The organism is Paenibacillus sp. DMB5 (assembly GCF_001517085.1).
Classification (GTDB): Bacteria; Bacillota; Bacilli; order Paenibacillales; family Paenibacillaceae; genus Paenibacillus_AQ.
Map to the genome: position 1 here is coordinate 1 of NZ_LRAC01000007.1, position 57104 is coordinate 57104.

Below are 57104 nucleotides of genomic sequence, written 5' to 3' on the forward strand. Positions count from 1 at the left end.
CGCTACCGGGAACGTGCCCTGCGTTCCCGGGGGCCCGGCGTCGCAGCCCGCGACGCCGTCCAGGGGCAGGTACCGCGACGCGGGCACGACGCGGCCGGTGGACTCCCGGAGTATCAGAAACTCCGGGTCCATGCCCATCAGCAGCCCTGGACGCCGGGCTGCTCAAGGGCAAGGGCGGCGTCAAGCGCCTGTGACGCCGCCTGATAAACGCCGCTGTCTGCAGCTGAGAGCGGCATGATGGCCTGGGCGGCAAACTGTTTGCCGCCCAGAGCCGTAAGCCTTATCTCACCGCTATCCAGCCCAAGGCAATACAATGCCCGGACCGCCGTTTCACACAGCTGGCCTGCTGAACTGCGGCGGCTATTCTGCCCGGCGCTATACCACCCCGGCACAGCTGCCTGCATCTCTGCCCTGCCATCTGCTGTCAGCCGTTCCTCTCTTTCGGCCACAGTCCGGCCACCCGGATCCCCTTCATCCACTGAAGTATCAGCCGTACGTCCCCTTCTGTTTACAGGCGAAGAAGAGCCCCCTTCCGTGATGCCTCCAGCATCATGGGCAGCTAACCTAACCAAACTCCTGCCTTGGTTGCCAGAGCCCTCAGCTACACTCTCCGGCTCTCCCCGACTCTGCGCATTAGCCTTATGCCCCATAGCCTGTCCGGTTCCCAGCGCCAGGATGTCCACCACCTGCAGATTGAAGATGCGGACAATATATTGCTGTCTGTGGATCGTGCCAATTTCTTTTGAATGATACATATGTATGCCGTTTGCTTCTGCTGCCGAAATCCCCCGCTGCCCCACCTGCCCCCGGCCGGACGGAGTCATAGCAGCTTTAATGCCGGAGCGCTGCAGTCTGGCTTCCCGCTGCTGCAGTGTTAACCTGATAAACACGTTAAGCCCTTCATTCATGACCTGCCCTCCCAACAGTTTCTGCACCCGTTCAGTAATTGGTTTACAGCTGCTCAATCTAAGTGGAAAATCGTCAACTAATTCTTAGGTCCACTATAGAAAAGAGGATACTAATTGGAAAAACAGCACTTAATTTCTCTATTTTGGCGTTCAAAGGACTTTTCGGGGAAAATTAAGTAGCGAGTTTACAACTAATTGCTTGAAATAGAGAAGTCGGGTGGAATTAACTGTAGAAAATCCACCTAATTATTGAGAACCCAACGCAACAAGCGTACCTTATGAAGAACTTCACCAGACCGCTCTATATTCCTAAAGTATCCGTAAGTCTAGCTTAATTCCCCCTGAACCTTTCCCGCATCCGCCCCCTGCATCCAAAATAAAATTAAAAAAGGAGGGCGTTCGCCCTCTCGCCGCCGCCCCCGCTACATATAATGGACCATAACCCACCGGTAATCAGCGGCGGCGGCGCCCTCCTTCCTTACAGCTCATCATCCAGGGCGTCAGGGTCCAGATCATCATAGTCGAAGCTCTCGCCTTCGAAATCATAATCCTTGTCTTCCAGATCGTCGGCCTGATCACTGACGTACACGCGGACCTTGGTCTCAGCCACCAGCTCCGCCTCAAACTCGCGTTCCACGCGGAGCGTCACACTGCCGCCGCCTGGCGATACACCCGCTTCCACACAGTTGGGTTCCTGCGTTGCCTCCGCAGAGACTTCAACCGTGGAAGCACGGTGTCTCGGGTCCAGGTATGACAGCGGGATAAGCTCAACATAGGAGACTGTTTCTTTGGCTACCTCAGTCTGCTTGTTTTTGTCATACGAGTACCAGATGTTCACATCGTAAGTACCGATTACTTCAATTCCGTTTCCGGCGGCAACCGCTTCGTACTGGTGGTTAATGATCCAAGCCCCCAGAATACTAGTCGGATGATGTGGCGGAGTCACGGTATGGGTTGCGGTAGAGAACTTACGACCTTTGCCGCAGATTGCCTTCGTAATGATCTCCCTTGTTTGACGTTTATGGCTTAATGACATCTTTGAACCTCCTCCATACAATCATTCACTATCAAGTGTATGCACGTTCTGGGCATTTGTTGATTGTTAGAGTAGAAATAAATTTGGGTAAGCCCTCGACCCGTCCCTCTATAAGCTTCATAGTCCATTTTATTGTTAAAAACACCGCGTTATGATACATAGCCAGCCTGTATACCCGTAAAAAAACACCAACTCCTCCGTAACGGGTGAACTGGTGTTTTTTGGTTTATGCGATCGGACTTGCCTGACGGCTCTATTAACCGAAATGATCCATATACTCCCAGGCTATTGCGGAATAACCCGTACAATACCCAGATCCCGGTGCCTGCTGAGATCCACGAAATCCTCTCCGATGTTGACCAGCGGACGCAGCGGATCATGGGCGAGAATCAGGATGATTTTGCCGGTCCGGCCGTCAGTAAGCACGACATCGTTGCCCAGCATGGACTGCATCAGCTTATTAATGAAGACTCTGCAGATATAAGGGTCGAGCTTGCCGAATACGTCATCCTCCATCTGCCGGAGCACCTCGTACAGCGGCGCAGCGGTCGGTAGAGCCGTTCCGAGGTCATGGCATGGAAAATGTCCGCCACGGCGACGATTTTGCTGAAATCTGTAATCCGGTGCCCCAGTACCCCGAACGGATAGCCGCTGCCGTCCATCCGCTCATGATGCTGCAGCGCGACAAGTGCCTGCATGTGATTGGTACCTACAGTATCTCTTATCATCTCATAGCCGTAGGTGGTATGCTTCTTCATCAGCGCCGTTTCTTCCTCGTCCAGCGGACCGGTCTTGGTAAGAATCTCCGAAGGGATCATGATTTTGCCAATGTCGTGCAGCGTCGCAGCAATTGTCAGCATGCCCAGCTCCTCCGGCTTCAGCTTGAGCCATTTGCCAAGCAGCGTGGACAGAATACCCACCGCAACATTATGCCTGTATGTATAGTCGTCCTTCGGCTGGAGTGCAGCCAATATGCCAAAGAAATCGTTCTTCTCACTAACCTGCTGGATAAAAGGAATAACTTCATTTCTGAGCTCAATCATCGGTAAACGTTTGCTTTTGTTATAGCGGAGCTGTTCAAAAATACTCTCCATTGCTGCAGTACACTCATCAACCGCAATCTGGTAAAAGGCGGCGCTGTCAACATGGACCACGTCCTGGGGCTCCAGCATAATCCTGTGCCGGGTGATCAGGCGGATATGATCATTGTTCAGCAGTGTCATTGCGGGCAGGACGAACACGCCCTTGTGATTAAAAAGATTGGCTGCAAGCTGCTTGCCGAGATATTGTTCATTATTGATGTTCATTGTCCTCACCTGCCAGAGCAGAAATTCACATAAGCGAACAATCTGCAGTAATTGAACTTCTTCTCTCATGAACAGTGAACGGCAAAAGGATTACCGGCTCACTTTTTGTGCTTACATTTCTTATCGTAATTTTACACGGTAATGTTAATACCTGTCACCTAATTCGTGTTATGTATGATCAGTTGCTCCGCCCCCGCAGCAGACGTTTTGCTGGCTTGATCTCGACCGGAACCTTATGCTGCTTGGCAATCTTCAGGTATAATGCCAATTCCCGGCACACCTGCAGAATAGCTGAACGGACTTCGAATTCTTCGCGGGTCGAAGGCAGCTCCATCTGCTGAAATTCCTGCTCGACGCCTGCCAGCAGCCGCTCCGTGCGCCCGGTATATTCTTCTGCCAGTACATCCCCGCTCAGCTGGTCGAACAGGTCGGCCACCATGCCGCCGTGCGGAAGCTGCCGGTAGACCTGAGAGAGAAGCTGCAGCATATTCTGAATCGATTCCAGCTGCTCCTTGCGCATATAGAAGTAGACATTCCAGGCCTCGTCCGGATGAATCACATGATTCTCAAGCTCCCTGGTGGCTGCTGTAAGTCCGCGCTGGATAGCGGCGTTCGCCCCGATCAGCTCCTTACCGTCCCATATATAAGCAGGATCACGGAGTGTCGTTGCCATTTGTTTGAAAATAACCGAGAAATAGCCGTCCACCTCCTTGCGGATGCCGGAGATAACACCGGTGGTCTGCGGCATGTAGATCAGATTGACCAGACCGGCCGAGCCCAGTCCGATAATCAGAAGCTCGATCTGCTGCAGCAGGACGTGCAGGGTCAGCTCAGCTTGTCCGAACACGCGAAACACAATAACGGAGCTGGTGACGATCCCTTCCTTAAAGCCTGATTTGACAATCAGCGGAAAGCCGAACAGCACATACAGCCCCAGCACCCAGTAATGAAAACCCAGCACGGCAAATAAGGAACAGCCGATAAGAAGACCCACAAGCGAGGCGGAAAAACGGGCAATGATCGTACGAAGACTCCTTTTCCGCGTTGTTTCCACCCCGAGAATGGCCAGCAGGCCGGCGCTTTGTGCATTCGGAATACCCGCAGCGGCTGCCAGAAGTATGGACAGCAGCGTGGCGGCCGCTGTTTTGATAACCCTAAATCCCATGTAAATACCTCTCCTTGACTCTCTGCATCAGCTTGCTTGTAAAGATATAGACATGGTACAGGATTTTTCAGGGAGACACAATATGACATAAAATTCACAGCCGTGACAGCAACAGCTTCTCCACATAGACCACCAGCTGATACATCGCAGTAGCCACAGCGGCTATAATGAGCAGGCTGGACATTACCAGAGTGAAATTGAAAACCTGAAAACCGTAAATGATCAGATATCCGAGCCCGGATTTGGCCACCAGAAATTCACCTACGATCACCCCGACCCACGACATCCCGACATTTACCTTCAGTGTAGACACTATTGTGGGAAAAGAGGCCGGCAGAATCACCTTGTTAAACTCCTGCACCCGCGACGCACCGAAGGAACGCACCACCTTGACCAGGTTGGGATCGACGCTGCAGAAGCTGTTATAGACAACCAGCGTAGTGATAATCACGGTGATGGATAAGGTGGTAATGACAATCGCTGTAAAGCCGGCTCCGAACATCACGATAAAAATCGGACCGAGTGCCACCTTAGGCATACTGTTGAATACAACCATATAGGGATCAAGCACGGCTGATAAAAAAGGCGACCACCAGATGATGACCGCAAGCAATGTGCCAAGCAGTGTTCCCAGCACAAAGCCGACCGCCGTTTCTAAGGCCGTCATTCCCAGATGCGGCCACAGGCTGCCGCTGGCCATATCGTTCCAGATTTGCCGCAGCACCTTGGTCGGATAGCTGAACAGCAGCTCATCGATCCAGCCCAGTCTTACCCCGGCCTCCCACAGGAAAAAGAACAGCACAAGCAGACTGGCCCTTACGGCCATGACCCGGCTGCTCCAGCGGCGCTTTTGCTTTTTATAGTCCTGGTGCTTCTGCTGCAGCCATTCCCCGCGGAGCTTGGCACTTCGTTTAGCCCGTTCCTGTTCACTGTCCTTCCCTCCCTGCCAGCTCCATTTCCTTCCATAATTCATGAAAAAGCTCCGCAAACCCCGGCAGATCCCGCGCGTACAGCGGAGGCGTGCTGCGGATTTCCTCAGGCACCTCAAAAATTTTGCGGATCCGGCCGGGATTGGGCTGCAGTAAAATGACTCTGCTGCTGACCGCAATCGCTTCGGACAGATCATGGGTCACCAGAACCGCCGTAGTCCCGCGCCGGCGCAAAGTTTCCGATACCAGGTCCTCCAGCTGCAGTTTGATCTGATAATCCAGCGCTGAGAACGGCTCATCCAGCAGGAGCAGCCCCGGATTTGTCGCAAGCGTGCGCACCAGGGCCACACGCTGGCGCATTCCGCCGGACAATTGGGCCGGATAAGCCTTTTCTTTGCCGGCCAGGCCCATTTCTGCCAGCAGGTCCACTGTTTTCTGCCGGGCTTCAGCAGTCAGATTTCCGGTCAGCTCAAGTCCTAGCAGCGCATTGTCAAGGATGGTCCGCCAGGGGAAGAGGTAGTCCTGCTGTAGCATATAGCCTACTTCAGGTGAAGGACCCTGAATCAGCCGGCCGCTGACCGACACCTCTCCGAGCGAAGGCTTCAGCAGCCCGGCGATGATCGATAGCAGGGTTGTTTTGCCGCAGCCGCTCGGTCCGACCAGGCTGACAAACTCCCCCTTCTCCACCTCCAGGCTCAGGTCCTCAATGGCAAGTGAAGCCTCACGGTCGCCCAGGTAAGCGTGCGTCACACCCTTCAATTGCACAACTGGCAGCATATCAGCCCCTCATTTCACGGATGAAGTTTTAATGTCCGCTTCGGCCTTCCCGGCGAAGCTGTTGTCCACGATCTTTTCCAGCGGAATCCGTTCCTGCAGCTCACCGGCGAGTTCAATGACATCCAGCAGATTGTTCCACTCTTTATCATCAATAACAGGATTTGCAGCATAAGTGTCCTGCTCCTTGTAACGATTGATTGCAGAAATGACAATTCCCTTGTCAGTGTTCTCAAAATACGGCATAACCGCTTCTGCAATTTCCTCAGCGCTGTGCTCCTTCACCCACAGCTGGGCCCGCTGGACCGCATTGGTGAACTTTTGCACTGTATCGCCATTTTTGCTGATATAGCTTTGCTTGGACATGAAGACCGTATAAGGCAGATAGCCGCTCTCCACGCCGAACGAAGCTACGACTGCACCGCGCCCTTCACTTTCAAAGATCGAAGCCTGAGGCTCGAACAGCTGCACGTAATCACCTGTTCCAGACGCAAATGCACCCGCAATATTGGCGAAATCAATATTTTGAATCAGCGTAAGATCCTTGCCGGCATCAATCCCTTTGTTATGCAGCGTAAATGCACCGGCCATCTGCGGCATACCGCCTGCCCGCTGCCCGAGGAACGTCGACCCTTTCAGCTGATCCCAGCTGAATTCACCTTCTGCCTTGCGGGCGAACAGGAAAGTGCCGTCCCGCTGGGTAAGCTGGGCAAAATTGATCACAGGATCATCCGCTCCCTGCTGGGCTACATAAATCGAAGTCTCTGACCCGACAAGCGCCACATCTATGGCCCCTGAGAGCAGGGCGGTCATCGTCTTATCCCCGCCCGGAATGGTCTGCAGCTCCACATCCAGCCCCTCATCCTTAAAGAAGCCCTGCGATAATGCCACATACTCAGGCGCATAAAAGACAGAACGGGTTACTTCGCCGACTTTCACCTTTACTCCCGCCTGCTCTGTGCCGCAGCCGGCGAGCACTGAGAAGCACAAGACGAGGAGCAGCAGCGGCAAAGCCAGCTTTTTCTTGATTGTCATCCTTCATTTCTCCTTTCTTCCCGGGTCTTTGGCCCTTACCTAAAGCATATGCCGGGGCCTATTGTTTGGTTAAAAGCGTGAGGGAAAACCGTTTGCACTATTACTTCAGCAGAATTTGGAAAGAAACTTGTCAAAATCCATACCTCATTCTTTTAATATTAAAGATAATCCTAGTAAATGAGAGTAATATTATGATTTGTAAAGATAAATACATATAATCATGAAATAATCACTATAAATAATATATTTCAGCCAATTTAGGCATGTGCAAACGTTTTACCAACAAGGTTGATTACACTAGTATATTTAGTAAAGCGCTTACTGGAAACATATTAATGAAGCAACACCATCAGGAAGGGGTTTATTTACAGATGAAACATGAGTTTAAACGGCTACCGGGACGCCGTATCCTGCATTCCCTGGCCTTAACTGGACTTACGGCAGCACTGCTGGCAGGCTGCACGAACGACGGGAATTCTGCTGCCGGCAATAACGGAGAGGCTTCCACCGTCCCGGCCGCACAGACTTCACCTTCACCGGACGCCGGCACGGCACCGCTGAAATCCCAGCAGCCTGCTGCTGTTGATGAGCAGCCCTCTACTGTGTTTTATGAAGTGTTCGTCCGTTCGTTTTATGATTCAGACGGCGACGGCATTGGGGATCTGCGCGGGCTGACGGCTAAACTGGATTATTTGAATGATGGTGATCCTGCGACTGCGGATGACCTGGGGGTTGGAGGCATCTGGCTGATGCCGGTTAACCCTTCTCCCAGCTATCACGGGTATGATGTCACAGATTACCGCAGCATCAATCCCGATTACGGGACGGTTGAGGATATGCAGGAGCTGATCCGTGAGGCGCATAAGCGGGGAATTAAGGTGATCATGGATCTTGTTGTGAACCATACGTCCAGGGAGCATCCTTGGTTTGTGGAATCCGCCAAAAATGAGGACAGCAAATACCGCGACTACTATGTCTGGGCTGAAGATCAGAACCGCCCTGTCAGCGGCAGCAGTGCAGCCGGCAGCGGAAGCCCCTGGCATTCCGTGCTGGGCAGCCATTACATGGGCACCTTCTGGGACGGGATGCCCGACCTCAATTTCGATAATCCTGACGTGCGCAATGAAATGAAGGATATCGGAAAGTTCTGGCTGGAGCAGGGTGTCGACGGCTTCCGCCTTGATGCCGCCAAACATATTTATGAGGATCTTGTAACGGATAAGAGTACTGAGACGACCGCCAAAAATGTAGCCTGGTGGCAGGAATTCCGCCAGGCCATGAACGAGGTTAACCCGCAGGCCTATATTGTAGGGGAGGTTTGGGAGAACTCTGCCGTATCCGTCGGCGCCTATCTGGATCAGGCCTTTGATTCCGGCTTTAACTTCGGGCTGGCCGAGACGCTGGTGAACGCCGCCAGGACGGAAAAGGACAGTGGCGCAGCATTCACACTGGAGCGGACTTACAGGCTATATTCGCAGCTTTCTCAAGGCCGTTTTACAGATGCAATCTTCTTGACCAATCATGATCAGAACAGGGTAATGAGCGAGCTTGAGGGCAATCCGGATCATGCCAGAATGGCTGCCGCTATGCTGCTTACGCTGCCGGGCAATCCATTTATTTATTATGGGGAAGAGATCGGCATGTTAGGCCGCAAACCGGATGAAGGAATCCGTGAACCGATGCAGTGGTCTGCGGACAGTGGCAGTACCGGCCAGACAACCTGGGAAGCGGTCACTAACAACAAGGGGAATTCCGGGGGAAATGTGGAGAGCCAGCTCACCAGCACCGGCTCGCTGCTGGACTGGTACCGTCAGCTAATAGCCCTCCGCAGCCAGGTACCTGCACTCCAGAACGGGGATATACGGGACTATGCTTCCGGGAATGACGGTGTCATGGCATTTGAACGTGTAACAGCCGAACAGCAGGTGCTCGTTATGCTTAATCTGACAGGCAGCATTCAGACAGTAACCCTGAAGCAGGGAACGAATGACAAAGGATATACAAACATCATCAAGACTGTTCCGGAGGAAGCAGCATTTAGCGATGCCGAACTTACCCTTCCGCCCTATTCTGCTGTTATTCTGGATTAACGGCATGCGAGGCATGCAGCATCCATTCATATAATGCCAAGCAGACCTCCGCCTTGCTTGCGGGTACGGCAACGATCCAGTCCTCTGCCGATTCGCAGCTCATCCGGAGCAGCCAGCCGCCGGAGGCATCTTCTATGTACCCTGCATGCTGACAAATCCAGCTGTCCGTGCTGCGGGAACAGAGCCTGAGTTCACCGTCAGCCGTCCGGTATTTAAGAACTCTGGCCAGCTGAGCCGAACGAAGGAGGTCCCCTGTCTCGGCATTCAGGCACTCGGCCAAAGTGTACAGCGTGTAGGTTGCCGCCTGGGCTTTCAGTTCCTCGAACCTGCTTCTGGACATCTGCAGGGCGGGGACATCCGGACAGGAATTTCCTTCCATATGCTCAGGGCAGTTGAACAAATAAAAACATGCCCGCTTCACCTTTGCGGGCTCTGTAAGCTCATAGCCGAAGGGATCCTCCTCCTGAATGCTGGAGATGATGGTCCGTTCCTTGAATACCTGCAGACAGAGATCCTGGGTATGCTCTCCTTCACAATATTTCAGCCGGCATATTCGTTCTGCAGAACCCGCCATTTGCAGCAGACCGGATACTTCCTTTCCGTGCGCCGGCGCTTCAGGAAACAGAAAACGCGCTAAATATACCATTTCATCTTTATTCACAGTCCAATTTCCTTCCCGGATTCCCAGGAAATCAGGAATCGCCCAGCAGTAAAAAGCTCGAATCTACCAAACTTGCAATCTTTATGTTATCATAAGCTAATTTTAAGGTAAAATTAAGAAATGCCGGGTATGATCATAGCATGAAATACTTTTAGCGAGGTGATTTCGATTATGAGAATGCTCATCACATTTCAGAACAAGTCTGTACCGGTATATTTCACAACTGAAAACAAACAGCCAACCCAAAAGGTACTACGAATCCTCAACAATACACTGGAGCTCAAAATCCAGAAGGGCAAAAGCGCTCTCCAGAAATGTTTGAATTCACTTATCAGTATCGAAATTAAAGGCTCAGAAGCTATATTGCACAGTTACAGTGAAAATGATTCACTCGCACTATCCCTCTACTAACAGAGGGATAGTTTTTTGTACACCAAAGAAACGGCTTTGCCGTCCTTTGGGGGATGGTATCCGTTTCTGCGGGATCGTTTATGACGTGTAACCATATAAATTCTTATATTTCAAAAAAAAGCACGCTCTTTCGCCTGGAAAGAAGGTGCTCCGCTCTATATGATGTGCCGAATAACTGTAGGACAGCGGCAGGTTTTTAACCGGTCGGGCGGTTTTTATTTTCTTCTTTCTCCGCTTTTTGGATGCGCAGCTTGAACAACTTCACTAAATTGAGGCGTGTCTGTTCTTCGTGACAGCTGTCCAGTTTTTTAATGATAAAACGGTCAATGGACATGTCAATCGCTCCTTTTTGAATAACTTTTGCCGTTAATGGACCCAGGAAATCATTTCCTGCCTCCCTTGTATCACCTATATAACCGGGTCTCCGGAAGCTCAAACGCTTCTATTTTCTGGTAAAAACAGGCTTGTCGGAACGACTTTACTACATATTGAGCCTCAGTTCCGGTTATGCTGTTATCCATCAGGAGATATGGTAGCCGTGCAATTCCAAGGCATTTGCTGTCGCTGAAATTTATTTTTCTTTCGACGGATATTTACAAACTAAATATTCAATGCTATATTAAATATAGTAAGTATTAAATATATATTTAAGGAGAAATCATAATGTCTAATGTACTTTTTATCAAAGCAAACAACCGCCCTGCTGAACAGGCTGTAAGTGTTCAACTTTACAACGCATTCCTTGCAAGCTACAAAGAATCCCACCCGGAAGACCAGGTAACTGAACTGGATCTGTTCGCTGAAGAGCTTCCTTACTACGACAACACCCTGATCACTGGTATCTATAAAGCTGCCCAGGGCTTTGAAGCAACTCCTGAAGAAGCTGCCGGCGCAGCACTTGTTAAGAAATATCTGGACCAATTCGTTGCAGCTGATAAAGTTGTATTCGGCTTCCCGCTCTGGAACATGACTGTTCCTGCTGTTCTGCACACTTACATTGACTACGTGAACCAGGCTGGTACTGCATTCAAATACACAGCTGAAGGTCCTGTAGGCCTGCTTACCGGCAAAAAAGCGGCTGTCCTGAACGCAAGAGGCGGCATCTACTCCACTGGTCCTGCAGCAAACGCTGAAATGGCTGTTAACTTCATCGTGAACAACCTGAGCTTCTGGGGCTTCCAGGATATCACACAGGTGATCATCGAAGGCCACAACCAGAACCCGCAGGAGTCTGCTAACATCATTGCAAAAGGTCTGGAAGAAGCTAAATCTGCTGCTGCATCGTTCTAATACAGCACCAGCATTAAAGGTCCGGCCGGCAGTATAGAAATTCGCAAGAAGATCAGGCATCTGTATTACTCAGCATCCGGACTTTTATTTATATATAGCAGAGGCACAGCCCTTCCCCGGGCTGTGCCTCTGCAGCATAAAGCAACCCCACAAAGTGGGGGGGACACCGAATATATCCTTAATAAAAAAAGCCATCAGGGCGCCTGAGCAGACAGCTGCAGGGCATCCTAATGGCCTTTTTTTGATGTTAATAATTTATATATTAGGGGTCCCCGCAAGCACCAGAGTCAGCAGCCATACGGGCCGGTGGCTCCGCTTTGCGGGGTATTCATTGCCTATGCCACGATCAGTACTCCTCAAGCTGCCGCTCCCATGACGTTTTCCGCGGCCGCGGGGCGCTCGTTTTGCCGGCAGAAGCAACAGCCTTCCGCTTCTGTCTCTGCTCTTTGCTGCTCTGGAAGCGCAGCTCCTTCTGTGTCTTGCGGTAGTTCATGAGCCGTTTCGCCTCAAGCAGCCCGGAGGATACAGCGGCCAGCACAGCACAGCCCTCCTCGCGTTCATGGCTGCAGTCGCTATAGCGGCATTCTGCCGCCAGGCTGCTTATATCGCCAAAGGCAAGGTCAAGCCCGCCCTCATCCTCCCACAGCTGCAGCTCACGCATCCCGGGGGTATCCACGATAATCCCGCCTTCAGGCAGCACGAACATTTCCCGGTGCGTCGTTGTATGCCGTCCGCGGCTGTCGCCCTCTCTGACGTCCTGGGTCAGCTGCAGGGTTTGGCCGCTGAGCCAGTTGACCATCGTTGACTTACCGCAGCCGGAAGAGCCGGTCAGGGCCACCGTCTGCCCGCTGCGGATATACGGCAGCAGCTCTTCACGTCCGTCACCGAGCAGGGCGCTGACCGCATGTACCGGCACGCCGGGTGCAGCCCGCTCCATCTCCGCTATTCTGGTATCTGCATCCGGGCACAGATCGGCCTTGGTCAGCAGAATGACCGGACTCGCTCCGCTGTTCCAGGCCATAATCAGATACCGCTCCATCCGCCGCACATTGAAATCATCATTCAAGGCACTGACCAGAAACAATGTATCTACATTGGAAGCGACAATCTGCTCTGCCTGCGTATTTCCCGCTACCTTGCGCGAAATAACACTTTGACGGGGCAGCAGCCCATGAATAACAGCGTGCTCTCCCCCATCCTGCATAGCTAAAGCTACCCAGTCCCCGATGGCCGGCAGTTCGCCCGAATCTGTGACGGAATGCCGGAGCTTCCCGGACAGCTCACCCCAGGTTTCGCCTGCATCCGTTATGACCCGGTATTTGCTGCCAAAGTCACCTGTGATCCGGCCGGGAACACGCTTATTGTGTGGCTGCTCCTGATTGTGAATTATCCCGTTCCATTTTACTTGCCAATTTTCATTCCATCCGTATTGTTCAATAATCATTGTAATGTTATTTCCTCCTGATATTTGGTTTAGTTCTCCACTCACATTGTCCGGGAACACAAAAAGCCGCCGGAACCTAACGTTCCGGCGGCGGATTGGATCACAGCCCCCCCCCTCCTGCTGAAAGGTAGGACTGCGATCAAATCATATACAGAAAGCTGCGGTCTTCCCGGGTAAGGAAGAACCGCACAGTTCTGCGCGCGACCCTGGCATACCAAATACGGTACGATCCGTATTCAATAACGCTTGACCGCGCAAAAAAGCCGCCGGAACACATACGGTCCCGGACGGCTCTAAAAGGCACTTTAAGAGCTTACCTGCTAAGCTGCATCACACTTGCTGCGCAGCCGCTGTTCCCGGAAGACACGTATCTACAACAGTTGTTACCGATAATGAACGTGCTGTATAAACTGTCATATTACATCGTCTCCTTCGTGGTTAATATGCTGTAACTATAAACGTCCCGGCTGCGCATTGTCAACGCCGCACCCCGGTAAAGTATTTTTTATAAATAAAGTCTACCTGAAACTCTAAATGATTTCCTTCAGCTCAGCCAGCTCATTAATGCTTCTCCAGGGCTGCACATCCAGACGTTCGTCCCACGGGTGGTTCCGCTTCAGCCAGACGGTGTCCATTCCCGCTTTGCCGGCACCCCAGATATCATTGACCGGATGATCGCCGATGAACAGGGTCTGCTCTGCAGAGGTACCCATACGCTCCAGCGCCAGCTTGTATATAGCCGGATCAGGCTTGCTGATCCCGGCTTCGCCTGAAATCACAATCGCCTTAAAATAGCCGCGTAACCCGAGCAGATCAATTTTACCGTCCTGAAGATCCTTTTTACCGTTGGTTACGAGCCCCAGAATGTACCCCCGCTCCCGGCAGTAGTTCAGGATTTCAGCTGCATCCTTCATAGCCGCCCCGTGGCTGAAATAGTTTGAATCATAATACGCCCGTATGTCCGCTGCACTCACCTGTGTCTGCCAGGGCAGCACTTCGCTAAGCTCGGTAAAAAATCCGTCCTTATCCCGGTAGCCGTCCGCATCCCGCACAATCATATCCTCTACAACCCGCAAAGCCTCTTCCTCCGACAGATGGCCCAGATAATCCTTTACAAACCGGGTACTGAAGCTGCGGAACGTATAGTCCCGGTCCATCAGGGTATTGTCCAGATCAAACAGCAATGCCTGTTTCTCTCTCATCTTGATTAAATCTCCTTATCCGCTTAAATGTCAGAGATTAATTGTACTATGTATGTCCGGACAAAGAAAAGACTGCCCTGCAGAAAAGAAGCTATATCCTTCTTTACTGCTGAACAGCCTGCTGGCGTCATATAAATGGATAATCCGGTTATTCAAAATGCTCCGCACGGTGGGTCAGCATCATCTCTTCTTCCGTAATGTACAGCGGAAACGGCGGTGTCTCCGTCAGATAACGTTCCGAATGGAGCAGACGGTAGTGGACCTCCGGCAGCCAGGCATCCTCGATTAGCGGCAGCTTGCCGGTATCGCTGATATAATTATCCACTGCTGATTGAACCATATCCAGATAGTAAGGAACCAGCTTGTCAGTTTCCTCAAAAATTTCGTAGGTTTCACGGGACATATAGAATTTCTGCTGGGGAACCCCGCCCAAATAACGTTTCAGCCTGGACAAGTCGATGCTTTTATCCTCCATAATCAGTACAGTACGATTGACTGAGGCAGGCATATCTTCTTCGAATTGTCTGACAGCCTGCTTGATCTGCGGCAAAGTGACAGTGATCGGCTCAGGGATTGTATTTTTTTTAGCGCGTTTGAATATCATACTGAAAGTCTCCTTTCAAAGTATATGTCAGATAACGCTTACAATTCCAGTTTATTCACTTTTCTAACCTTTAATCAGGAGTGCATTTATTTGTCACAGAATCTCCGAAATTATAAGAGCATTAAGTGACAAGTTGCATTATTTCACGTTCTCCCAGCGCGTCCACATTTCGGGCGGGTTCAGTTCATATTTGTCATGCTCGCGGTACATGAACTGATGCATGATGAATTCACGGCGGATGGTGGCGTAATCGTCATGGTATTGCTTGATGAACTCGTTCATCTCTTTCTCGCTGTAGACAGTTCCCGGGGTCAGCTTTTCAGCCATGTACTGCAGGGCAATCAGCTTCTTCTTGTATTGGGCCGGGATCTGGCGCAGCCTTCCGTCTTTGGCAAAAAAGTTGCGCAGCACCGATTCCTTCAGGCTGTTCTCAGGTGACTGCTCCTCCATCTCCTGCGTTCCTTTGGAAAAAATAAAGCTCAAGGATGCTTCAGAGCCTGCCCTGATAAACTCGGGATTAAGTCTGAAGTAGACGGTGTTCTTGTCCCGCCGTTCTGTAATCATTGCAGCTTCCCGCAGCTTGGCGGCATGATGGGTTACAGTCGGCTGTGACAGATTGAGCCTTTCCGCCAGCGCCTGGCCGTGAATCTCCTCTCCTCTGGACAACAGCAGTAATATACGTAATCTCGTCGGATCGGACAAGGCCTTATGGTAATTAACAATTTTATCAAGCTGCATGGGGGTCACGCTCCTGTAACAAATATAAGCTGGGATGAAAAGGAATATTGTTTAGATATATATCTAATTATATCAAATTTAAGGATATCCGGCAACCGCCACAGCTGATCTTTTACACAGGGATTGGCGTTAAATTAAAAATTAAGGTAACATTTAGAGACAGAACTTATCCATCAGGAGGTCGCAAGTCATTATGAAAGACGTTATTATTATCGGCGCCGGTCCCTGCGGGCTGTCAGCGGCAATTGAATGCCAGCGCCAGGGGCTTTCGAGCCTGATTATTGAGAAAAATTTTATAGTGCACTCCATTTATCTGTACCCGACCAGCATGCAGTTCTTCAGCACAACCGCGCTGCTCGAAATTGGCGGTGTTCCCTTCACCTCACCCAATGACAAGCCGTTTCGCCATGAAGCCCTGGTCTATTACCGGCGGGCAGCGGAGCAGCACGGTCTTGAGATTGCAGCGTATGAAGAAGCGCTGAGTGTGGAACGGAATGAAGACGGCAGCTTTACTGTACATACTGTCAACAAACGCGGAGAACGGCAGAGCCGGCAGGCTGCACATGTCGTTATTTCGACCGGCTATTTCGACCAGCCGAATATGATCGGCATTCCTGGGGAAGAGCTGCCCAAGGTTACGCATTACTTTGGCGAGGCCCACCCGTATACCGGGATGAGGGTAACCGTTATTGGGGGAAGCAATTCCGCAGTGGATGCGGCACTGGAGCTGATCCGTGTCGGTGCCTCTGTAGATATGGTCTACCGCGGGGCAAGCATTTCCGACAATATCAAGCCGTGGGTGCGGCCTATTTTTGAGAGCATGGTAACCAAAGGTAAAATAGCCCTGCATCTGGAATCACGGGTCACCGAGATTACGCCATCCTCTGTCATCGTAACCGGGCACAATGGGGAGACTAGCGAGCTGGACAATGATTTTGTGCTGGCGATGACCGGCTTCCGTCCGAGCAGGGCACTGCTGTCATCCGCAGGCGTGCTGATGGACAATGAGCTGGACAAGCCGTCATTCAACCCTTCAACGATGGAGAGCAATATACCGGGCCTCTATGTAGCAGGGGTTATCGCCTCCGGCCGCAACGCCAATGAGGTATTCATCGAGACCGGACGCGGTCACGGCAAGCTGATTGCCGACCATATCGTTTCACAAAAGCTCAAATAAGACAAGGAGTGCCCGTCTACATGGATATCACCTCCCTGCTGTTACTTGGCCTGGCCGCGCTTGGCATTATCAGCAGCAATTCACCGGTTACTATCGCTATGGTTGTACTGCTGCTGCTCAGGGTACTGGGACTGCAACAGACTTTTCCGTGGCTGGAAAAGCATGGCCTGACGCTCGGAATCATCATCCTGACAATCGGAGTGATGACCCCGCTGGCCAGCGGCAAAATCTCGCTGAATACAATTTGGCAGTCCTTCTTCCACTGGAAATCGCTGGCCGCCATCGGCATCGGCATGCTGGTTGCTTATCTCGGCGGCCGCGGCGCCGTGCTGATGGGCAGCCAGCCGACGGTTGTCGCCGGCCTCTTGATCGGCACTGTGCTCGGCGTCGCCCTGTTCAAGGGCGTTCCGGTCGGTCCGCTGATTGCCGCGGGCCTTCTGTCTTTGATTATCGGGAGGGGATAATCTCTTTGCTGCACTCCGCCGCACGAATAGGCTGGCATCATCCGCAGGAATATGCGGGTGATGCCAGCCTTTATATTTTGCTCTGAGGCCGGTGCCAGGAGCATTTACTCATCACACTCTGCCTTAAAAGGCGCCGCCTCCATCTACACGATACTGCTTCTCCAGTTCGGAAGTGTAATACGGATCATAGGTTATTCCCTTCTTAGGCGTACAATCAAGGAATCCGTTACCGGCTGAACCATTGCGCGCTGCTGCACCCGCAGGCCCTGCTAATGCCTTAACCTTATTAACGACCTCCTCATCAAGCTCCGGCTCCTCTGTTTCTGCACTGTCAGCTTGTGCAATCATCAGCTGAACAGCAAGCTGTTCGCTATCTGCATTCCCTTGGAGATCTGTATACATGACAACTATACATAAGCTTACTTGGCCGCAGGGGATAGCTTCGCCGGTATAAATCTCCACCAGCAGCTCGTTCATCCTGTCCAGCGAGTGCAGAAGCATTTCGCCTGAGCCGTCTGCCTCAAACACCCCATAAGCCTCCCCCGCTTGAATTCCTTCCGGCATAATAAGCCTGACTACAGCTTGCTCAAACTTTTCTGGCGGATGGATTTGAATAAGCAGATGGTTTAGCCCTTCTTCATGCTCAAGCACCGGTTTGGCCAGCCGCGCTGTTATCATCCTCGTTGCCCCTCCTTCAGCATCCGGGTAATCGTATCTTGAAGCTCCAGTCTCAGCTCTGGTGAAATCCGCGGACTGACCGTCAGCATAACATCCTCGCTGACTACCAGCGTATCCCCCGACAGAAGCTGTTCCGGCTGCAAAAACTTCAGGCGTTCGCCAAGCTTTGCTATCTCGTCTTCCGGCATGTCTGCCAGTTTAAGCTGGATATCGGCCAGCGTTTCTCCGCTTCTGGATAAAGCCAGAATAGCCCTCAGATGCCTGTAATGGCGGTCGGTATAGACCCGTTTGTTGCCGGACAGCTCGAGCGGCGGGAGCAGGCCAATCTGTGTATAATAACGCACGGTCCGCAGATTCATATCAGGAGCTTCCTGCTGTACCAGCTCAGCCAGCTGTTTGCCGGTGTAAGTATTCATTGTTCCAGCCTCCAGACTTTATATAGATACAGTTAAGTGTCTTTGTTACAGTTTACTGTAACCAATAAATGAATGCAAATAAAAACGGCTTCCTCTGTGAAGGAAACCGTTAATAAAGCTTATTTATCCATCCAGCCGCTGCACATTGAACAGACGGGCATAGCTGCCACCCTTCAGCATAAGCTCTTCATGAGTGCCGCGCTCGGTAATCTCACCGTTTTCCAGCAGGATAATCTGGTCCGCATGAGTGATAGTCGACAATCGGTGGGCGACAATCAGCGTCGTGCGCTCCGAGGCCAGGGATTGCAGTGACTGCTGGATCAGATGCTCTGACTCCAGATCCAGCGCAGACGTGGCCTCATCCAGAACGAGCACCTTCGGATCTTTGAGGAAGACTCTGGCAATCGCTACGCGCTGCTTCTGGCCGCCTGAGAGCTTCACTCCACGCTCACCGACCTCGGTGTCATACCCTTCAGGCAGCTGCATGATGAAATCATGGGCATTCGCAGCCTGCGCAGCGGCAATAACCTCCGCCTCACCGGCATCCGGGTTGCCGAACAGAATATTGTCACGCACCGAGCCGCTGAACAGGAAGTTATCCTGCAGCACCATACCCACTGTCCGCCGCAGGCTCTCCTGGGTCAGTCCGCGGATGTCCTGGCCGTCCATGAGCAGACGCCCTTCACTGATATCATAGAAACGCGGAATCAGGCTGATGAGGGAAGATTTGCCGCCCCCGCTCATACCGACAAAAGCAACCGTTTGTCCCGGGCTGATGCTGAGGTTTATCTCCTTCAGCACCCATTCGTTGTCTTCCCTGTACTTAAACCACACATGGTCAAATTCGATGGCTCCGGCTGCATCCTGAAGCGGCTTTGCACCGGGCCGGTCAGCAATATCATACGGCTCATCCAGCAGCTCCATGACCCGCTCCAGCGAAGCAGAAGCCTGGGTCAATACGGTGGAGGAGTTGATCAGCCGCCGCAGCGGCGCATACATCCGGTCCAGGTAGCCGAAAAAAGCAACAAAGGTGCCGAGCGTCAGATTGCCGCGGATGACCTCATAGCCGCCGTACCCGATTACGAGCAGCGGGGCCAGGTCGGTCAAGGTATTAATAATGGCGAAGGTAACCGCATTCCAGCGGGTATGAGCCATCGCTTTTTCCAGAAACTTGCCGTTGATGCCCTCGAACTGCTTCTGATCGACCTTTTCCATCGTAAAGCTGCGGATGATGGCAATCCCCTGAATCCGTTCATGGAGATAGCCCTGTATGGCAGCCAGTGCCTGTGATCTGTCCTTGGTCAGTACTTTTAAACGTTTATAAAGTGTGTTAACGGCAATGCCGTACAGCGGCAGAACTGCAATCGAGACGAGCGCCAGCACCGGATTGAGATAGAACATGAACCCCAGCGCAAAAATCAGCGTGAACATATCAAGCCAGACGTTCATCATCCCGACCTCGACCAGGTTTTTGGACTGCTCCACATCGTTGATGAACCTGGAGATCGCTTCGCCCACCTTTGTGTTCTGATAATACCGCAGAGACAGGCGCTGCAGATGGCTGTACAGCTTGTTGCGCATATCAAACAGCACTTTGCTCGTAATCAGCTGGGCAAAATATTGGCGATAGTACTCCACCGGCCCCCTGATCACAACAAACAGAACAAATGCGCCGCCGAGTACATAAAACAGCCTCGAAACCCTTTCCGCCGCAGTCAGCGCTGAGGGTGTCAGCAGATCATCGACCACATATTTCAAAATCATCGGCAGAGTCAGCGGAATGCTGAACTTGATCATGCCGATAACGAGCGTCAGCACAATCCATTTCATATAAGGCCGGACAAAGGTATAATACGCTTTCCATTGCTTCACAGAACGTTACGCCCTTTCTTTTTTTATACCGCTCTGGGTACTGTTGACATTTGAGGCTTACAGTGTTTTTATATTTCTTAGGTACATAAGTGCGAGTGCAGTACCGGAACTTCAGGAGGATAATGATGTCTAGACAATTTGTGACGGAAGCGGTCATGATGGCCATCTACGGCCAGCTTCTCGTACCGCAAAGCCCTGTGGAATATATCGTGCCCTACACGACCATTATGGAACTATACGAGCTGCGGGACAGTGATGAGCCGCTGATGAACCGGGCCGACGATGACCAGCATGTCAAAAGCAAAATACGTGAGCTGATTGCCTATTTCGAGGAGCCGCTCAATTCCAAGAAGATCAACCGCTGCCTGTCCGTACCCTGGGCCAAGAGCTCCGGCATTCTGCTCGGTGAACGGGCGCAGGTTACGATTATCAACAGCGTTGACAACGCAGCCTACGGGGAGGCCTTTGATCCGATTGAGACAGAGCTGCTGCTGACCTCCGTTCGGGAAAAGGTACCCGTCCTGACCGACCAGTTCGAGCTGATCCAGCGCATCATCGAAGGCGGAATCCCGGTACAGGTGTATGACATCGATGATTTTGAGTTTGCGATGGAGGAAGAGACCTTCCGCAGCTCGCAATAAAGCGGTTATCTTATACTTACCCGCCACTGCACAAAAAGCCCCTGCCGCCCGGCAGGGGCTTTTTGTGCAGGCTGCCATTCAGACTGCAGCCGGCTTCAGCCAGCTAGCTTCAGCAGCAAAGGCTACTCCTTAGCCTGACCGGCCGCGCTCAGCGGCTGATACACATACTCGATATCGTCCTCAGCGGCCACATGGATGATGGACAGGCTGTAGCCCTCCATATACCAGAGATCCTGCTCCTCCATATAAAAAATCAGGCCTCCCTGCTCCGCCTTTACTGCAGGACGCGCGGGTGGTTCCGTAGCAATACCCAGTGAAAATCCGGGATGCAGTCCCCCGCCCGAGCTGTAACGCGGAAATAAACGAATAGAATCTCCGGCCTGCAGATTAAGCTCCTTCTTGAACCACGCAGCGGCTTCCGGACTAATTGTCATATCCATTTCTGTTAGTGCACCTCCGTTTCTTTTTATCATACTATAAGCCGGCGGTATTCCAAATCAGCCGTTCCTTATCTATGATACTCCGTCTTCGCAAATTGTTCAAAATTCTATTTGACATTGTTCAGAGACTGATGATAAACTCTGAACATACGAAGCGTCTTGAAGTAATTACCAAAAATGAGCGAAAGGGTGATTTCGGTGTTGACCATTGTACCAGTTGATTATAACTTTTTTGTCGGCGACTATACACAACCTCATACCGAAGCAGCCCGAATAGTGGAACCCTGCTGAATCAAGTACATCCACCGTACCTGAATTTAGCCAGGCAAGTCTCTTCCATGTCTTCTGTGCTGCTATAAAGCACCGTGGACATGATTATCACTGTATCTTACAGGCATATCATCCGTTTAACGGAGGGTATGCCTTTTTGCATGCTGTTAATAGACATCCGCTATTGTCATCATTATTCTAAGACACATTCACAAACCGACAACAACACCCCAAACACGAAAGGAAGGGATTACCCTTGTTCTCCGTACTCCGTGATCTCGGCTGGTTTTTCCGCCGGGAGAAAAGGCGCTATTCTATCGGCCTGATTTTGCTAATTGTAGTAGGTGTATTAGAGCTGCTGCCGCCCCGTCTGCTTGGCAACGCTATCGACGAAATTGTCCGCGGCTCCATCACCACAGGGTCACTGCTGAAGTACATCGGTGCAATCACCGTGATGATGCTGATTATTTACTGGATCACTTATGTCTGGATGCATAAGCTGTTCGGCGGTTCCAACCTGGTCGAGCGGCTGCTGCGTTCCCGGTTCATGAACCATCTGATGACTATGACCCCCTCTTTCTTTGAAAAAAACCGTACCGGCGACCTGATGGCCCGCGCCACCAATGATATCCGCGCCGTGGCGACCACCGTCGGCTTCGGAATGCTGACGCTTGTGGACTCCACTGTCTATCTGAGTGTCGTCCTGCTGGCAATGGGCTTTCTGGTCAGCTGGAAGCTGACGCTTGCTGCGGTGCTGCCGCTGCCATTGATCGCAATCGCGATGATTTTCTACGGCAAAGCGATTCACGACCGTTACAGTCTGGCCCAGGATGCCTTCGGGGATATGAATGACCAGGTGCTGGAATCCGTATCCGGCATTCGCGTTATCCGCGCTTATGTGCAGGAGCGGCTGGACGAGAAACGTTTTGCTGACATTACTGAAGATGTGTACCGCAAAAATATGGCGGTTGCGCGTGTAGATGCCTTTTTTGAACCGACCATCCGTTTCTGTGTAGGCCTCAGCTATATCATTGCACTTACATATGGAATTTATCTCGTATTTCGTAATCAGATTACGCTGGGCGACCTTGTCTCATTCAATATGTATCTGGGGATGATCGTCTGGCCCATGTTCGCCATCGGTGAGCTGATCAACATCATGCAGCGCGGCGGTGCTTCGCTGGAGCGGATCGACGAAACAACAAATACCCGCCCGGATGTAGCGGATGTGGCCAGCCCGGTAGCGGTAGCCCAGCCAACCCGGATCGATTTCAAGGATGTAACGTTCCGTTATCCTACCTCCACCATTGATAATCTGAGCGGAGTCAGCTTCTCCCTGTCCCAGGGCCAGACGCTGGGGGTAGTCGGCCGTACCGGCAGCGGCAAATCCACGCTGCTGAAGCAGCTGCTTCATGAATACCCGACTGGTAAAGGTGATATCCGGATTGCAGATGTTCCGATTGAGAGTATTGCTTTCGACAAGCTCCACAGCTGGATGGGCTACGTTCCGCAAGAGCAGATTCTGTTCTCCAAATCAGTGCGCGAGAATATCCAGTTCGGCTATGACAAGGCCAGTGACGAACGTATTATGCAGGCCATTACGGCCGCAGCGTTCCAGAACGATCTCGGTACCTTATCCGACGGCCTGGATACACTGGTCGGCGAACGCGGCGTCTCCCTCTCCGGGGGCCAGAAGCAGCGCGTTTCGATCTCCAGAGCTTTTATCGCGAACCCTGATATTCTGATTCTGGACGATGCCCTGTCAGCCGTTGACGCACGCACCGAAGCCCGGATCATTGAGAATATCCGCGAGGAGCGCGCCGGCAAAACGACCCTGATCTCCACCCACCGCCTCTCAGCCGTCGAGCACGCAGATTTGATTCTGGTGCTGGATAACGGGCATATTATTGAGCGCGGTACTCACCAGGAATTGCTCGAGATGAACGGCTGGTACCGTGAGCAGTTTGACCGCCAGCAGGTGGAGAACAACCTGAGCGGGGAATAACCTCGGATGCAGGTTGACTTATCCATTAATTTAAACCAGATATTTTAACCGGGACTTAACAACCCTTTAGGAGGTGTCACCGTTGACACAGAGTACAGGCAAACGCCTGCTGCAGTATGCACTGACTGCCAAAAAACCTTTATCGCAGCCCTTCTGCTGCTTACCATCGGCGTGGCCGCCGAGCTGGCCGGCCCGTTTATCGCCAAAAATATGATCGATAACCATCTGCTCGGCATCGAGCAGCCCTACTTCCAGACGGCGTCCTCCGATGAGGCCGCTGAATATAACAACAATTATTACAAACGCGGCGACCGCTTTGCCGAGGGTGAAGCCAAGGGCCAGGAGGTCCGGCTGCTGCAGTCAGGCAGAAGCTTCTATTTTATTAATGAAGCAGTTGCCCAGGCAGAAGGCGAACGGACTTTTAAAGACGGTATGCTGGAGATCAAATACGGGGATGAAATCACCGCTTACCCTGCCGTGAAGCTGTCCGCAGATGAGGTGTTTGCTTTTTACAAGCCGGAATTTCCCGGGATTTATGAGCTGGTAGGACTGTATGCGATCTTCCTGGTCATCTCCATCCTGGCTGAGTTCGGCAAAACCTACTGGCTGCAGTCTTCAGCCAACCAGGTCATCCGCAAGCTGCGGACCGATGTATACGCACATATCCAGCGGCTGCCGGTGCACTTTTTTGACAATCTGCCTGCGGGCAAGGTCGTCTCCCGGGTCACCAATGATACAGAAGCCGTCAAGGATCTGTTCATTGCCGTGCTGTCCAACTTCTTTACAGGAATTATTAATATCACCGGCGTGTACATTGCGCTGTTCCTGCTCGATGTGAAGCTTGGCCTGATTAGTTTGTTCATCGTGCCGATTATCATTCTCTGGATAGTGCTGTACCGGAAGGTGGCGACCAAATACAATACGATCATCCGCTCGCGTCTGAGTGAGATCAATGCCATTATCAATGAATCCATCCAGGGGATGTCGATTATCCGGATTTTCCGCCGCCAGAAGCAGAGCCGCGCAGAATTCGAGTATCTGAACGATGATTATATGAAGTATCAGAACAAAATGCTGAACCTGAACGCGCTGACCTCACACAATCTGGTGAATACGCTGCGTAACCTCTCGTTTGTGCTGGTGCTGTGGTACTTCGGCTTCGGCAGCCTTGGGGGATCGACCTTTGTATCCCTGGGCGTGCTATATGCCTTTGTAGATGTATTGGGACGGATGTTCCAGCCGATTACCGGTATGGTGAACCAGCTCGCGAATCTGGACAGCTCGATGGTCTCCGCAGGCCGTGTGTTTACCCTGATGGATGAACCCGGCGAAGCTGTGACTGACGGCTCAATGCCGCGTTACAAGGGCAAGGTCGAATTCAACAATGTATCCTTTGCCTACAAAAAAGATTTCGTGCTGAAGGACATTTCCTTCGAGGCGCGTCCTGGCGAGACAGTAGCTCTGGTCGGACACACCGGCTCGGGCAAAAGCTCGATCATCAATCTGCTGTTCCGCTTCTATGACCCGCAGCGCGGCAGCATTACGATTGACGGCCAGGAAGTCACCTCCATTCCCAAGCAGTGGCTGCGCAGCCATATGGGGATCGTGCTGCAGGACCCTTACCTCTTCACCGGTACCATCGCGTCCAACGTCAGCCTTGGCGATGAACGGATCAGCCGGGAAAGGGTGGAACGCGCACTGCGTGAGGTCGGGGCGGATAAGCTGCTGGCCCACCTGCCGCAGGGCTTCGACGAGCCGGTAGTGGAAAAAGGCAGTACGCTGTCCGCCGGACAGCGCCAGCTGATCTCCTTCGCCCGGGCACTCTCGTTCGATCCGGCGATCCTCATTCTGGATGAAGCCACCTCCAATATCGACACGGAAACGGAGAGCCTGATCCAGGAAGCGCTGGAGGTGCTGAAGAAAGGCCGGACTACCTTCATCATCGCCCACCGTCTGTCGACGATCCGCAGCGCAGACCAGATTCTGGTGCTGCATCACGGCGAGATTGTGGAGCGCGGCAGCCACGAGGAGCTTATGGCGCTGGAAGGCCGCTACTACCGGATGTACCAGCTGCAGCTTGGAGCTGGTGGTGCTACACAGGCTGCTGATGCTGCCGCGCCGGCGAAGACTGCAGCTGCTCTGCAGCCTTCGCTGAAGCACAGCTAAAAAGTTGTATATGACCCCTGGCGCTGCTTAGGCTGCCAGGGGTTTTCTGTACTTGAATGCAGAACATCCGTTCTATATAATGAAAAATAATACATAAGAACGGGGTGGTAACAATGATTACCTATTCACTCAGCAAGCAGCAGGCCAGACGGTTTCTGCTGCAGCACCAAAGACTCGTTCCCGGCATGCTGCCGGGCGGTAAGACGGGGATTTATCAGTATGTCCGCCATGTCGGCTGCATCCAGTATGACCCGCTCAGCATTGCCGGGCACAATCACGAGCTGGTGCTGCAGGCGCGAATTCCGGATTTTGTTCCTGCCATGGCAAATGAGCTGCTGTATACGGACCGGATGCTGATTGACGGCTGGGACAAGAACATGTCCATCTATTGCACAGAGGACTGGCCGTATTTCAGCCGCCTGCGGGAGGCCGCTGCAGCAAGACATAATGGCGACGGGCAGCTCCTGGAGACGATGGAGCAGGTGCGGGAAGCCCTTGAAGCCCGCGGCCCCCTCTCATCGCTTGATCTGGAAGGCAAGCAGAAGATGAACTGGGCCTGGGCTCCGGCCAGAGTGACCCGCGCTGCGCTGGAGACGATGTATTTCCGGGGTGAAGTGTCCGTCCACCACCGGGTGCATACCCGCCGTTATTACGATTTCACGGCCAGACTGCTGCCGGAGCATCTGCTTAGTGCTCGGGAACCGAATCCGCTGGAGGAGCAGTACCACGACTGGTATGTGCTGCGGCGGATCGGCAGCCTAGGCCTGCAGTGGAATAAATCCGGTGACGGCTGGCTGGGCATTTCCGGGTTAAAGAGCAAGGAAAGAACGGCTGCTGTGGAACGGCTGCTGCGAAATGACAGTATCCGTGAGGTGCGTGTAGAGGATGTGAAGCTGCCGCTGTATATGCGGACGGCGGATGTTCCCGGACTTGAGGCCTTGCTGGCCGGGGATGCTTCGGACGGGGGCGGTTCTACAGAGGCTGCGGAGCAAGGCGGATTCGCTGCTGTCCTCGCTCCACTCGATAATCTCCTGTGGGACAGGGAGCTGATCCGCCAGCTGTTTGGCTTCCAGTACCGCTGGGAGGTATACAAGCCGGCTGCAGAACGGGAGTACGGCTACTATGTGCTGCCTCTTCTATACAGCGACCGCTTTATTGCCCGGCTGGAGCCGGTCATGAACAAGAAAACCGGAGTCCTGAACATTCTCCGCTGGTGGTGGGAGCCCGGCGAAGCCCTGACCGCCGCAATGATCCCGGCGCTTGCCGAAGCATTCGCCAGTCTGGCACGCTGCAACAGAGCCGGCAGCGTCGCCTTTTCTCCGGAGACCGTCCGGGCTGGCGGACTCGGGCTGCTGGAGGAGGCTGTCCACGACCTGTGCAATAGCATGACAGATTAATAGATGCGCATCATAACAAACGCCAAAAACTCACAATACACAGAAGATGCTGTGTATTGTGAGTCATTACTGATAGCCTTGCCCGCCTGTTCTATTCAACGAACCGCTCCTCTTCCAGCCCCAGCTTGGCATACATTTCCGTGCAGTATCCCTGCAGCTTGATTTCCAGTCTGCTGGCCTTATTCTTGAACCGTTTCAGCTCGCGGATCATATGGGCCCTGCCTGCCGGAGTAAAGGTCTCCTGGATGCGCTCCTTGAAGTAATCGTGGACAATATGATTACGCTGCTTCCATACAGCCTGCAGCTGATTCGTCTCTTCTTCCGAGAAGGGAAAATGATGCTGGATTTCTTTGATGAGCTGGCCGAGTGAATTGCTGAGTTTGCGCTGATACAAATCAGCTAGATCTGCTTCTGTAGGCGTTTTTCCCTGAGACAGCTTCGTGAGCAGCAGCAGATTGGTCAGCTGCTGTTCCAAAGCCTGACAATAATAGACTGCCAGTCCGAAATAAGCAAATAACTCTTTGGATTGTTCACTCTCCGGTATTTGTGTATCCTTCATCTTTCCTCCCGCTGTTCTCTCTTTATTGATCTATTCTCTCACAAATGCTTGCCATAATCCATGCGTCCGGAGCGGTACAAATACACTCCGCAGAGCAGCAATATGTAAGTTAGTGCATGGGCAAATGTCCCCAGCACCGCTGGCATTGACCATTCATCCGTCTTCATCAGCGCATTCATTAACAGCGCCGCAGGAGGCAGCAGCACCGGCACAACAGGGCCGGGAATGAGTTCAGCCAGCTTCAGTCCGCTAATGGACAAAATCAGGATGATCAGGAGCAGGCCGGTGGCATAGCTGCTTTTGGGAACCCAGGAAGCCTGCAGAAACAGGGAAATGGAGACTCCGAGCATACCCAGCAGCAGATGTCCGGCGAAGGCCACTGTCAACCGGTACAATCCTGCCGGCTCAGCGAAGTTCCCGGTCAAGAGCGGATAAACCACCATCAGCAATGTAAGCGCCACTGTAAGCAGAGCCAGCGTCAGTATGCCGCCCAGACTGTACTTTATGCTGCTGCGCAGATGAACGATTGTGACCTGCCGCTGCACGGCCTGCTCATGGTTAAGAAAGCTGATCCCCATCCAGGCGCAGCCGATGAACAGAATCACACCGGTCGCTGCATAGCTGCCCATTACAGGGTTTGGCTTGTATGTATAAAGAAACAGCAATAATATCACGACGGCTGCAACAGGCCCAAAAAACCGTTGTGAGGTCGTATAGCTTTTCAGCATATGGGCAATGAGCGCGCTCATCCGGTATTCTCCTCCCCGCTGCGTTTCGGGTCCATCCATTCTTCAAGCAGATTGCGGCCGCCCCGGTGCACTACAGAGATTACCGACCCGCCGTGCTGGAGGATATAGCGCAAAAAATCATCCGCATAGGCAGTGTCGACAGTCCACTCTGTACACTTTCCTGCCAAGGTGGTATGGACAGACTGTGCAGCAACAAAACCGGGCATGCCTGTAATGATTTGCTGCTCATGATACTCTAGTGGCGTGCATACCAGACTGGAGGAAGACTTCTCTCTAAGCTTGTCTGCACTGGTAATCATATGAGTCCGGCCTGCCTGAAGTACATGTACTCCCGCTTCCAGCGCTTCCACACACAGCGGTTCGTGTACAGAGAATACAAGCGCTGTCCCTTTCTGCTTCAGTTCCTGCAGGCGGTCTATCAGAACGTGCTGAGCCGGAAGATCAAGTCCGGACAACGGCTCGTCAAGCAGGAGCAGCTCGGGTTCACCGAGCAGGCTTTGGATCAGGTTAACCTTTTGCAGCATCCCCTTGGAATAGCTGATTACCGGCTGCTTGCGGAACGGCTGAAGATGAAACGCCTCCAGCAGCTCTGTAATCTGACGCTCCAGTTCGGCCGGGGGAACTCCGCTAATCCGGCCCATGTGACGCAAATACTGCTCTGCCGGAAGCTTCATTCCTGTAAAAGCCTCGGGAGCATAGCCGATTCTGAGCTTAGAATGTGACCGCTTCAGGATACCTGATGAGAGCTGCAGGAGCCCGGCCAGCACGGCAAGCAGTGTGCTTTTGCCGGAGCCGTTGCGGCCGATCAGGGCTGTAGCGGACCCGGCTCCGATGGTGAGGGAAACCTCATTCAGCACGGCTCTCCCTCCATATATTTTGGTGGCACCGGTCAAGCTGATCAAACAATGGGATTGATTCATACGATGATCTCTCCTTACAGAAATACGGCCCTCCGGGCCATCGCCCGGTGAGTGAATCTGCTATCCTCTCTAATATTCGTCAGATTATCGCGGTCTTCCTTCCTGCCCGGAACGAGGAATCCTGCAAACGGACATACAAAAAACCAGAATCCGCTGCAGTCGAGACTGCGGGCGGTCTGGTTTTAGCAAGTTTTAGATGATTAGGCGTATACTTCAACAGCACCGCTGATCAGGCGGCAGGCCAGAGCCGCACTGCGGCAGGCATCAATGCATTCCTGACAATGTGTCTGCATATGCCGGCTGCTCTCGTCGGCACAGCGTTCACAGATCTCTGCGCACAGACGCAGGATTTCAACCACAAACGGGCTTTGCCGGGTCATCGCCTGAACGGCAAAAGAACAGATATCCGCACACTCACGGTCAAGCCGGATGCTCTCACGGAGCGCTGCCAGGTCATATTCTTTCAGGCTGGAGACGTAGCTGTAGTTACAGGCATTCATACATTTAATACAAGCATCGATGCATTCCTGATATTGGATTCGGGTCATAGCCTTAAACCTCCTGCAATTCGTATAGGGTATGCCTATGTATTAACCTGCAAGAAAAGGAACGAACCAAGCGCACCGCTGAACAGGCTGTCTGCCGGAGGTCCGGGAATTTGCCGTTCAGCTCCGGATGCCCTGCCGGGAGACCCGGTTACAGGCTCCGCTTCACTGCGGCCGGCGGCCGAAGTAGCGCTTTTCCAGCTGCAGCAGCCGGGTGCGCAGCTCGCCTGCCGAAAAATGCTCACCTATAAAGACAGCTACATCCGGCACCTCGCCCTGCGGAGTAATTTTCATAAAATCAGCTTCCCTGTATGCATACTGAAACAAAAAACGGCTGGCAGTGTCACTGAACGTAACGATGCCCTTCGCACGGTATACATCACGCGGCAGCTCCTTTACAAACTGCTCGAACGCTTCACTGTCCACCGCATTTTTGAAGTAATGGGTGTACGCCATGACATGGTCATGGGTATGGTGAGCCTTGCCCTGTTGTCCGGCAGCTTGCACGCTGTGGTCTTCATCCCCTCCGGAAGGGCCGGCATCCGCACTCTCTCCATCCAGATGCACTCCGCCAAGGCCGCCAAGCAGATCTTCCGGTTCAAGAGCACAGCGAACAGCCGGCAAAATCTCGGCATATGCATTCCATTTCCGCAAAATGGCTGAGATTTCTTCAGCTTCTTCTGCTGTAATACGGTCCGTCTTATTGAGAATCAGAACAGATGCACAGCGGATCTGCTCCTGCATCAGCCGGTAGGTGGCCCCCTGCTGCGAGCGGTACAGTTCCAGCAGATGCGCCGCATCAACGACGGTTATCAGCCCCTTCAGCTCCACCTGCTGATACAGCGAAGTTTCCGTTACCGCATCAACAATTTCCAGCGGATTCGCGGCACCTGTAGCTTCAATCACCACAACATCCGGTTTTTCTTTTTTGACCAGTGTAGTCAGCTCTGTACTGAGATCACCGCGGCTTGTACAGCAGATGCACCCGCCCAGCATTTCAGCCATCGGAACCTCCTGCTCAACCAGCAGCCCGTCCAGATTCACTTCTCCCAGCTCATTCATAATCACCGCAGGACGCAGATTCTGGCTTTTCCAGTGATCCAGCAGCCGCTGCAGCAGCGTTGTTTTACCGCTTCCGAGAAATCCTGACAATATATAAACCGGCAAGGCCTGTTGTTCCATGTTTCATCGCTCCCCCAAAAATTCCGTATGGTAGCGAGTTTACTACAGTCTGAGTGCACAAGCAAGATACATGGCGGAGAGCGCCTTAAGCCGGATTGGGACAGATTTATTTTTATTGCATTTACAACAATATTATTTTTGGTTATACTTTGTTAATGATTTTAGAGGAGGAAGGTTGGAGAAAATGAACGTACAGACCATTACGCTGCCAGAGGAGTTACAAGCTGCTTTTTCGATCAGAAAGCAGGTGTTTGTTGAGGAACAGGGAGTCCCGCTTGCTGACGAATTTGATGATTATGATACACTGGACGGTCAGTGCCGGCATGTTCTGGCCTATTATGACGGGCAGCCAGTGGGCACAGGGCGGATTCGCGCTTTTGAAGGAAAAGGGAAGCTGGAGCGGATTTGCATTCTGGCGCCCTACCGGAAATTCGGAATCGGCAAACTAATCATTAATACACTTGAGGAAATGGCTGTTCAAAACGGTTATTCCGGGGTCAAACTGCACGGGCAGTCACAGGCCAAAGGATTCTATGAGAAGCTTGGCTATCAGACCTCATCAGCAGAATTTATGGAAGACGGCATCCCGCACTTTTTAATGACCAAAGCTATTTCTGCTTCACAGGTATGAACAGATCCCGTCTAACACCTGCCTTCCTGTTCATCGGCGGATTATTAATACTAACGCTCGGAATTTCATTGACTATTCAATCCGGCCTTGGCGCATCCCCCTTTGACGCTACCTTGGTCGGCCTTTCCGGCAGTATCGGCCTGACCGTGGGCAGCTGGGAAATCCTGATCGCTATACTGCTGCTGGTGCTTAACACCTGGCTGTCCGGAAAAAGACCGGAAATATTGGGTTTGGCGACTGCTTTTGTAACCGGCCTCGGGATCGATGTATGGCTATTCATGCTGAATGACTGGATTGAACCCGGACTGCCGGCTGGCAGACTGGTTTGCTTTGCATTAGGCTTAATCGTCACAGGACTGGGAACGGCCTTGTATCTGCAGGCCAAATTCGCTCCCTCCCCGTTAGACCGGCTAACCCTATTGCTGCAAAAGCTGACGGGCCGCAGCATCTTTTTTACCCGCACAGTCCTTTATTTTGTGTTCCTGCTGGCGGCCTTTATATTTAACGGGCCTATCGGAATCGGCACCCTTCTTACCGTTTGTCTGGGCGGATTCATTCTTAATTTCTTTATGCCGCTTACAGAGAAGGCCTTAAAACGCATTTCACTGGAACAGCCCTTATAAAGACTGGTATTATGGGTAAATAAGAAGATAGGGAATAGATTTGGACTCTAGGAGTGGATTATATGTCATCTGTCGAAGAACACCGCAAGCAAGCACCGCAGACCGTAGCCTGCTACGTCATCACCGTCTCGGATACCCGTACCATGGAGACAGACACCGGAGGCCAGCTCCTTGTATCGATGCTGGAGGAGGCCGGTTATCAGGTCGTCGGCCGCACCATCGTCAAAGACGATTATGAGGACATCCGTGAGCTGGTCTACAAAAGCTCCGTCCATTCCGGCATCGAAGCGGTGCTGCTGACCGGCGGCACGGGCATTTCACCGCGCGACACCACCTATGAGGCTGTCGCCTCGCTGCTCGACAAGTCGCTGCCGGGCTTCGGCGAAATCTTCCGGCTGCTCAGCTTTACCGAGGATATCGGCTCCGCCGCCATCTTGAGCCGGGCTATCGCCGGCACGATCGGCAATACTGCGGTGTTCTCGATGCCAGGCTCCACGGGAGCCATCAGGCTGGCTATGAGCCGGCTGATTATTCCTGAGCTGCGGCATGTGATGAGGGAGATTTATAAGAAGGAATAGCAGCAAGCTCAAACAGGCCGGTAACGCATCTGTCGATGCAGTTTCCGGCCTTGTTTCTGCTGAAAATTCCCTGTCAATCGTTAATGTGAGGAATGGACCCCGTCCATGAGCTGGTTTAGAAGCTCTTTTAGCTTATCTGTGTATTTGCCCTTCTCTTTCTCCAAAGAGGTATACAGTCTGGCAACAGAACCCTCTGAGAACTGCTCCAGGCTTCCAGGTGATGCTATATATGCTTGCTTGATATAATTATGCGGGATATTACCCGCGCCTCCTAATCCGGCAGCCAATGCAGCAGCCAGCAGCACAATCGGCAATTTCATCAAAGCTTCCTCCCGGCAGAATTTTTATGCTTAGAATGGCTGGGAGAAAAGCTATTTATGCAAATGTAAAATGCCGCCTGCTCTTAAAAGGACCAAAAGAAGCGTAACAGGCTACCGGCTCATTCCCCCGGAGGCTCATCATGAACATCTGTATCCGGCGAAGTAGTGATCCAGCTGGTGAACTCCACCCTGAGTCCGGGCCTGGTCGGAGCACAGAGCATCGGGCCGGCTTGCACCTCACCTGTGTAAGGAAATCGGGCGACCCGGATCGTGCGCCATGGATGTGCACCGGTTCTGGCTCTGAGGATGACGGCATCCTTCAGGCGTGAAGCGCGGATGGTCACAATCTGCCCGGCCCATTCGGGAACAGGTGAGAGCGACCAGTCAGAGTATTGATCTGTTACCACAGCACCTATATGCGGCACGCCATCATTGATTTCGACCCCGGCCTTGATCCACTGCAGCGGGCTGTGCCACAGCATAATCCCCGCCTGGTCGTACAGCTCGGTAAGGCTTCCGGCGTCAAAGCTGACCTCTACCGCAGTTCCTTCTGTCCAAGCAGCAAGCAGCGCATGCCCGTTATCATGCTGAAAACCGTACATGGTTTTCTGCCAGTAATCACTGCCCTCCACAGCCTGAACAATCAGCTTGCCGTTCTGCTCTGCAACCGAATGCGGCTCATTGCTCCAGATTCCTTCCTGCCAGTCCAACATTTTCATCACCAACACGCTCCTTTACCGGATTCAGCTGTATTGAATATCCATGCCTTCCTGTATTCATCAATCCTACTCTATCAAAATGCGGCTGAAATTGCAGCTACTCCCCTGTACCCGATTTCATACCGGGCCTGATAGCACAAACACAGCCTGACAATAAGCTGTCAGGCTGTGAGATATCAAAAGGTATGAGTCCGCAGCTACTTACAGGTCCGGATGCTCATGCTTCGCTTTGAGCTTGCTCCAGCGGCGCTGAACCTCACTCTCGAAGCTGCGCAGTGCAGGCTCGTTCTCCGGCTTAAGCAGATGGCGGGTTTTACCCATCGTCTTCAGCCATGCGGACACCTCAACCCGTTTGTTTTTCTCTTCCGGATTGTAGGTAATGTTAGTAACGCCCTGCTCCACTTCATACAGCGGGAAGAAGCAGGATTCAACGGCCAGGGATACGATATTCGTTCCTTCCTTGTCCTCGCTCATCCAGTTCAGCGGGCAGGCAATTAGAATCTTGCCGTAGACCAGGCCTTCATTCTGCGCATACCACTGAGCCTTCGCCGCTTTCTTCAGCAGATCCTGCGGATAAGCTTCACAGCCGGTGAACACATAAGGAATGTTGGTAGCCGCCATAATCTGCGCTGTATCCTTGTGCTGGGTAACTTTACCCTGCTGTGTTTTGCCGATGCTGGATGTGGATGTGCGGTGGCCCAGCGGGGTCGAATAAGACTGCTGCGCACCGGTATTCATATAGCCTTCATTATCGTACTCGACGATAATCATTTTGTGTCCGCGCAGGGCGGCGCCGATAGCAGGTCCCATCCCGATATCCATACCGCCGTCGCCGGTAACCATCACGAATGTAAAGTCTTCCTTGAGGCCCAGTCCGTCCAGTTCACCGCGGCGTTTGCGTTCCCAGAACATTTCGACCACACCGGACAGCGTAGCAGCACCGTTCTGGAACAGGTTATGGATAAACGTTGATTTGTGGGAGGAGTACGGATAACCGGTTGTAGTTACCATAGCGCAGCCTGTGTGATACAGCGCGACGATATCTCCTTCAATCCCTCTGAAGAACAGCTCGAGTCCAGAGAAAATACCGCAGCCCGGGCATGCGCCGTGACCCGGAGACAAACGTCTCGGCTTCTTCATCAGGCTGCGCACCGGCGGTACCTTGACAGCCAGCTTGCCGGTTTCCTCGTTCTTAGTGACCGTAATCAGCCCGGACTTCAAGGAATCGAAATCCATCGGCTTCAGCAGACGCTTAGGCGCTTTGTCCGCTTCACCCGGATTGTGGCCATAGTAGTCGAACGGCACTTCTACACGGTCAGCAACAACAGCATCCATAGCCAGCTGGAAGAAATGATGGCCGTCTTCAGCGTAGAAGTCTTTACCGCCTAGACCGTATATCCGGCTAATAACCTTGGTTGTTGTATTGCCGTAGGTGAACAGGGCCGCCTTGATTTCGTTGACCATATTACCGCCGTGTCCGCCGACGGAATCCGCACGGTCACCTACAGTAATAGCTTTGACATTCTTCAGCGCTTCCGCGATCTGCTTCTGCGGGAACGGGCGGATCATATTCGGGGAGATCGCTCCGGCTTTGATGCCCTGCAGGCGCAGCTGATCGACAACATCCTTGATGATCTCGGACGCAGAGTTCATCAGGAAGACGGCAACATCGGCATCCTCCATCCGGTACTGCTCGATCATAGGATAGTGGCGGCCAGTCAGTTCAGCAAATTCCCGGGCGATTTCTTCAAACACCTCACCGGCGTTGTACATCGCTACAGACTGCTGATAGCGGTTGTTGATATAATCCGGTTCATTCATGTAAGGCCCAACCGTAACCGGATTGTTCCGGTCAAGCGTATCGGTGAAGCCAACCGGAGGCTGTTCGCCTACAAACTTGTGGACATCCTGCCGGTGGGCGAAAGCCTGTACGCGGCGCTTCTGGTGGGAAGTGAAATAACCGTCTGAAGCAACCATGACCGGAAGACGGACCTTCGCATGTTCTGCCAGCTTCAGTGCCATCAGATTCATGTCGTAGACCGATTGCGGGTCACGGCACATCAGGATCGGCCAGCCGGTATTGAGTGCGAAATACAAGTCAGAGTGGTCACCGTGAATGTTCAGGGGTCCTGAAATCGAACGGCAGATCAGGTTCATAACCATAGGCATGCGCGTACCTGCTTGTACAGGCAGCTGCTCCAGCATGAACATGTAGCCCTGCGCACTTGTTGCGTTGAATACACGGCCTCCTGCAGTAGATGCTCCATAACAGATCCCTGCCGAGCTGTGTTCACCATCTGAAGGAACGAGCATAATATCATGCTGTCCGCTAGCTTTCATCGTATCGAGGAACTGGGCTACCTCCGTCGACGGCGAGATCGGGAAATATCCCATAACATGATAATTGATCTGGTGGGCAGCGTAGGCTGCCATTTCATTGCCTGATTCATACAGGAATTTCTGCTCTACCTTGGCAGAGCCTATTTCTTTTTCATAATCAATAGCCATAGTTCATTCCGCCCTTCTTACCGGATTTATAGTTGCGAGACCAAATCAAATGTGTGTTTCACAGTGTGGCTGTCGGCATAGCCTTCCTTCTCAAGGATGCTGGACAGTGCCGAGGTCGGGCAGGCGCCTACGCATTTCAGGCAGCCTTTGCAGTACTGGTAGTCGATACCCAGCAGGAACATCTGCGAACGCCCTTTGCGGTCAAGCCGTTCTTCCCAGACAAAGCACTGGTCAGGACAGACGGTATCGCACTGTGCACAATTGATGCAGGACTCGTTCTCATAAGCCGGAATCATGCCGGAACGGGAAATGCTGAGGTTCTTCAGGAAGCTGTTGCCGGGATTCACAATCGATCCGCCCATCGGCTGGGTTTCGTAGCCAAGTGCCGAAATGTCGGAACGTACGTATTCAGGCATGCTCTCTCCTTCAGGCAGCTCAAAGTGCATAAACTTCACTTCATTGTAGCCGCGCTCAAAGGTTGTAATGGCGGACTGTACGGCCTGCGGATATTTCTTGCCGAGCGATTTCTCGATAACGCCCTTCATTGTCTCCGTGTCAAGGAACGGGCAGAGCCGGAACAGCGCGCCCAGCATGGCCATATTTACGCGGTTTTTCTCTTTCAGTGCAATGCTTGTTGCATCAATTACAGCAATGGTACCGGCTTTCAGCTTCAGCAGTTCTTTGAGTTCTTCCGGCGTCTTGGCCGAGTTCACAAGAACGGTGCTGTCTTCGCTGATCCCGCTGGTAACATTGACAGTCTTGGCGAGTGCTTCATGGAATACGCCAACCACATGCGGACGCTCTACCGGCGAAGTATCGCGGATATGCGTGTCCAGATCACAGAACCGGATGTGGGCTTTGACAGGCGAGCCCTTTTTCTCCGAGCCATAGGATGAGAAGCTGACCCCGTTCAAGCCTGCTCCGACAACGCCTGCTTCCGCGAGCATTTTACCGGCCAGGTTAGCCCCGAGCCCTCCAATGGATTCCAGCCGGATTTCAAAGAATCCAAGACTGTTTACTTTTGGTAGTTGTACCACCGACATAACCCCTTTCGAGTGTCAAGAATAAAACAATCCTTTTGACTTTTTCAATGATTGTAACGTGATAATGATGGTAACGAATGTGACAAATCTTGCATTTTCACGGGTTCGGGAATCACAATAATTTATAGATTTTGATCGATTTCTTTATACGCGACAGCGCCGCGTTACCTGAACAGAAGGTAACCTGCCATAGAAATTGCAAAATGTGAAAATTATGTGTAATCCGTCATTTCCGGGCTTCCCGCGGACACAAGGTCACCCTTAATTTAGCTATAAAATTAAAAATTAAGATGTTAAATTTGTCACATAAAACATGATCTTTATCACAAGTACAAGCCCCAGCCGGCTTTCGTGATAACACAAAAAGCCCATCCAATGGATGGGCTTCTAAGGCAATATAAGGCTATTCAAGATCCAGCTGCATATGCTCGGCGATCAGCTGCTGCTTGCGGTTCCATACCTGCTCACTGAGGTTAACACGGTACACCTCGGGATTCAGCTTACGCAAATATTCCGGCCAGAACAGGTCGAGCTGCTGCTCATGATAACGGCGGATTTCCTCCAGCGGCGGCAGGGAGTAGACCTGGAACCCGTTCACAAAAATCGGCTCCAGCATCGGCAGCGCCTCGTACTTGTCGACATTCTTGCGCAAGTAAGGATGCAGCGGATTAAACAGCTTGATCCGGGCACCGTTGCGCGGGGCAGCCTCGTCCGGAGAGCTGATGTAATCAGCCATCGCCTTGCCGTTCGTGCCGACAATGCGATACACATCCTTCTTGCCTGGCGTAGATACCTTCTCCGGGTTGGAGGAGATCTTGATGGTCGGGATCATTTCACCGGTAGCTGACTCGATTTCCACCAGCTTGTATACCCCGCCCAGCGAAGGCTGGTCGGCTGCGGTAATCAGCTGTGTGCCGACACCCCAGGTATCAATCGCTGCCCCTTGCAGCTTCAGGTCCATAATTGTATTCTCGTCCAGATCATTGGAGGCTACAATCTTCACGTAATCCAGACCGGCCTCATCCAGCATCTTGCGTGCCTGGATGGACAGGTATGCCAAGTCGCCGCTGTCCAGGCGGATGGCATTCATCTTCTTGCCCGCGGCTTCCAGCTTCTTCGCCGTATTAATCGCATGCGGCACCCCGCTGCGAAGGGTATCGAAGGTGTCTACCAGCAGAGTGACGCCGTCCGGAAGCACCTTGGCATAGGCGTCAAATGCCTCCTGCTCGCTGCTGAAGCTCTGGACCCAGGAATGGGCATGTGTGCCTTTGGTCGGGATGCCGAACATACGGCCGGCCAGCATGTTGGAGGTCGCATGGAATCCGCCGATGTAGGCTGCCCGTGCGCCCCATACCGCCGCATCCGCCTCCTGTGCCCGGCGGGTACCGAACTCCAGCAGAATGTCATTCGGAGCCACCTGCTTGATCCGTGAAGCCTTGGTCGCGATCAGCGTCTGGTAATTCATAAAGTTCAGAATCGCCGTCTCCACGAGCTGTGCTTCCATAATCGTACCTTCAACACGTACCAGCGGCTCATCCGGGAAGACAAGTGCTCCTTCCTTCATGGCATGGATGTTTCCCTTGAAGTGAAACTGCAGCAGCTCCTCGAGGAAAGCCGGCGCATAATTCTCCTCCTGCTCTGACAGATAACGGACATCATCTTCCGTGAACCGCAAGTCCCTGATATATTGGGTTATGCGCTCCAGTCCGGCGAAAACGGCAAAACCGTTCCCGAAGGGCAGCTTGCGGAAGTACGCCTCAAATACCGCCTTGCGCTTATGTGTACCATTCACCCAATGGGCGTACATCATATTTATCTGATACTTGTCTGTATGTAGAGCAAGCTCTCTCCTCAAATCCTCATCTCCTAGACCTGTGTTATTCTGCATCGGCACGTACCACTTGTGCTCCGAGGCTGCCCCGGAAATGCCCGAGCGCCCATGCATGGCCGTCTGCGTTAAAGCTGGCCACTGCATCCTCATGGATCACAATTCCGAATCCTTTGTTGTAGGCATCGACCGCAGTATGCAGCACACAAATATCGGTGCAGACTCCGATCAGATGCAGTTCCTGTATTCCGCGCTCACGCAGCTTCAGCTCCAGATCGGTGCCGCAGAAGGCGCTGTAACGCGTTTTGTCCATCCAGTAGATAGACTCCCGGTTCTCCTCATAGACAGCCTTCAGACCGCCGTACAGCTCCCGTCCCGGTGTATCCCGCAGATTATGGGGAGGAAACAACTTCGTCTCGGGATGATACGGATCAGCTGCCTCATGCAGGTCAACCGCCATGACCACGTAATCGCCGCTTTTTACAAACTGCTCCGTCAATTCATTGACTCTGGGTGCAATATCGATTCCCGGCTGCCCGACCGGCAGACTGCCGTCAACAAAATCATTGGTGAAATCTATCACGATCAATGCCTTCATTGGATAAGCCTCCTTTAGTGTAGTGAGACGGTGATTGAAGCGCTATATCATGTATAAATAGATAATAAAGGCTCATGGTCAGTGAACATGTAGAGCTGTGCAGGCCGCTGGGAATACTGGTTCGAGCTGACCGGGTTGCCTGCTTCATCACGCACTTCTTTTAATATACCCTGCCTGCTGCGTGTTGAAGTGATTTTGCGGATAAAATTCGGCTCCTTGAACTCAGGCACTACCGTCTGGATAACCTGATAAAGCTCGCTTAGTGTAAAATGCCGGGGCAAAAACTGCCGGGCAATCGTCGTCTGCAGCATCTGCTGCTGGATCCGCAGATAAGCATCCTTAATAATGTCATGATGGTCAAAAGCAAGCTCAAGCTCTTCCAGCGCCTCCTGCAATGTAAACAGGCCGACCTCGCCCGCGTCATCCGAGGCTTGTCTCTGCTCCAGCATCCATTCCTCCACCAGTGCAAAAAAAGCATGGCTGATAATCCAGCCGCGCGGATCACGTCCGGGAGTGCTGTATACTCCGAGATACTCCAGATGTCCGCCGTCCACCCCGGTTTCCTCTTTCAGCTCCCGCGTTGCCGCATCATAGATGGACTCATCCTCCTGGCAAAAACCTCCGGGCAGGGCCCACATGCCGGCACACGGCCATTTTTTGCGCCGGATCAGCATCACCTTCAGCTCGCGCAGGGGAAGCGTCTTCGTGACCGTCTTCCGTTCCCGCTTCGTCAAAGTGAACATCACAATGTCGGCCGGAACTCCGTCCGGGGTGCGGTACTTTTTGGCGTTGTAGGTTTGTTCCACGTTCTCGCTCACTTTAGATCATCCTTTGCCGCTATCATTGTTTACTGTTCGTATCTTTTAATGTACCAAACCTGCTCTTCTAAAATCAACAAATCCGGCACATTAGATGTAGATAAAGGGACGGATTTACATCCGCCCCCTCTCTCAAACCCGAATTAATCTCCGCAGGTAGACGGCGGCGCATCCGTGCCGGCCTCCACGCTGATTTTCTCCGAGACGGTATCTCTGATGACCGAAATGACCAGCTGCAGCAGGTAGTTGATATCGCTCTGGCTCTGCTGGAACTCATTCACCACCGGAATGCCGTCGATCTCATCCTGCAGCGCTTCGATTTCCTGCTCTATCTTCGCAACCATCGCTTTATTGCCGAAGCTTTCAAAGGCGACGATCTCCTTCTGCTTCTTCTTAATGGTGGCAATCAGCCCCTGTACCCGGTCATGATTCTGGATTTTGAGCTCCGCCTGCTGAAAATGCCGCACTTCTTCACTGGTCGAGATCAGTGCAGCAAGCTCCTTGGCTTTGCCCATAATATCCTCACGTACAATCAGATCACGGGTATCGTAGCTCTGCATGCCGTATTTGTTCACATTCGGGTTCTCCTGGCTCATCCTTCTCGCCCCATTTCTCTATGATTAGAGGACTGCTGCAGCCTCCGCCACATAATCCCCTTTGATATACCAGGTCTTGGTATCGGTAATTCTTACCTGCACAAAGCTGCCGATCAGCTCCTTGGGACCCTCGAAATGAACAAGCTTGTTGGCACGGGAGCGTCCGGAGAGCACATTTGCGTTGTTCTTGCTCTCCCCCTCCACCAGCACTTCCACCAGTTCACCGAGCATCCGGTCGTTGCTTACCCGGCTCTGTTCCTTAATCAGATCATTCAGGCGCTTCAGCCGCCCGTTCTTCACTTCAAGCGGAACATTATCCTCCATTGCTGCAGCCGGCGTACCCTCACGCGGCGAGTAAATAAAGGTATATGCCATATCATAACCTACTTCACGGACGAGGGACAGCGTCTCTTCAAACTGCTCCTCGGTTTCGCCGGGGAAGCCGACGATAATATCCGTGGTCAGCACGGCATCCGGCACACTGGCTTTTAGCTTATAGACCAGCTCCAGATAGGCCTCACGCGTATATTTGCGGCTCATTTTTTTGAGCACCGCCGTACTTCCGGACTGCACCGGCAGATGGATATGCTCCGTCAGATTGCCGCCTTTGCCCAGCACTTCAATTAATCTATCGTCAAAATCGCGGGGATGCGAGGTCATGAAGCGAATGCGCGGAATATCAATCTTGCGCATATCATCCATCAGATCCCCGAACGTATAGTCTATATCAGTAAAATCCTTGCCGTAGGCGTTCACATTTTGTCCGAGCAGCGTTACTTCCTTAAAGCCCAGGCGGGCCAGCTCGCGTACTTCGGTGATTACGTCCTCCGGACGGCGGCTGCGCTCTTTACCCCGGGTGAACGGTACAATACAGTAGGTGCAGAACTTGTCACAGCCGTACATGATGTTAACCCAGGCGCGCATGCCTTCCCGCTTCTTGGGAAGATTCTCGATGATGTCGCCTTCCTTGGACCAGACCTCGACCACAAGCTCCTTGCTGAACAGCGATTCCTTGATGATCTGCGGCAGGCGGTGAATATTATGCGTACCGAAGATCATGTCCACGAACCCGTGCTTGGCCATAATCCGGTTCACGACGCCTTCTTCCTGTGACATACAGCCGCAGACACCCAATAGCAGGCCCGGCTTTTCCAGCTTCAGTGTTTTGAGGTGGCCCAGCTCGCCGAACACTTTATCTTCAGCATTTTCGCGGATCGCGCACGTATTGAGCAGAATAATATCCGCTTCATTCCGGTCTTCTACAGGCTGATAGCCCATTTCCTCCAGCATGCCCTTCATCGTTTCGGTGTCATGCTCATTCATCTGGCAGCCGTAGGTCGCTATGAAATAATACTGCTGCTTATGGCTGTTCATTTCACGGAACTGCTCCATAATGCGGATCGTTTCAGCATCTTCAAAATTAATAACTTCAATCTCCTGCTTGCCCCGTCGTTTGCCTTCCTTATAATCCGGGTTGGAGTTGATTTGTACGGTACGCCCCTTTATCCGGTAAGTCGTTTTCCCCTCTTCTTCACTGATGACTTTGGCATCAGAAAAATCAAAATACTTCGAGTAATCCTTCGAACCGCCCTTGCCGGATTTTAAGTCCGGTGAGTTATTCCCCATTGTCATGTTTTCACGTCCTTTATGAATGAAAGCTTCAGTAATCAAATCGGTTAATTTTATTATCGCCAATAAAAAATTATAGCATAAATGTTGGAGGCCAATCCATCCGGCAATGCAGGCATAACGAATAAACCTTCCGGCGATTCAGCTGGAAGGCTCAGAGTGATATATGAAGTGTGCGGAGCATCATTATTTGCGGCGGATGTACATTCGCAGGTACACCATCTCAAGCTTGGTTTTTTTGACGCAGATAAAAAACATCTTCATTTCAGCAAATCATCTCCCTGGAACTCAGCTTTATCCCATTCTAACAGCATACCGTTACATTAACGTTACACTTTTCTACAAAAAACCGCATATTATGATAAAATAACAGCCTTTTTTCGATCAATAAAGATACATAGATTATGCGGTCTGACAGAGGAGCACTGAAATGAAGCATACTTTGGAGAGCGGTTTACACTTACATTACGAATATAAAGAGGCTAAACAGGCTCACGAAAATACCCGGACACTTGTCCTGATTCACGGGATGGGCTTTGACCTGACCTCCTGGGACCGGATCCTTCCCTATATGGAAGATGAATTCCATCTGCTTAGATACGATTTCCGCGGACACGGACAAAGCGGCATAGACAGCATTGACCCGTCCAAGCTGGCCTGGATCTATGTAGAACATCTGGACAGTCTGCTGCGCCGGCTCGGGATTGAACAATTTGATATCATCTCCCACGGTGCTGGAAGCATTATTGGCCTCTACTATACCAAAGTATATCCTGCAAAAGTACGCAGCAACGTCATGCTGTCACTGCCGTTATTCAATTCAAGCAGCACTGCCGGCAAATATGCAGACTACCGCAAAAATCTGCTGAAGCATCAGTCCATGAGTGCCCTGGCCGGCCATGTCGTTCCGAATGCAACGCTTTTTCAGCCTGGAACACCGGAAATTGACAGGCTGTATGCAGCATTTGCCAGAGTAAGCTTTGACAGCTATATTGAGCTGTTGGATTTTTTTGCGGGGGCCCACGACGAGATCATGGAGATGTTCAAAAAGCATACAGGACCTCTGCTTCTGCTGACAGGAGAGCGCGATCCGATGTACCCGCCGTATCTGTCCGGCCTGATTGCCTCGGCGAATCCGAACTGCCGCTTTATGACAGTCTACAATGCATCCAACATGCTGTTTTATGACCAGCCGGAGGAGACATATAAGCAAATCCGGATGTTTTTTGACACGGAGACAAGTAACAGGGCACCGCTTGACCCTTATTTATTGGAGCTGCATTCCGATTTTATCGGACTGGTAAACGGGGAGCTGCAGCTTGATGAAACTGCTGTCCCTGCTGCTCCTGTTGTCCGGCTAAAGGTAACGCTGCTGAAATCTTTTCAAGTCTTCCTTGATGATACGCAGGTGCTGGGCGGCTGGGGAAGAAGAAGCGCCAAAGAGCTGCTGATTTACCTGCTGCTGCACCCGGCCGCTGCCCGGGACCAGCTGTGCGAGGACCTCTGGAAGGACATGGAGAACACAAAGGCCCGGAACCAGCTTCGTGTCTGCCTGAATCATCTGAAGCACCTGTTTAATAATGAAGAAACTCAGCTGCTGTACAGTGACAACCAGCAGATTTCACTGATGGCCCCAGTAGACTGTGACCTGCTGACCCTGCTGGAGAATACCAGGCTGGCGGTCAAGGAAACAGACCCTGTACGTAAAGACAGCCTGATCCAGGATATCTTCCAGCAAGTTGATGATGAGCTTTTCCGGAATCTGGATCAGGACTGGAATCTGAATCTGCGGTCCCGTCTGGAGATCGATCTGGTTGCTCTGGCCCATTATCAGGCTGATGTGCTGGCTAAACTTGGTAAATATACAAGTGCAATCGCCTGCCTGAAATATGTCGTCCTGTTCAATCCGGAAGAGTATGATGCCTATGAACGGATTGCAGTACTATATGAGCTGAACCAGCAGAAACAGGAAGCCAAGACATGGCGCAGCAAGCTGGCCATTCTGCAGTCTGCGTCAGAGAAGCCTGGATCCCGGTAGTCCGGCTGGGTTCGGCTCAGGTTCTCGTCAAAAACACGCTTGCATTATTGCCGCCGTAACCGTGGCTGGTAATCAGCACTTTAGCGGATGGCTGCAGCAGGGTCTCCGTTATTAGCGGAAGATGCTCATACCCTGACTGGTCCGTACGGATCGTCCGGGGGATGAACTGCTCCCGGAACCCAAGCAGCGATGCAATAATCTGTGCAGGCCCGCTTACACTGAACGGATGCCCGATCAGCCCCTTGACCGAGGTCAGGGGAACCTTGTGATGGAACACATCCTGCGAGACAATGCCCTCAATGCTGTCATTGGGGGCATAACCGAGAGCCTGACTGTTGTAATAATCCGGTATCCTTCCGCCCAGCACACGGCTTACAACCTGCTTCATTCTTTTGCCCGCCGGATCGTACCCGTTTACCGATTTACCGTCGTTGTTAGTTGCAATTGCATCAATATACCCGTAGATCACTGCTTGCCGGGCTTTCGCATGCTCTTCTGTTTCCAGAACCAGAACCGCGGCTCCTTCCGATAAAATAAAACCCTTGCTCTTTTTGCTGAAAGGTGCACCAGCCGTCTCCGCCTGCTGATTGAACGGCAATGCGCGCAGTTTACCAAAACCGAAGACGGTTACTTTGTTGTTGCTGCTGTCAGCTGCACCGACAATTGCCGTATTGATCCGGCCGTTTTGCAGATACATCACTGCATCCTCTATAGCTTCTATACCGGCAGTGCAGCCGGTGGTCACCGTTTTGGTAATTCCATTCAGCTGAAAATAGCCCGCAACCGCCGAGGCCAGACTGTGATAGTGCACCAGTCCGCAGCAGTAGACCGGCATTCCCTTGAACTGATCCCCGGAAGAAAGTCTGACCATCTCCTCAAGTTCTGTGGTCCCTCCCATTGTTGTTCCCATAAATATTCCTGCAGTTGTCTCTGGATCTTTAAGGTCCAGCTGTGACATTTCGAGCGCTTCCGTAAGGGTGCTGATCGCAAGTTTGGCTATCCGCGGCAGCACCCGTTACTGCTTCTCATCCAATAAGCCGAGAGGCTGTTTAACTTCACCAATCGTAAGCAAAGCCCCGTCAGGGGTAAGATCCTTCCGCACTGTAAACTTATAATTTCCGCTTAGCAGATTCTGCAGCAGTTCATCACAATTCTCACCATTAGGCACCTTAACCCCAAACCCGGTTACAGCTATACGCTGCTTCATCCTAATTCACCCTTTTTCCCGGAGAATAATTTTATTAGGGAACCACGCCAAAAAGAGCTTTCGCCGCTTGCCAGATCCGGGATCTGGCTGATCAGAATCTTAAGCAAACGGTTAAAGCTCTTTTCGCAGATGCTGTTATTCATTTCTGTTTATGCATTCAGTAAATAAGTCAGTTTAATGTTCGGGTTGCAGCCGGAGTAAACGGAATAATCTCTTCCTTTCGTCCGCTCTGTACTTTGACCGGCCACCCGGGGTCGCTGATTAGTGCTCTGCCTACAGCTACGAGATCAAATTCACCTTTCTCCAGCCGCTCTAACAGCCCATCGAGGTTATCCTCCTCATGCGGGTCGGCTGCACCGCCTGTAAATTCACTGTTCAGGCCTACAGAGCCTACGGTAATTACCGGTTTGCCGGTAATCTGCTTCGTCCAGCCGGCCAAGTTAAGCTCGGAGCCTTCGAACTCAGGCAGCCAGAAGCGGCGGGTAGAGCAGTGAAAAATATCTACGCCGGCATTGCTCAGCGGTGTCAGGAACCGGGCCAGCTCGTCCGGTGTACGGGCCAGCTTGGCCGTATAGTCGCCGCTCTTCCACTGCGAGAACCGCAGCACGATCGGGAAATCCGGACCCACTGCACGGCGGCAGGCGTCAATAATTTCGACGGCAAAAGTCGTACGGGCTTCCAGATCACCACCGTACTCATCTGTGCGCTGATTGGTCTTCTCCCAGAAGAACTGGTCGATCAGATAGCCATGCGCCCCGTGCAGCTCGATGCCGTCAAAGCCGATTCGCTTAGCATCCGCTGCCGCTTGCGCGAAGGCTGCAACAATGCCGTCGATCTGCTGCTTGGTCATCGGCTCTGTCAGTGGCTCGCCCGAGAGGCTCAGCCCGGACGGCCCGACCGGAAGCGCATCCGCATTCGGAAGATCGCCGATGGAACGGGCCATGCCGACATGCCAGAGCTGCGGAATGATTTTGCCTCCGGCTGCGTGGACTTCCCTGACTACTTCAGCCCAGCCTGCAAGCGGGGCCTCGCCATGGAAATTCGGGATGCTAGGATGACTGACAGCTGCCGGGTGGTTGATAGCTGTACCTTCGGTGACAATCAGCCCTACTCCGCCCTCTGCCCGTTTACGGTAATAGGCAGCCACATCAGGACCGGGCACACCTTCCGGCGAAAAAGCACGGGTCATTGGAGCCATTACAATCCGGTTATCAAGGGACAGCGTTCCTGCCTGAAAAGGAGTAAACAATAGGTCTGTGTTCATATCGGTCCTCCATTACATAATATAATTACTTTAAGTAAGTATATTATGATGGCTGGCGGGATCAAAAGCAAATGGCGCGTCAGAGCCGTATCTGAAGCGCTTATAGGTTGGCGGCTATACTGCCAGAGCAGCGTACCGGTTGGGGCCAGACTGCATGAGCGGGTCGGCCGCCGCGGATGAAATCAAAGGCATTTTTGCCTTTGATTTGGCCATTTCGGCCACCGGGGCTGGATTCAAAGGCATTTTTCCCTTTGATTTGGCCGTTTCGGCCACCGGGGCCGGAATCAAAGGCATTTTTGCCTTTGATTTGGCTATTTCCGCCACCTGGGCCGGAATCAAAGGCATTTTTGCCTTTGATTTGGCCGTTTCGGCCAGCATGGCTGGAATCAAAGGCATTTTTGCCTTTGATTTTTTTCAGCCCATCAAGCCAAGTAGACAAAAAAAACGGACACCGCAGAAACTCTGCCCATGTCCGGTTTTACTAATATAAATTAAATTCTATAAGTCCAGAACGCCTGCTTTTGGCGTTACGCGGAAAGCTGCAGCCAGATCAGCCAGCTGCTGGTCGGTAATCGTCTGTTTGATTTCTCTGCCGCCGATCAGGTTGTAGATAATGGCTGCTTTTTCGATCGTTTCTACCAGGCCGAATGTGGCGTCCATAGTCGCACCTGTCACGAAGATACCGTGCTGCGGCCAGATTACTACGCGGTAGTCCTTCATCTTGGCGGCTGTTGCACGGCCGATGTCGCTGCTGCCCGGAACCATCCAAGGGATAACGCCGATGCCGTCAGGGAATACAACCAGACATTCTGTGCACATTTCCCAGAGCGTCTTGGTAAATTTCAGTTCATCCAGATCATGGGTGAACGTCATAGCAATAACGTTGGTAGCGTGAGTGTGCAGAACAATGCGGTGCGTAGGATCAACCTTCAGGCGTTCAATGTGGCTCATGAAGTGGGAAGCCAGCTCGCTTGTCGGTACAGCATTATTGCGCAAACCCCACAGCACTTCAACGCTCTCGCCGGTAGCGGATACGCGCAGTACACCAAGGTTAGCTTCCGGGTCTTTGATCACGTTGCGGAAGTATTTGCCGGAGCCTGTTACGATAAAGTATTTGCCTGCAAGCTCAGTTACAGGGAAAGTAAGCTGGATGGTGCGCAGCGGCTGACGGATATCAATGTACTTGGCTACTTCTTCTTCGTCCAGCAGATAGCTGATGTTGCCGCCGTTCAGCTCATCCCAGCCCAGGGACCACATGTGGTGGGTAATTTCGGACATTTCCTGGATAAAAGGTGCTTCTGTGCTGGCGATATAACCTTTGGTTTCAATAACTGAAGTACTCATATATTTTCGCTCCTTTGAATGCAGATCTGTTGGTAGTAGATATGACGACCATTCAAAAACTCAATTTATTGTTTGTTACACAAGTAGCCTTATCTAGCAGACAGTACTTCCTTTTCGTAAGTCTTCACTTCAGCCAGCCAGTTCTCGCGGACAGGTGTGTTCTGGGAAGCGCAGTAGTAATCCCAGATTGCGCCGAACGGGTAGGACTTGAATTCTTCTACCAGTGCCAGGCGGGAAGTGTAGTCGCCTTCCAGCTCGATCTTCTTCAGCTCGGCAACAGGCTCTAGCATAGCGCGCAGCAGCGCTTTGATGGTGTTGCGAGTTCCGATTACCCATGCAGCAACGTGGTTGATGCTGCCATCGAAGAAGTCCAGGCCGATGTTCGTACGCGGCAGCAGATCTCCGCGGACCAGCTCACGGGCGATTTCCAGCAGCTCATCGTCCATTGTTACTACGTGGTCACTATCCCAGCGTACCGGTCTGCTCACATGCAGCAGCAGCTGCTCACTGAACATCAGGATCGAGGACAGTTTGTTCGAGATGACTTCTGTCGGGTGGAAATGTCCGGCGTCAAGGCAGATTGCTTTGCCGCGGGTCATTCCATAGCCCATGTAGAATTCATGCGACCCTACAACATAGCTCTCGGAACCGATGCCGAACAGCTTGCTCTCTACTGCATCGATGTTGTATTGCGGGTCAATCTCTTCACTGAACACTTCATCCAGTGCATCACGCAGGCGTGCACGCGGAGCCAGGCGGTCAACCGGAGTATCCTTGTAGCCATCCGGTACCCAGAAGTTTGTTACGCAAGGCTGTCCCAGCTCGCGGCCGAACGATTCGGCGATTTTGCGGGAAGCTTTACAGTGCTTGATCCAGAAATTGCGGATCTCCTCATCAGCATGGCTCAGTGTGAAGCCGTCTGCCGCTTTAGGATGGGAGAAGCAGGTCGGGTTGAAATCCAGGCCCAGTCCCTGTTCTTTAGCCCACTCTACCCAGTTAGCGAAATGGCGCGGCTCCAGCTCATCCAGATCCACCTTTTCGTCTGTATCTGCATAGATGGCATGCAGGTTGACCTTGTGTTTACCCGGAATCAGCGACAATGCCTTCTCCAGATCCTTGCGGAGCTCATCCGGTGTACCGGCGCGTCCAGGATAGCTGCCGGTTACAGCGATACCGCCGCTCAGCTCCTTGTCCTTGAACAGGAAGCCCTGTACATCGTCCCCCTGCCAGCAGTGAAGGGAAATCTTGATCTCTGCCAGCTTTTCCAATACTTCATCCACGTTGATGCCGTGGGCTGCATATAATTTCTTCGCTTCGTTATAGCTGTTGATGATGCTCTGATCCATGTTGGGGTCCTCCTAAAAGTTTTGTGTGAGCATCTGCTCCATTGATTTTGCTTCGGACAAAACTGACTTCGAAAGCATACGCTTAGTTTTGTGAGCATCTGCTCCATCTGATTCTACTTCGTACAAAACTGACTTCGGAAGCATGTGCTTAGTTTTGTGAGCATCTGCTCCATTGATTTTGCTGCGGACAAAACTGACTTCGGAAGCATATGCTTAGTTTTGTGAGCATCTGCTCTACACTTCTTATCTATTGGCTGCCGCCTGCAGAACCTGCATGCAGGGCTTCCCAGCGGGCCAGCAGGGCCTCATTCTGCGGAAGCGGGCGCGGCAGGTAAGACTGTATCTTAAAGGACTTGCCGATGATCGTCCGGGCTTCGCGGATATCCGCAACTTCTCCGGTGTGAATCAGCTGGATTGCGAGATTGCCAAGCGCTGTCGATTCCGTAGGTCCAGCCAGTACCTCACGGCCGATGATATCGGCTGTAAGCTGGCACAGCAGTGTGTTGTTCGCACCGCCGCCGACGATCTGCAGCACCTCTACCGGTCTGCCGGTCAGCTGCTCCAGCTCGCCCAGATAGCTGCGGTACGAGAGTGCCAGGCTGTCGAAAATGCAGCGGGCAAGCTCGCCCGGCGTTTGCGGGACAGGCTGGCCGCTCTCTGCACAGGCAAGGCGGATCTCTTCAATCATGTTGTCCGGATTCAGGAACCGCGGATCGTTGCACGGAATCAGGCTGCGGTACCCCTCAGCTTCTGCGGCAAGCTCAGCCAGTTCAGCGAAGCTGTAACGCTCTCCGTCCAGTCTGCGTACCTCCTGGATCAGCCAAAGTCCCATAATATTCTTGAGGAAACGGTAGGTTCCAAAAGCGCCCCACTCATTTGTGTAATTCGCCTGCATTGCTGCCTCTGTATTAACCGGATGATCCAGCTCAACACCGAGCAGCGACCATGTTCCGCTGCTGATGTAAGCAGCAGACCGGTCATCCTGCACAGGCACACCCAGTACGGCTGAAGCCGTATCATGCGTAGCTGCGCAGATGAGTTCACAGTCCGGCAGGTCATACTGTTGCTTCAGCTCATCCTTGATGCTGCCAAGCACTTCGCCGGGCTCGGTAAGCGGGGCGAACTGCTCTCTTCTCAGCTTAAGCAGGGACAGCAGCTCTGCATCGTATTCTCGCTCTGCAAGATTCAGCAGCTGCGTGGTCGAGGCATTGGTTACTTCGTTGATCTTGCGGCCGGACAATCTGTAGTAGAGATAATCCGGGACAAGCAGAATCTGATCAGCTGCAGCCAGCTCTTTAGCGTCATGAGCATACAACTGGTATAAAGTATTAAAAGTTAATTGCTGGATACCGGTTTTGGCGTATACCTTATCCGGCGAGATCAGCTTGGCTACTTCCTCCATTACCCCGTCAGTCCGGCGGTCACGGTAGGCATATACCTCCTGAAGCCGGTTACCCTCAGCATCCAGCAGCACATAATCCACAGCCCAGGTATCAATCCCCAGAGTGCATTTGGTTATGCCGGCTGCTTTGGCCTTTTGCAGGCCGCGCAGAATTTCTTCAAATAAATAATCAATGTCCCAGAAACAGGAGCCGTCACGTTCGGTGAAACCGTTGCTGAAACGGTGAATTTCCTCCAGCGAGAGACTTCCGTCTGCAATGGTGCCGAGCACAAGCCGCCCGCTGGAGGCGCCGATATCGACGGCGATATGATAGTTCATAGGGAATCTCCTCATCTTAAGATTAATAATCTAGAGAATTTTGCGGAACAGGGCGATAACTTCTTCTTTGGTCGGAATGAACGGGTTACCAGGTGCGCAGGCATCCTTCATGCATTCTCAGCCAGCAGATCAAGATCTACCTCGTCAACCCCAAGCTCAGACAGCTTGGCCGGGATACCGACTTCCTTGGACAGCTCCTTGATCGACTCAATAACGAAGTCTGCACATTCTTTATCGGATTTGCCTTCCACCTGAAGACCGATTGCCTTCGCGATTGCCCGGAATTTCTCAGGCACATATTTGGCATTTTCTTCTTCCACATAAGGCAGCAGCATCGCATTACATACGCCGTGCGGCAGATCATACACTCCGCCAAGCTGATGCGCCATAGCATGCACATAACCGAGTCCGGCATTATTGAACGCCAGTCCGCCCAGGAAAATCGCATATACCATCTGTTCGCGTGCTTCGATATCATGGCCGTTCTTCACAGTCTTAGCCAGGTTGCCGAAGATCAGCTCAACAGCCGCCAGAGCCGTAGCATCCGTAACAGGATAAGCGCCCGGAGTTACCAGCGCTTCAATCGCATGGGTCAATGCATCCATACCGGTTGCTGCAGTCAGTGCAGCAGGCTTGTCGACCATCAGCTCAGGATCATTTACAGAAATGGTCGCAATGCTGTTCTTATCAACCATTACCATCTTAACCTTGCGTTCTTCATCCGTAATGACATAGTTGATGGTAACTTCGCTTGATGTTCCGGCAGTTGTATTAACCGCAACAATCGGCAGCGACTTGTTCTTGGATTTGTGTACGCCCTCATACTCGGCGATATGTCCGCCATTGGTGGCAACGATACCGATTGCTTTGGCAGTATCCTGCGGTGATCCTCCGCCGATCGAAATCAGATAGTCACAATCATGCGATTTGAGGAAATCCACGCCGTCGTGAACATTTTTACAGGTCGGATTCGGCTTAACTTCATCATATACCACGTACTCAATACCGGCTGCATCCAGTACGGACAGCAATTTGCCGGCGATTCCGCTCTTCATAAGGAACTTGTCAGTAACAACCAGAGCCTTCTTCAGATTCAGCTCTTGAATGTAAGGAGCGATTTCCTGCAGACAGCCTTTGCCCATAATGTTAATAGAAGGAACATAATAAACGCGGGTACTCATTGATTGACCAGCCTCCTGATATTGTTGTATTGCACAGTTGGTTATCTTCTTCTCTGTAAAGGTTATCCCGGCTGCGGCACCTCAGGCTGGTCTCTGTAGTAATCGCAGCGGACCTTATGCTCAGGCGCTTAATCTTATGAAGCATGCGCTTTCAAAGAGAAAATGAACACTCTTATCGTAGCTCCAACATTCTGTGTTGTCAACAAATAAAATATTATTTATGTTGTTTTTATTTGTTTACTGTTTGCAAAACGCAGATTATAATGAATATTATAATAAATTTTGTGTGGTTTTCGTCTAATTTATTGCAAAACACAGATATTCAGGTCTATATTTATAGATAACGATTGGGATTCAGAGTATAGCTCCAGAAAGGTGATTACAAATGCTGGCTGCCGAAAGACGCAACAGAATCATAGATCTTGTCCATCAGGATAAAAGAGTACTGGTCTCCGACCTGAGCCGCATGTTCGAAGTAACGGAAGAAACGATCCGCAGGGATCTGGAGAAGCTGGAGAAGGACGGGATTGTCAGCCGGACTTATGGCGGGGCTATGCTGAACAGGCATACGAACGAGGACCTTCCTTTTGTAACCCGCAATGCGCTCAATACCGACATCAAACGCAACATCGCGCTCAAGGCGCTTGATCTGATTAATGACGGGGATACCCTGATGGTAGACCCCAGCTCAACCTCGTTTGAATTCCTTAAACTGCTGGGCAACAAAAATAACCTGACACTCATCACGAACTCGATCAATATTTTGCAGGAGTTCTCCAATTCCGGCATGAACATCATTTCCACCGGCGGATCTCTCCGCCACCGTTCCCTCTCGCTGGTTGGTCCGGTCGCCCATGATACGATTCAGCGCTACAATGTGGACACCGCCGTAATCAGCTGCAAGGGGATCGATATGGACCGGGGAATTACCGATTCCAACGAACCGGAATGCGAGCTTAAGAAGTACATGCTGCGCCAGGCGGAGAAGGTTGTGCTGCTGGCGGATCATACCAAGTTTGACAAGACCGCTTTTACGAAGCTGGTGGAGCTGAACCGGATCGATGTGCTGATCACTGACCGCAAGCCGTCTGAAGCATGGCTCAAGCGCCTGGCCAAGGAGAATATTGAGGTTCTCTGCTAGTGCGGATGATTGTGTTTCTTCTATAATATGTGTATCCAAAAAAAGGACATCTCCCTCTTCCCGGGAAATGTCCTTTTAAGTGCAGCTGACAGAGCTGCTATTAAGCTTTGGACAGCATAATATTGAGTATCGTCTCATCCGTCGCGGCAAGCCCTTCCTGGACGAGCCGCTCCATGTTGCGGATGGTATCTTCTACCTTTTCAAAAATGACTCCGTCATTGTCTGTCGCTGAGATATTATTCATCGCCAGCGTCGCTGCCTGGATTGCGGCATTGGTGGCAGTGGAGATTTTGAGCGCACAGGTGGATTTGGCCCCGTCACAGATCATGCCGGACAAGGAAGCAATGGTATTCTGGATGCCATGTTTGATCTGATCCAGGCTGCCGCCCATCAGGTAGATAATCCCGCTGTTCGCCCCTACTCCTCCGGCAATTCCTGAGCCGCACAGTGGTGAGAGACGGCCGATGTAATGCTTGACGTGAACAGTGACCAGATTGCTGAGGGCAATAGCCCGGGCCAGCATGTCATCACTTTTACCCATAAGTTCGGCCAGCTTTATGACAGGCAGCGTAGCTGCGATTCCCTGGTTACCGCTGCCCGCCGTCGTCATAACTGGCATCGCACTACCGTCCATCCGCGCATCGGAAGCAGCAGCCGTCGCCGCAATCACGGAATTGGCAACATCATTGCCGAACAGGTTGACTGCTGAGCGCTGGCTCATTTTTTTGCCGACCTGAAGTCCGTAATCCCCCCGCAGGCCTTCATCTGAAATAGCCTTGTTCATTCTTGCGCCTTCCAGCAGAAATTCCAGATCAGTGAAAGCTGTAGTGCAGACAAACTCATAAATCCCTTCGAGTGAAACGGCATAGGCTTCAGGACTTAACTGCTCGTCCTCTCCGCAATCCCCCTTATCCTTCTGGATATCAATAGGGATACCATCCTTTTCCAGCAGAACGATATTAGTGTGCTCCTTCGCAACCACCGATGTTGCCCGGTGATTGGCACTCTGTACCCTCGCTTCTATATACAGCTTCTCCGGGGTGTCCTTCAGTTCCACCGTCAGCAGCTTTCGTTCTATAATTGCATTCGCCTGGCTCAGCTCATCGGCTGTCAGCCCCGAGAGAATTTCCAGCTTCCTGTGGGAGCGATGAATTACTGCACCAAGCGCAGCAGCAATCGGGAGTCCGGTCTGTCCGGTTCCGGGTATGCCCACACCCATCGCATTTTTGATAATATTGCCGCTGAGGAACAGCTGAATGCCTGTAATCTCCTCCTCAAGCAGCTCTGCCGCCAAAGAGACCGCATAGGCTACCGCAATCGGCTCTGTACAGCCTTCCGCCGGAACGATTTCCTTCTTCAATACTTCGAGTAAGTTAACCATATATGATCCCTCCTTTTTCTCTATCTGAGCTATCTCTATATACTACATCAGACTTGAGGCTGAGGGAACCGTATATTCAGAGGGTTGGTGTAATCTCATTGCTGAATCACCAAAAAGCGCCAAATCCCAATTCCCGCTTCGGGGACTTTGAGACTTGACGCTTTCCAACATATATAGTCGTGTGCCGGATGATCAGTTTTTTTCCACGGCATGGCCGCCGAATTCATTACGCAGCGCAGCAACTACCTTGCCGGTAAAAGTGTCCGTCTCCAGTGACCGGTAGCGCATCAGCAGTGACATCGCAATGACCGGAGTGGCCGCCTGCAGGTCAAACGCTGTCTCCAGCGTCCATCTTCCTTCGCCGGAGGAATGCATAACGCCCTTGATATCATCCAGCTTGGCATCCTTCGAGAATGCGCGTTCTATCAGCTCCATCAGCCAGGAACGGATGACCGATCCGTTGTTCCAAACGCGGGCTACCTGCTCGAAGTCGAAGTCGTATCCGCTTTTTTCCAGAACCTCAAAGCCTTCGCCGATGGCCGCCATCATGCCGTATTCAATCCCGTTATGCACCATCTTGAGGAAATGGCCGCTGCCGGATTTGCCGGCATACAGATAACCGTTCTCCACAGAGGTATCACGGAACAGCGGCTCAGCCACAGTCCAGGCCTCTTCATCCCCGCCGATCATATAGCAGGCGCCGTTGCGGGCTCCTTCCATACCGCCAGAGGTTCCGGCATCCAGATAGTAGATCCCCGACTGTGCCAGCTCATCGTGGCGGCGGATTGATTCCTTATAATGCGAGTTGCCTGCTTCAATAATAATGTCGCCCTTGGACAAGAGCGGAGTCAGCTCGGCGATGACGGAATCAACAAACTGATGCGGCACCATAACCCAGGCAATCCGCGGTGCATCCAATTGGCTTACGAGCTCAGCCAGGCTCGCTGTTCCAGTTGACCCTTTTGTGCCAAGCTCGGCTACCGCATCAGCATTTACATCGTATGCCACAACCTCATGCCCATGCTCCAGCAGGTTCTGGCCGAGATTGAAGCCCATTTTACCCAGTCCGATTAATCCGACTTTCATTAGATATCCCTCCGGTTATTTTCTCATTTTCTCAGTTTTTTATTATGTCAGTTTAAGCTGGCTTACGCCCCTGCCCGGATCGCCTGTTCATCCGTTCTGCGGGATGCTTCAACGTCTTCCTCCGGCTCATCCAGCCACCAGTGATCTTCGCCAAGCAGCTCATCCGCTGCATCCGGACCGTTAGAACCGGCAGCATAGGTATGGAGCGGAAGCACACCTTCCTCCACGGCCTCAAGAATGGGCTGCACCCACTGCCAGCTCAGCTCCACCTCTTCCCAATGTGCGAAGAAAGTAGCGTCTCCGAGAAGCGCATCATAGATCAGGTTCTCATAGGCTTCCGGCAGATCGGGATTGGCTGAATCATGCCGGATGCTTACCGGCTCAAGCGCCCCGTGCTGGCGCGGATTTTTGGTGTTCAGCTGCAGCGAAA

The 57104-nt window shown here is 52.1% G+C and carries 55 protein-coding genes and 2 pseudogenes (1 of these 57 running past the window's edge); 15 read left to right on the top strand and 42 right to left on the bottom strand.

All coding sequences use genetic code 11. The features are described 5' to 3' along the window. Window positions 1-137: 137 nt before the first annotated feature. The 8 genes from AWJ19_RS01315 to AWJ19_RS01345 all read right to left on the bottom strand — a co-directional run bounded on the left by AWJ19_RS01315 (window position 138) and on the right by AWJ19_RS01345 (window position 7154). Window positions 138-908, bottom strand: coding sequence for a hypothetical protein (locus tag AWJ19_RS01315; protein WP_068720867.1), 771 nt, complete (start codon window positions 906-908; stop codon window positions 138-140). A gap of 478 nt (window positions 909-1386) precedes the next feature. Continuing rightward, entirely contained in the window at window positions 1387-1944 is a 558-nt protein-coding gene (locus AWJ19_RS01320; protein WP_039873832.1) for an outer spore coat protein CotE, read from the bottom strand. Window positions 1945-2229: 285 nt separating this feature from the next. Then, window positions 2230-2460, bottom strand: a complete 231-nt coding sequence (locus AWJ19_RS34520; protein WP_128083470.1) for a hypothetical protein — start codon at window positions 2458-2460, stop codon at window positions 2230-2232. After that, window positions 2397-3251 (bottom strand): HD-GYP domain-containing protein, encoded by an 855-nt coding sequence (locus tag AWJ19_RS01325; RefSeq protein ID WP_157889917.1) that lies wholly within the window; start codon window positions 3249-3251, stop codon window positions 2397-2399. Before AWJ19_RS01325 ends, AWJ19_RS34520 begins: the two co-directional genes overlap by 64 nt. A 178-nt stretch (window positions 3252-3429) precedes the next feature. Continuing rightward, window positions 3430-4416, bottom strand: coding sequence for an aromatic acid exporter family protein (locus AWJ19_RS01330; RefSeq protein WP_068720869.1), 987 nt, complete (start codon window positions 4414-4416; stop codon window positions 3430-3432). Window positions 4417-4510: 94 nt separating this feature from the next. Then, window positions 4511-5389, bottom strand: a complete 879-nt coding sequence (locus AWJ19_RS01335) for an ABC transporter permease (RefSeq protein WP_241781559.1) — start codon at window positions 5387-5389, stop codon at window positions 4511-4513. After that, the gene (locus AWJ19_RS01340) at window positions 5343-6122 is read right to left on the bottom strand and encodes an ABC transporter ATP-binding protein (protein ID WP_068720871.1); all 780 of its coding nucleotides are present in this window, start codon (window positions 6120-6122) and stop codon (window positions 5343-5345) included. The genes AWJ19_RS01335 and AWJ19_RS01340 overlap by 47 nt, the downstream gene beginning before the upstream one ends. A gap of 9 nt (window positions 6123-6131) precedes the next feature. Beyond that, a complete protein-coding gene (locus AWJ19_RS01345; protein WP_068720873.1) occupies window positions 6132-7154 on the bottom strand; it encodes an ABC transporter substrate-binding protein in 1023 nt (340 codons plus the stop codon). A gap of 371 nt (window positions 7155-7525) precedes the next feature. On the opposite strand from AWJ19_RS01345, the gene AWJ19_RS01350 reads away from it, so the two are divergent. Beyond that, window positions 7526-9244 (top strand): alpha-amylase family glycosyl hydrolase, encoded by a 1719-nt coding sequence (locus tag AWJ19_RS01350; RefSeq protein ID WP_082707639.1) that lies wholly within the window; start codon window positions 7526-7528, stop codon window positions 9242-9244. On the opposite strand, the gene AWJ19_RS01355 is transcribed toward AWJ19_RS01350, so the two are convergent. Further along, entirely contained in the window at window positions 9231-9905 is a 675-nt protein-coding gene (locus AWJ19_RS01355) for a hypothetical protein (RefSeq protein WP_068720875.1), read from the bottom strand. The two genes, AWJ19_RS01350 and AWJ19_RS01355, sit on opposite strands and share 14 nt — an antisense overlap. A gap of 171 nt (window positions 9906-10076) precedes the next feature. Here AWJ19_RS01355 and AWJ19_RS36185 point away from each other — a divergent pair, with 171 nt between their 5' ends. Then, a complete protein-coding gene (locus tag AWJ19_RS36185) occupies window positions 10077-10316 on the top strand; it encodes a hypothetical protein (protein WP_039873859.1) in 240 nt (79 codons plus the stop codon). Window positions 10317-10512: 196 nt separating this feature from the next. Here AWJ19_RS36185 and AWJ19_RS35540 read toward each other — a convergent pair whose 3' ends face one another. Then, window positions 10513-10650 carry a hypothetical protein gene (locus AWJ19_RS35540; RefSeq protein WP_198536446.1) on the bottom strand — a complete coding sequence of 46 codons (138 nt, stop codon included), beginning with the start codon at window positions 10648-10650 and terminating at the stop codon, window positions 10513-10515. Window positions 10651-10979: 329 nt separating this feature from the next. On the opposite strand from AWJ19_RS35540, the gene AWJ19_RS01365 reads away from it, so the two are divergent. Further along, complete coding sequence (locus AWJ19_RS01365; RefSeq protein WP_039873862.1) at window positions 10980-11606, top strand: FMN-dependent NADH-azoreductase; 627 nt, start codon at window positions 10980-10982, stop codon at window positions 11604-11606. Window positions 11607-11952: 346 nt separating this feature from the next. Here AWJ19_RS01365 and rsgA read toward each other — a convergent pair whose 3' ends face one another. The 4 genes from rsgA to AWJ19_RS01385 all read right to left on the bottom strand — a co-directional run bounded on the left by rsgA (window position 11953) and on the right by AWJ19_RS01385 (window position 15594). Then, complete coding sequence (rsgA, locus tag AWJ19_RS01370; protein WP_068720877.1) at window positions 11953-13050, bottom strand: ribosome small subunit-dependent GTPase A; 1098 nt, start codon at window positions 13048-13050, stop codon at window positions 11953-11955. A gap of 530 nt (window positions 13051-13580) precedes the next feature. Further along, complete coding sequence (locus AWJ19_RS01375) at window positions 13581-14252, bottom strand: HAD family hydrolase (RefSeq protein WP_068720879.1); 672 nt, start codon at window positions 14250-14252, stop codon at window positions 13581-13583. A gap of 148 nt (window positions 14253-14400) precedes the next feature. After that, window positions 14401-14856, bottom strand: coding sequence for a DUF3939 domain-containing protein (locus AWJ19_RS01380; RefSeq protein ID WP_068720881.1), 456 nt, complete (start codon window positions 14854-14856; stop codon window positions 14401-14403). 138 nt (window positions 14857-14994) lie between these two features. Next, window positions 14995-15594 (bottom strand): metalloregulator ArsR/SmtB family transcription factor, encoded by a 600-nt coding sequence (locus AWJ19_RS01385; protein ID WP_068720883.1) that lies wholly within the window; start codon window positions 15592-15594, stop codon window positions 14995-14997. A gap of 193 nt (window positions 15595-15787) precedes the next feature. On the opposite strand from AWJ19_RS01385, the gene AWJ19_RS01390 reads away from it, so the two are divergent. Both AWJ19_RS01390 and AWJ19_RS01395 read left to right on the top strand, forming a co-directional pair. Next, a complete protein-coding gene (locus tag AWJ19_RS01390) occupies window positions 15788-16771 on the top strand; it encodes a YpdA family putative bacillithiol disulfide reductase (RefSeq protein WP_068720885.1) in 984 nt (327 codons plus the stop codon). 20 nt (window positions 16772-16791) lie between these two features. Then, on the top strand, window positions 16792-17235 hold the full coding sequence (locus AWJ19_RS01395) for a DUF441 domain-containing protein (RefSeq protein WP_068720886.1): 444 nt from the start codon (window positions 16792-16794) through the stop codon (window positions 17233-17235). A gap of 123 nt (window positions 17236-17358) precedes the next feature. On the opposite strand, the gene AWJ19_RS01400 is transcribed toward AWJ19_RS01395, so the two are convergent. The 3 genes from AWJ19_RS01400 to AWJ19_RS01410 all read right to left on the bottom strand — a co-directional run bounded on the left by AWJ19_RS01400 (window position 17359) and on the right by AWJ19_RS01410 (window position 20201). After that, window positions 17359-17913, bottom strand: a complete 555-nt coding sequence (locus tag AWJ19_RS01400) for a hypothetical protein (RefSeq protein ID WP_068720888.1) — start codon at window positions 17911-17913, stop codon at window positions 17359-17361. Continuing rightward, complete coding sequence (locus AWJ19_RS01405; protein ID WP_068720890.1) at window positions 17910-18329, bottom strand: MerR family transcriptional regulator; 420 nt, start codon at window positions 18327-18329, stop codon at window positions 17910-17912. Before AWJ19_RS01405 ends, AWJ19_RS01400 begins: the two co-directional genes overlap by 4 nt. Before the next feature lie 123 nt (window positions 18330-18452). Then, window positions 18453-20201, bottom strand: coding sequence for an ABC transporter ATP-binding protein (locus AWJ19_RS01410; protein ID WP_068720892.1), 1749 nt, complete (start codon window positions 20199-20201; stop codon window positions 18453-18455). Window positions 20202-20326: 125 nt separating this feature from the next. Between AWJ19_RS01410 and AWJ19_RS01415 the strand changes: the two genes are divergently transcribed. After that, window positions 20327-20842 carry an ADP-heptose synthase gene (locus AWJ19_RS01415; protein WP_068720894.1) on the top strand — a complete coding sequence of 172 codons (516 nt, stop codon included), beginning with the start codon at window positions 20327-20329 and terminating at the stop codon, window positions 20840-20842. A gap of 122 nt (window positions 20843-20964) precedes the next feature. On the opposite strand, the gene AWJ19_RS01420 is transcribed toward AWJ19_RS01415, so the two are convergent. Beyond that, the gene (locus tag AWJ19_RS01420; protein ID WP_068720896.1) at window positions 20965-21282 is read right to left on the bottom strand and encodes a hypothetical protein; all 318 of its coding nucleotides are present in this window, start codon (window positions 21280-21282) and stop codon (window positions 20965-20967) included. Window positions 21283-21808: 526 nt separating this feature from the next. On the opposite strand from AWJ19_RS01420, the gene AWJ19_RS01425 reads away from it, so the two are divergent. From AWJ19_RS01425 to AWJ19_RS01435, 3 genes and pseudogenes are all read left to right on the top strand, one after another. Beyond that, a complete protein-coding gene (locus AWJ19_RS01425; protein ID WP_068720897.1) occupies window positions 21809-23557 on the top strand; it encodes an ABC transporter transmembrane domain-containing protein in 1749 nt (582 codons plus the stop codon). Between the two features lie 82 nt (window positions 23558-23639). Continuing rightward, window positions 23640-25723 (top strand): annotated as a pseudogene (locus tag AWJ19_RS01430) (ABC transporter ATP-binding protein). A 113-nt stretch (window positions 25724-25836) separates the two neighbouring features. Then, window positions 25837-27120 (top strand): crosslink repair DNA glycosylase YcaQ family protein, encoded by a 1284-nt coding sequence (locus AWJ19_RS01435; RefSeq protein ID WP_068720898.1) that lies wholly within the window; start codon window positions 25837-25839, stop codon window positions 27118-27120. A gap of 91 nt (window positions 27121-27211) precedes the next feature. Here AWJ19_RS01435 and AWJ19_RS01440 read toward each other — a convergent pair whose 3' ends face one another. The 5 genes from AWJ19_RS01440 to AWJ19_RS01460 form a co-directional block, all read right to left on the bottom strand. Continuing rightward, window positions 27212-27679, bottom strand: a complete 468-nt coding sequence (locus AWJ19_RS01440; protein ID WP_068720899.1) for a hypothetical protein — start codon at window positions 27677-27679, stop codon at window positions 27212-27214. 38 nt (window positions 27680-27717) lie between these two features. Further along, entirely contained in the window at window positions 27718-28428 is a 711-nt protein-coding gene (locus AWJ19_RS01445) for a hypothetical protein (RefSeq protein WP_068720901.1), read from the bottom strand. Continuing rightward, on the bottom strand, window positions 28425-29348 hold the full coding sequence (locus AWJ19_RS01450) for an ATP-binding cassette domain-containing protein (protein ID WP_082707640.1): 924 nt from the start codon (window positions 29346-29348) through the stop codon (window positions 28425-28427). The genes AWJ19_RS01445 and AWJ19_RS01450 overlap by 4 nt, the downstream gene beginning before the upstream one ends. Window positions 29349-29548: 200 nt before the next feature. After that, on the bottom strand, window positions 29549-29896 hold the full coding sequence (locus AWJ19_RS01455) for a four-helix bundle copper-binding protein (RefSeq protein WP_068720905.1): 348 nt from the start codon (window positions 29894-29896) through the stop codon (window positions 29549-29551). Between the two features lie 162 nt (window positions 29897-30058). Then, window positions 30059-31075 (bottom strand): GTP-binding protein, encoded by a 1017-nt coding sequence (locus AWJ19_RS01460; RefSeq protein ID WP_068720907.1) that lies wholly within the window; start codon window positions 31073-31075, stop codon window positions 30059-30061. A 184-nt stretch (window positions 31076-31259) separates the two neighbouring features. Between AWJ19_RS01460 and AWJ19_RS01465 the strand changes: the two genes are divergently transcribed. The 3 genes from AWJ19_RS01465 to AWJ19_RS01475 all read left to right on the top strand — a co-directional run bounded on the left by AWJ19_RS01465 (window position 31260) and on the right by AWJ19_RS01475 (window position 32907). Further along, window positions 31260-31706, top strand: coding sequence for a GNAT family N-acetyltransferase (locus AWJ19_RS01465; RefSeq protein ID WP_068720909.1), 447 nt, complete (start codon window positions 31260-31262; stop codon window positions 31704-31706). After that, window positions 31703-32329 carry a hypothetical protein gene (locus AWJ19_RS01470; RefSeq protein WP_068720910.1) on the top strand — a complete coding sequence of 209 codons (627 nt, stop codon included), beginning with the start codon at window positions 31703-31705 and terminating at the stop codon, window positions 32327-32329. The genes AWJ19_RS01465 and AWJ19_RS01470 overlap by 4 nt, the downstream gene beginning before the upstream one ends. A 62-nt stretch (window positions 32330-32391) precedes the next feature. Beyond that, window positions 32392-32907, top strand: a complete 516-nt coding sequence (locus AWJ19_RS01475) for a MogA/MoaB family molybdenum cofactor biosynthesis protein (RefSeq protein WP_068720912.1) — start codon at window positions 32392-32394, stop codon at window positions 32905-32907. Window positions 32908-32987: 80 nt separating this feature from the next. On the opposite strand, the gene AWJ19_RS01480 is transcribed toward AWJ19_RS01475, so the two are convergent. The 9 genes from AWJ19_RS01480 to miaB all read right to left on the bottom strand — a co-directional run bounded on the left by AWJ19_RS01480 (window position 32988) and on the right by miaB (window position 42969). Continuing rightward, window positions 32988-33227, bottom strand: coding sequence for a hypothetical protein (locus AWJ19_RS01480; protein WP_068720915.1), 240 nt, complete (start codon window positions 33225-33227; stop codon window positions 32988-32990). A 119-nt stretch (window positions 33228-33346) separates the two neighbouring features. Continuing rightward, window positions 33347-33946 (bottom strand): DUF1349 domain-containing protein, encoded by a 600-nt coding sequence (locus tag AWJ19_RS01485; RefSeq protein WP_068720917.1) that lies wholly within the window; start codon window positions 33944-33946, stop codon window positions 33347-33349. A 201-nt stretch (window positions 33947-34147) separates the two neighbouring features. Next, complete coding sequence (locus AWJ19_RS01490; protein WP_068720919.1) at window positions 34148-36454, bottom strand: thiamine pyrophosphate-dependent enzyme; 2307 nt, start codon at window positions 36452-36454, stop codon at window positions 34148-34150. Between the two features lie 26 nt (window positions 36455-36480). After that, entirely contained in the window at window positions 36481-37491 is a 1011-nt protein-coding gene (locus AWJ19_RS01495) for a 2-oxoacid:acceptor oxidoreductase family protein (protein ID WP_068720921.1), read from the bottom strand. Between the two features lie 409 nt (window positions 37492-37900). After that, window positions 37901-39352 (bottom strand): nicotinate phosphoribosyltransferase, encoded by a 1452-nt coding sequence (locus tag AWJ19_RS01500; RefSeq protein WP_277815774.1) that lies wholly within the window; start codon window positions 39350-39352, stop codon window positions 37901-37903. Between the two features lie 22 nt (window positions 39353-39374). Further along, entirely contained in the window at window positions 39375-39923 is a 549-nt protein-coding gene (locus AWJ19_RS01505; RefSeq protein WP_068720925.1) for an isochorismatase family cysteine hydrolase, read from the bottom strand. Window positions 39924-39970: 47 nt separating this feature from the next. Continuing rightward, a complete protein-coding gene (locus AWJ19_RS01510; protein WP_068720927.1) occupies window positions 39971-40741 on the bottom strand; it encodes an NUDIX domain-containing protein in 771 nt (256 codons plus the stop codon). A gap of 143 nt (window positions 40742-40884) precedes the next feature. Further along, window positions 40885-41337, bottom strand: a complete 453-nt coding sequence (locus tag AWJ19_RS01515) for a YlbF family regulator (protein WP_068720929.1) — start codon at window positions 41335-41337, stop codon at window positions 40885-40887. A 24-nt stretch (window positions 41338-41361) separates the two neighbouring features. Continuing rightward, window positions 41362-42969, bottom strand: coding sequence for a tRNA (N6-isopentenyl adenosine(37)-C2)-methylthiotransferase MiaB (gene miaB, locus AWJ19_RS01520; protein WP_082707641.1), 1608 nt, complete (start codon window positions 42967-42969; stop codon window positions 41362-41364). A gap of 427 nt (window positions 42970-43396) precedes the next feature. Between miaB and AWJ19_RS01525 the strand changes: the two genes are divergently transcribed. Then, window positions 43397-45004, top strand: coding sequence for an alpha/beta fold hydrolase (locus AWJ19_RS01525; protein WP_068720931.1), 1608 nt, complete (start codon window positions 43397-43399; stop codon window positions 45002-45004). 16 nt (window positions 45005-45020) lie between these two features. Here the strand turns inward: AWJ19_RS01525 and AWJ19_RS01530 are convergent, their stop codons facing one another. From AWJ19_RS01530 to AWJ19_RS01540, 3 genes are all read right to left on the bottom strand, one after another. Further along, on the bottom strand, window positions 45021-46016 hold the full coding sequence (locus AWJ19_RS01530) for a beta-ketoacyl synthase N-terminal-like domain-containing protein (RefSeq protein WP_068720933.1): 996 nt from the start codon (window positions 46014-46016) through the stop codon (window positions 45021-45023). 3 nt (window positions 46017-46019) lie between these two features. After that, window positions 46020-46211, bottom strand: coding sequence for a beta-ketoacyl synthase N-terminal-like domain-containing protein (locus tag AWJ19_RS01535; RefSeq protein WP_068720934.1), 192 nt, complete (start codon window positions 46209-46211; stop codon window positions 46020-46022). A 169-nt stretch (window positions 46212-46380) separates the two neighbouring features. Continuing rightward, window positions 46381-47475 (bottom strand): NADH:flavin oxidoreductase, encoded by a 1095-nt coding sequence (locus AWJ19_RS01540; protein WP_068720935.1) that lies wholly within the window; start codon window positions 47473-47475, stop codon window positions 46381-46383. Between the two features lie 154 nt (window positions 47476-47629). On the opposite strand from AWJ19_RS01540, the gene AWJ19_RS01545 reads away from it, so the two are divergent. Continuing rightward, window positions 47630-47965: a hypothetical protein gene (locus AWJ19_RS01545; protein ID WP_068720936.1), complete on the top strand. Its 336-nt coding sequence runs from the start codon at window positions 47630-47632 to the stop codon at window positions 47963-47965. A gap of 8 nt (window positions 47966-47973) precedes the next feature. On the opposite strand, the gene rhaD is transcribed toward AWJ19_RS01545, so the two are convergent. From rhaD to AWJ19_RS01565, 4 genes and pseudogenes are all read right to left on the bottom strand, one after another. Further along, window positions 47974-48819, bottom strand: coding sequence for a rhamnulose-1-phosphate aldolase (rhaD, locus tag AWJ19_RS01550; protein ID WP_068720937.1), 846 nt, complete (start codon window positions 48817-48819; stop codon window positions 47974-47976). Between the two features lie 89 nt (window positions 48820-48908). Further along, window positions 48909-50165 carry an L-rhamnose isomerase gene (gene rhaA / locus AWJ19_RS01555; RefSeq protein ID WP_068720939.1) on the bottom strand — a complete coding sequence of 419 codons (1257 nt, stop codon included), beginning with the start codon at window positions 50163-50165 and terminating at the stop codon, window positions 48909-48911. Between the two features lie 247 nt (window positions 50166-50412). Continuing rightward, window positions 50413-51885 carry a rhamnulokinase gene (rhaB, locus tag AWJ19_RS01560; protein ID WP_068720941.1) on the bottom strand — a complete coding sequence of 491 codons (1473 nt, stop codon included), beginning with the start codon at window positions 51883-51885 and terminating at the stop codon, window positions 50413-50415. Window positions 51886-51915: 30 nt separating this feature from the next. Then, window positions 51916-53066, bottom strand: a pseudogene (locus AWJ19_RS01565) (iron-containing alcohol dehydrogenase). Window positions 53067-53451: 385 nt separating this feature from the next. On the opposite strand from AWJ19_RS01565, the gene AWJ19_RS01570 reads away from it, so the two are divergent. Next, window positions 53452-54207 carry a DeoR/GlpR family DNA-binding transcription regulator gene (locus AWJ19_RS01570; protein WP_068720942.1) on the top strand — a complete coding sequence of 252 codons (756 nt, stop codon included), beginning with the start codon at window positions 53452-53454 and terminating at the stop codon, window positions 54205-54207. A gap of 100 nt (window positions 54208-54307) precedes the next feature. On the opposite strand, the gene AWJ19_RS01575 is transcribed toward AWJ19_RS01570, so the two are convergent. The 3 genes from AWJ19_RS01575 to zwf form a co-directional block, all read right to left on the bottom strand. Further along, complete coding sequence (locus AWJ19_RS01575; protein WP_068720943.1) at window positions 54308-55588, bottom strand: L-serine ammonia-lyase, iron-sulfur-dependent, subunit alpha; 1281 nt, start codon at window positions 55586-55588, stop codon at window positions 54308-54310. 192 nt (window positions 55589-55780) lie between these two features. Beyond that, window positions 55781-56674, bottom strand: coding sequence for a phosphogluconate dehydrogenase (NAD(+)-dependent, decarboxylating) (gene gnd / locus AWJ19_RS01580; RefSeq protein ID WP_068720944.1), 894 nt, complete (start codon window positions 56672-56674; stop codon window positions 55781-55783). 62 nt (window positions 56675-56736) lie between these two features. Next, window positions 56737-57104 carry the final stretch of a glucose-6-phosphate dehydrogenase gene (gene zwf / locus AWJ19_RS01585; RefSeq protein ID WP_068720946.1) on the bottom strand. It continues 1159 nt past the right edge of the window, so the window shows 368 of its 1527 coding nt (coding positions 1160-1527); its start codon lies off the right edge, out of view — the gene reads right to left on this strand; its stop codon occupies window positions 56737-56739.

Excerpts from the sequence above, each read along its gene's own strand:
- AWJ19_RS36185 (WP_039873859.1), top strand. The coding sequence starts at position 10,077 with ATGAGAATGCTCATCACATTTCAGAACAAGTCTGTACCGGTATATTTC.
- AWJ19_RS01400 (WP_068720888.1), bottom strand. The coding sequence starts at position 17,913 with ATGATAACAGCGCGGCTGGCCAAACCGGTGCTTGAGCATGAAGAAGGG.
- AWJ19_RS01435 (WP_068720898.1), top strand. The coding sequence starts at position 25,837 with ATGATTACCTATTCACTCAGCAAGCAGCAGGCCAGACGGTTTCTGCTG.
- AWJ19_RS01420 (WP_068720896.1), bottom strand. The coding sequence starts at position 21,282 with ATGGATATGACAATTAGTCCGGAAGCCGCTGCGTGGTTCAAGAAGGAG.
- AWJ19_RS01525 (WP_068720931.1), top strand. The coding sequence starts at position 43,397 with ATGAAGCATACTTTGGAGAGCGGTTTACACTTACATTACGAATATAAA.
- rhaA (WP_068720939.1), bottom strand. The coding sequence starts at position 50,165 with ATGGATCAGAGCATCATCAACAGCTATAACGAAGCGAAGAAATTATAT.
- rhaD (WP_068720937.1), bottom strand. The coding sequence starts at position 48,819 with ATGAGTACTTCAGTTATTGAAACCAAAGGTTATATCGCCAGCACAGAA.
- miaB (WP_082707641.1), bottom strand. The coding sequence starts at position 42,969 with ATGACAATGGGGAATAACTCACCGGACTTAAAATCCGGCAAGGGCGGT.
- AWJ19_RS01515 (WP_068720929.1), bottom strand. The coding sequence starts at position 41,337 with ATGAGCCAGGAGAACCCGAATGTGAACAAATACGGCATGCAGAGCTAC.
- AWJ19_RS01450 (WP_082707640.1), bottom strand. The coding sequence starts at position 29,348 with ATGAATCAATCCCATTGTTTGATCAGCTTGACCGGTGCCACCAAAATA.
- AWJ19_RS35540 (WP_198536446.1), bottom strand. The coding sequence starts at position 10,650 with ATGTCCATTGACCGTTTTATCATTAAAAAACTGGACAGCTGTCACGAA.
- AWJ19_RS01535 (WP_068720934.1), bottom strand. The coding sequence starts at position 46,211 with ATGAAGCAGCGTATAGCTGTAACCGGGTTTGGGGTTAAGGTGCCTAAT.
- AWJ19_RS01335 (WP_241781559.1), bottom strand. The coding sequence starts at position 5,389 with ATGAATTATGGAAGGAAATGGAGCTGGCAGGGAGGGAAGGACAGTGAA.
- AWJ19_RS01480 (WP_068720915.1), bottom strand. The coding sequence starts at position 33,227 with ATGAAATTGCCGATTGTGCTGCTGGCTGCTGCATTGGCTGCCGGATTA.
- AWJ19_RS01345 (WP_068720873.1), bottom strand. The coding sequence starts at position 7,154 with ATGACAATCAAGAAAAAGCTGGCTTTGCCGCTGCTGCTCCTCGTCTTG.
- AWJ19_RS01475 (WP_068720912.1), top strand. The coding sequence starts at position 32,392 with ATGTCATCTGTCGAAGAACACCGCAAGCAAGCACCGCAGACCGTAGCC.
- AWJ19_RS01455 (WP_068720905.1), bottom strand. The coding sequence starts at position 29,896 with ATGACCCGAATCCAATATCAGGAATGCATCGATGCTTGTATTAAATGT.
- gnd (WP_068720944.1), bottom strand. The coding sequence starts at position 56,674 with ATGAAAGTCGGATTAATCGGACTGGGTAAAATGGGCTTCAATCTCGGC.
- AWJ19_RS01465 (WP_068720909.1), top strand. The coding sequence starts at position 31,260 with ATGAACGTACAGACCATTACGCTGCCAGAGGAGTTACAAGCTGCTTTT.
- AWJ19_RS01380 (WP_068720881.1), bottom strand. The coding sequence starts at position 14,856 with ATGATATTCAAACGCGCTAAAAAAAATACAATCCCTGAGCCGATCACT.
- AWJ19_RS01490 (WP_068720919.1), bottom strand. The coding sequence starts at position 36,454 with ATGGCTATTGATTATGAAAAAGAAATAGGCTCTGCCAAGGTAGAGCAG.
- AWJ19_RS01390 (WP_068720885.1), top strand. The coding sequence starts at position 15,788 with ATGAAAGACGTTATTATTATCGGCGCCGGTCCCTGCGGGCTGTCAGCG.
- AWJ19_RS01330 (WP_068720869.1), bottom strand. The coding sequence starts at position 4,416 with ATGGGATTTAGGGTTATCAAAACAGCGGCCGCCACGCTGCTGTCCATA.
- AWJ19_RS01540 (WP_068720935.1), bottom strand. The coding sequence starts at position 47,475 with ATGAACACAGACCTATTGTTTACTCCTTTTCAGGCAGGAACGCTGTCC.
- AWJ19_RS01350 (WP_082707639.1), top strand. The coding sequence starts at position 7,526 with ATGAAACATGAGTTTAAACGGCTACCGGGACGCCGTATCCTGCATTCC.
- AWJ19_RS01395 (WP_068720886.1), top strand. The coding sequence starts at position 16,792 with ATGGATATCACCTCCCTGCTGTTACTTGGCCTGGCCGCGCTTGGCATT.
- AWJ19_RS01505 (WP_068720925.1), bottom strand. The coding sequence starts at position 39,923 with ATGAAGGCATTGATCGTGATAGATTTCACCAATGATTTTGTTGACGGC.
- AWJ19_RS01320 (WP_039873832.1), bottom strand. The coding sequence starts at position 1,944 with ATGTCATTAAGCCATAAACGTCAAACAAGGGAGATCATTACGAAGGCA.
- AWJ19_RS01575 (WP_068720943.1), bottom strand. The coding sequence starts at position 55,588 with ATGGTTAACTTACTCGAAGTATTGAAGAAGGAAATCGTTCCGGCGGAA.
- AWJ19_RS01485 (WP_068720917.1), bottom strand. The coding sequence starts at position 33,946 with ATGAAAATGTTGGACTGGCAGGAAGGAATCTGGAGCAATGAGCCGCAT.
- AWJ19_RS01340 (WP_068720871.1), bottom strand. The coding sequence starts at position 6,122 with ATGCTGCCAGTTGTGCAATTGAAGGGTGTGACGCACGCTTACCTGGGC.
- AWJ19_RS01325 (WP_157889917.1), bottom strand. The coding sequence starts at position 3,251 with ATGAACATCAATAATGAACAATATCTCGGCAAGCAGCTTGCAGCCAAT.
- AWJ19_RS01545 (WP_068720936.1), top strand. The coding sequence starts at position 47,630 with ATGAGCGGGTCGGCCGCCGCGGATGAAATCAAAGGCATTTTTGCCTTT.
- AWJ19_RS01315 (WP_068720867.1), bottom strand. The coding sequence starts at position 908 with ATGAATGAAGGGCTTAACGTGTTTATCAGGTTAACACTGCAGCAGCGG.
- AWJ19_RS01460 (WP_068720907.1), bottom strand. The coding sequence starts at position 31,075 with ATGGAACAACAGGCCTTGCCGGTTTATATATTGTCAGGATTTCTCGGA.
- AWJ19_RS01470 (WP_068720910.1), top strand. The coding sequence starts at position 31,703 with ATGAACAGATCCCGTCTAACACCTGCCTTCCTGTTCATCGGCGGATTA.
- AWJ19_RS01440 (WP_068720899.1), bottom strand. The coding sequence starts at position 27,679 with ATGAAGGATACACAAATACCGGAGAGTGAACAATCCAAAGAGTTATTT.
- AWJ19_RS01385 (WP_068720883.1), bottom strand. The coding sequence starts at position 15,594 with ATGCAGCTTGATAAAATTGTTAATTACCATAAGGCCTTGTCCGATCCG.
- rsgA (WP_068720877.1), bottom strand. The coding sequence starts at position 13,050 with ATGATTATTGAACAATACGGATGGAATGAAAATTGGCAAGTAAAATGG.
- AWJ19_RS01445 (WP_068720901.1), bottom strand. The coding sequence starts at position 28,428 with ATGAGCGCGCTCATTGCCCATATGCTGAAAAGCTATACGACCTCACAA.
- AWJ19_RS01415 (WP_068720894.1), top strand. The coding sequence starts at position 20,327 with ATGTCTAGACAATTTGTGACGGAAGCGGTCATGATGGCCATCTACGGC.
- AWJ19_RS01570 (WP_068720942.1), top strand. The coding sequence starts at position 53,452 with ATGCTGGCTGCCGAAAGACGCAACAGAATCATAGATCTTGTCCATCAG.
- AWJ19_RS01405 (WP_068720890.1), bottom strand. The coding sequence starts at position 18,329 with ATGAATACTTACACCGGCAAACAGCTGGCTGAGCTGGTACAGCAGGAA.
- AWJ19_RS01375 (WP_068720879.1), bottom strand. The coding sequence starts at position 14,252 with ATGAGAGAGAAACAGGCATTGCTGTTTGATCTGGACAATACCCTGATG.
- AWJ19_RS01365 (WP_039873862.1), top strand. The coding sequence starts at position 10,980 with ATGTCTAATGTACTTTTTATCAAAGCAAACAACCGCCCTGCTGAACAG.
- rhaB (WP_068720941.1), bottom strand. The coding sequence starts at position 51,885 with ATGAACTATCATATCGCCGTCGATATCGGCGCCTCCAGCGGGCGGCTT.
- AWJ19_RS34520 (WP_128083470.1), bottom strand. The coding sequence starts at position 2,460 with ATGGAGGATGACGTATTCGGCAAGCTCGACCCTTATATCTGCAGAGTC.